Origin of the sequence: Streptomyces sp. G45 (genome assembly GCF_049542095.1) — a bacterium.
GTDB lineage: Bacteria > Actinomycetota > Actinomycetes > Streptomycetales > Streptomycetaceae > Streptomyces.
The window spans coordinates 457,182-514,852 of record NZ_JBMUZU010000001.1 but is presented as its reverse complement, the minus strand read 5'-3'; the positions used below and the strand labels follow the sequence as shown (position 1 = coordinate 514,852).

Genomic DNA, 57,671 nt, shown 5'->3' with positions numbered 1-57,671 from the left:
TCGTGGCCGCACAGCAGCCACACCAGGTGCTCGAAGGCCGAGTCGAAGGCGAACGAATAGGTGTGGGCGGCGCGCAGCCGCCGCCCCGCGGCGCCCTCGGCCTCGGCGACGACCGTGGAGCGCTGGTGGTGCAGCAGCGCGGCGAGGCCGCCCGCCCGGCCGAGCACGCCCTTGGGGCGGCCGGTGGAGCCGGAGGTGTGGATGACGTAGGCGAGGTGGTCGGGGTGGCGGGGCGCGGCCAGGTCGTCGGCGGTCAGGGGCGCGTCGGAGAGCGCGGCGGCCTCGTCGAGGAGCGTGGTCCAGGGCAGCCCGTCGACGGTGCCGTCGGTGAGGACGAGCGCCGGGCGGGCGTCGTCGAGGAGTTCGCGCAGCCGCTCGGGCGGGTGCGCGGCGTCCAGCGGCTGGAACGCGGCGCCCGCGTCGAGGACCGCGAGGAGCGCGGTCACCAGGGCGGCGGAGCGCGGCAGGGCCAGGGCGACGAGGTCGTCGGGCCCGACGCCGCGCGCCCGCAGCGCCCGCGCCACCCGGTGCACCCGGCCCGCCAGCTCCCCGGCGGTCAGCCGCTCGTCCCCGCACACCAGGGCGGTGTGCCCGGGGTCGGCGGCGGCCATCGCGGCCAGCGCGGTCGGCACGTCCACCGGCGTGCCGGGCAGCGCGGGCGGGCACCAGTCGGCCAACTGCCGCGCCACGTCCTCGGCGAGGGCCACGCGCCCCACGGCCCTGCCGTCGAGCAGCCCGGACAGCAGGGCGCGCAGGCCCGACAGGAGCCGGTCGACCGCGGCCTGGTCGGTGTTGCGGGCGTCCACCTCGAAGCCGAGGAGAAGCCCGCCGTCGCGGGTCGGGAGGACGCTCAGACCCATGTCCTCGGGCGGGCCGCCCGCGACGTTGCGCATCACCCCGGAGGAACCGGCGAAGTCCAGGGCCAGGTCGAAGGCCTTGAGGTTGACGCCGCGGCCGTGCAGCAGCGCGCCCGCGCCGGGCACGCCCAGGTCGCGCGGCAGGTCCTCGCCCCGGTACCGCTGGTGGTCGCGCATCTCGCGCAGCGCCGCGGCGACCCGCGCGCCCAGCTCCGCCAGGCCGTCGCCGCCGTGCACGGCCACCCGCAGCGGCAGCACGTTGACGGCCATGCCGGGGGTGCGCAGCTCGGCCGAGCCGGTGCGGCACATCAGGGGCAGCGCGAACACCACGTCGGCGCGGCCCAGGACGCGGTGCAGGAAAGCGGCGTACGCGGCGATCAGGGCGTCGCCCCAGGTGAGGCCCGCGCCGTCGGCGAAGGCACGCAGCCGGGCCACCTCGTCGGGCGGGACGACGGCGCGGGCGGTGAGGGTGCGCTCGGGCGGCCCGGAGACGTCGGCGTCCCGCGCCTGGTCCAGGTCGGGCAGCGGTGTGAACCGGTCGACCCAGTAGGCGCGGTCCTCGGCGCAGCGGTCGCTGTCCCGGTAGGCGCGGTCGGCGGCCACGAGCCCGGCGAACGCGCCGAACGGCGACGGCGGCACGTCGGTGCCGCGGACCAGGGCGGTGTAGCGGGCGGCGGTGCGGCGGGCGAGCATCGCCGCGGTGTAGCCGTCGAAGACCAGGTGGTGGCCGAGCTGGGTGTACCAGACCTCGCTCTCGGACAGCCGGATGACGGTCCGCGCGTACAGGGGCCGGTCCACCATGCCCCGGCAGGCCTCGCCCGCCCGGGCCCGCTCGGCGTCGACGAGCGCGTGGGCCGCGGCCCACGGGTCGGCGGCGTCGCGCAGGTCGACCACCTCGGGCGGCGCGACCGGCTCGGCGCTGACCGCCTGGCGCGGCCCCTCAGGGGTGTCGTACACGCGCAGCCGCAGCGTCTCGGCCTCCTCGGTGGTCGCCCGCACCGCCTCGACGAGGGCCTCGACGTCGACGGGACCCGCACCGGATATCTCCACCACGTCGCCGACCACGTAGTACGGCGAGTCCGGTTCGAGGCGCTGCGCGTTCCAGATGCCCGCCTGGGCGCCGGTCAGGGGGAGGAGCCCGGGGGCGGACTCGGCTGCGGTGCTCACGTCACTCTCCTTGCAGGGTGGGGACGACCATCGGGGTGCCCGTGACCGGGTCGGGGACGATGACGCTCGGCAGGTCGAACACGTCCTTGATGAGCGCGGCGTCCACGATGTCCCCGGGCTCGCCCTCGGCGATGACCTCGCCGCTCTTCATGGCGACCAAGTGGTCGGCGAACCGGCAGGCCTGGTTGATGTCGTGCAGGACGGCGATGACCGTGCGGCCCTCGTCGCGCAGCTTGGCCAGCAGGCCGAGCAGTTGGTACTGGTGCGTGATGTCCAGGAACGAGGTGGGCTCGTCGAGCAGCAGGCAGGGCGTCCGCTGGGCGAGGACCATGGCCATCCACACGCGCTGCCGCTGGCCGCCGGACAGCTCCTGCACGGGCCGGTCGGCGAGGTCGGCGACGCCCGCGGCCGCCATCGCCCCGGTGACGGCCCGCTCGTCGTCCGGCGACCACAGGCCGAGCAGCGACTGGTGCGGGAACCGGCCGCGGCCCACGAGCTGGCGGACCTTGATGTCGTCGGGCGCCTGCGGGTCCTGCGGCAGGAACCCGAGCTGTTTCGCGAGGGCCTTCGTCGGGTACGCGGCGACGTCGCGGCCGTCGAGCTCCACCTGCCCCGTGGCGGGGCGCAGCAGCCGCACCAGGGCCCGCAGCAGGGTGGACTTCCCGCAGGCGTTGGGGCCCACGATGGCGGTGAACGCGCCGTCGGGCACGTCGAGGCTCAGCCGCGTGGACACCACCCGGTCTCCGTAGCGCAGGGTGATCTCCCGCGCGGTCAGGCGTGCGGTCACGCGCGCCCCACCTCCTTGGTGAGCAGCCAGATCAGATAGCAGCCGCCGATCGCGGTGCTCACCACGCCGACCGGCAGCGCGACGGGCGCGAGCAGCATCTGGGCGAGCAGGTCGGCGCCTTGGAGCAGCACGGCCCCGGTGAGCGCGGCCGGGAGCAGCGGCACCCCGGCGGCGCCCGCGAGGCGACGGCCGATCTGCGGGGCGGCGAGCGCGATGAACGCGATCGGCCCCGCCACGGCGGTCACCGTGGCCGTGCAGCCGACGCCGACGAGGACCATCGTCAGCCGCAGCCGGTCCAGGCCGACGCCGGTGGTCACCGCGACGGCCTCGCCGAGCGCCGCCTGGTGCATGGCGTGCGCCCGCGTGGCCATCCACGCCAGGAGCACGGCGATCACGGTGAACGGGATCGTCAGGTCGGACCAGCCCACGCCGTTGAGGGAGCCCGCGCTCCAGCCGACGGCGGCGATGGCCACCTCCAGATCGGCGCGCAGCACGATCCACGAGTTGAGGGCGGTCACCATCGCGTTGACGGCGATGCCGATCACCACCAGGCGCAGCCCGGAGAAGCCCCGGTCGTACGCCAGGACGTAGATCACGGCGGCGACGACGAGCCCGCCGAGCACCGAGCCGACGGCCAACTGCGCGGACGTGCCCGACAGGACGGTCAGGGCGACCAGGGCGCCGGTGTAGGCGCCCGCGTCCAGGCCGATGACGTCCGGGCTGCCCATCGGGTTGCGGGTGAGGTTCTGGAAGATCGCCCCGGACACCCCGAGCGCCGCGCCGAAGACCAGGCCCGCGAGCACCCGGGGCAGCCGCCACTCGGAGATGACCACGGAGTGGTCGGCGCCGGTGAGCGAGGCGAACACCTCGCCGGGCGTAGCCCAGGAGGCCCCGTAGCACAGCCCGAGCAGGCCGAGGCCGAGAACGAGTACGGCCATGACGGCGACGAACACCAGCGTGCGCCGCTCGGCACGAAGCCGCAGCGCGGGGCGCTGCCTGAGTGTGGTGAGTGCGTTCACAGCGTCCCCGCCCCGTAGCGGCGCACGGCCCAGATCAGCACGGGGCCGCCGAGGAACGCGGTGACGATGGCCACCGGCACCTCGCCGGTGGGCAGCAGCACGCGCGACCCCATGTCGGCGACCAGCAGCAGGATCGGGCCGAGCACCATCGTGTAGAGCATCAGCCAGGGCACCGAGCCCCCGGCGGGCCTGCGCACCAGGTGCGGCACGATCAGGCCGACGAACAGGATCGGCCCGGCCACCGCGGTCGCCGCCCCGCTGAGCACGGTGATCAGCACCAGCGTCGCGGCCCGCACCCGGGGCACGCCCGCACCGAGCGTGGACGCCACGCTGTCGCCCAGGGACAGCACGTTCAGCGCCCGGCTCAGCAGCAGCGCGCCCACCAGGGACAGGCCGATCGCGGTCAACGGCAGGGCCAGCGGCGTCTGTTCCCGGGCGGCGAGCGAGCCCACCGACCAGAAGCGGTACGCGTCGAAGGTGTCCGGGCTCATCAGCCGCAGGCCGAGCGCGACACCGCTGAGCACGGCGGTCATGGCCACGCCGGTGAGGACCAGGCGCAGCGGCGACCGCCGCCCGACCGCGGCGACGAGCAGCGCCGCGAGCACGGAACCGGCGATGGAGAAGCCCAGTTCACCCGCCTGCCCCCCGGTCAGGCCGAGCGCGGAGCCGAGGGTGACGGCGAACCCGGCGCCCGCGGTGACGCCGAGGATGCCGGGCTCGGCCAGCGGGTTGCGGGCCAGCGTCTGGATCAGCGCGCCCGCCACCGCGAGGGCCGCGCCCACCGCGATGGCGAGCAGCGCGCGGGGCGCCCGCACGTCCCGCACGATCACCTGGTCGTCGGTGCCCCGGTAGTCGAACAGGGCCCGCACGACCTCGCCGGGCGGCACGTGGCGGGCGCCGACGCCGATGCTGAGCACGGCGACGGCCACGAGGACGGCGAGCCCGCCGACGAGCAGGCCGATCCGGGGGAGGGACCGCCTGGTGGGTGCCGCCTCGGTGACGCGGCCCGCGACGGTCATCGCTTCAGGAGCGGAGCGAACGACGTGTCGATCGCGTCCAGGGTCTGCATGGCCTGCCCGTAGGTGGCGGCCTCGGTGTAGCGGATCGGGAAGGTCTTCCCGGCCTTGACGGCGGGCAGGTTCTTCCACAGCTTCGAGTCCATGACGTACTTCACCGACTTGGGCACGCTGCCGTCGGGCATCACGGAGTAGGTGATGGCGTCGGCGTCGCGCAGCGAGGCAGGCAACTCCTCGATGGAGGGGTACTCGCTGACCGCGCGCGAGCCGGGCCCGGGCTTCTTCACCTTGCCGTAGTACTTGGCGCCGATGTCCTCGGCGATGTTGGTGCCCCAGGAGCGGCCGAACTCGCGCTGGAAGGTGCCCTTGGCGACCTCGCCGTACGCGCCGACGTGGCCCAGCTTGAGGCCCGGCAGCACGTTCTTGTACTTCTTCTTGAGCTCGGCGGCCTTGGCCTCGTACTTCGCCTGCACGGCGTCGAACTCCTTGAGCGAGCCCGCCGCGTCGGCCTGCTTGCGGGACAGCGTGCGCCACGCGGACGGCACGGTCGGGCCGATGGCGACGACCGGGGCGATGGACTGAAGGCGCTTGACGTCGATGTCGCCGAGCACCGGCGCGGGCACGCCGATGACGATCAGGTCGGGGTCGGCCTCGGCGATGGCCTCGTAGTTGGTCTCGGTCGCCTGCTCGCCCGCCACCTTGGGGAGCTTCTTGTACGTGGCGAGGTCCTTGTCGCTCATCATGGCCTCGCCGCGCTTCCACGACGAGATCCCGACGAGCGGCGCGTGGGCCTCGATCATGGCGGGCACGGCGTAGCCGGTGGCCACGACGCGCTTCGGCTTCTCCGGGATCTTGATCTTGCCGTTGTCCGCGGCGAACACCCGGGTCCTGCCCTTGCCGGAGTCGTCCGACCCTCCGTCCGAGGACCCGCACCCGGTCAGGACCAGGGCCAGCGCCACCGCGCCGGTGAGGCCGGACGTTCTGCGTACGGACATGTGATGCTCCTTGCTCTTCGGGGCTCTTCGGGGCTCTTCGGGGCTGTTCAGGGCTGTTCAGGGCTGTTCGGGGTGGGGGGTGGTGCGGTGGAGCCCGTCGTGGGCGGCGGCCTCCTGGTGGGCGCGTGCGGGTTCCGGCGCGGCCCGTGGGTCAGTGGTCGTCCTCGTCGAAGTCGGCGACACCGCGCTTCCAGTAGCCGGTGATGTCGTGGTCGGCCTTCGCCAGGCCCAGCTCGTCGCGGACCCAGCGGCGCAGCGGCTTGATCTGCCCGGCCTCGCCCGCGACCCACACGTACAGGCGCTCGCCCTCGGGCACGGTCACCGCGGTCACGGCCCGGGCCAGGGCGTCGCCGGTGCCCGGCGGGCGCTCGCCCCGGTGCAGCCAGCGCACCTCGACGCCCTCGGGTGCGAGCAGGTCGATCTCCTGGGTGGCGTCGGCGACTTCGACGAACGCCCAGCCCCGCGCGGTGCGCGGCATCTCCTCCAGCCAGCGCGCGATGGCGGGCAGCGCGGTGATGTCGCCCGCGAGCAGGTAGCGGTCGTAGGAGTGCGGGACGATGAGCCCGCCGGGCGGCCCGGCGACGTGCACGACCGCGCCGGGCTCGACGGCGCTCGCCCAGTCGGAGGCGAGGCCGCCCGCGTGCGGGGCGATGTCGATGTCGATCTCGCCGGTGACGGGGTCGTAGCGGCGTACGGTGTACTCGCGCGACGTGGGGCCCGGCCGGGGCCAGCGCAGCATCAGGCCGTTGGGCTCGGGAAGGCGCAGGGAGCCGTCCGGCTCGGGGAAGAGCAGCTTCACGTGCTCGTCCGGGGCGTGCGCCTCGAAGCCCTCGGTGCCGGGCCCGCCGAGGGTCACGCGCAGCAGGCCGGTGCCCACCTCGACGGTGCGGACGACCTCGGTGCGCCGCACCCGGATCGGGTAGCCGACCTTCTCGGCGTGGCGGCCGGAGCGCACCTCGGCGATGCGGTCCAAGTGCCGGTGGCGGTGGTCGACGGGGCTCATGCGGCGCTCCCGGTCAACAGGGCCGTCCAGTGGCCGAGTTCGGGCCGCTCGGCCAGGTCGGGGAACTCGAGCGTGGTGGCGCCCTGGGCGCGCCAGCGCTCGACCAGCGTCATCATGCGCACCGAGTCCAGACCCAGGTCGACGAGGTCGTCGTCGGACCCGATCTCGGCGGGGTCGCAGCCGAGGAGTTCCGCGACGTCCGCGCGGACGCGCTCGGGGGACAGGGACGGGTTCGTGGGGCTCATCGGGCGGCTCCTGCGGGGACGGGCGCCGACGCCGCGGCGCGCGCGTCGGCGGTGGTGGTGGTCGTGACGCCGCTGGTCCGGGCGTCGCGCGGGGAGTGGGCACGAGGGGCACGCCGGTCGGGGCGTGCCGTGGGCGGTGGGTGGGGCCGGGTCCCGGGCGGGGGCGCGTGTCTCACTCCTCCGGGGCGGGCGCGGTCGCCGCGGGGCTCCCGCCCGGCATCCCGGCCGAAGGCCGCGGTCGGTGCCCGTGGTCGGCGTTCACGCGGCGTCCGTCACGCCGAGGGCGCGCAGCAGCGTGCCGAACTTCGCGGTGGTCTCGGCGAGTTCGGCCGCCGGATCCGAGCCCGCGACGATCCCGGCCCCGGCGAACAGGCGGACCGCGCGGTCGCACACTTCGGCGCTGCGGATGGTCACCGCCCACTCGCCGTCGCCGTCGAGGCCCATCCAGCCCACCATGCCCGCGTAGTAGCCGCGGTCCTCCGGCTCCAGACCGGCGATGGCGTCCAGCGCCCCGGAGCGGGGCACGCCGCACACCGCGGGGGTCGGGTGCAGGGCCTCGGCGAGGCCGAGCGCGGAGCAGGCCGGGTCGGTGGGGTCGGCGAGGCGTCCGGTGACGCGGGTGGACAGGTGCCACATCGTCGGCGTGCCGATCACCTCGGGCCGCTCGGGCACCTGGAGGTCGACGCAGTACCGGCCGAGCACGTCGGCCACCTGCGCCGAGGTGTGGGCGTGTTCGTCGAGGTCCTTGGCGGAGCCGAGCAGCCGCGCGATCCGCTCGCGGTCCACGGCCTCGTCACCGGAGCGCGGGGCGGACCCGGCCAGCGGGTTGGCCACGACGGTGCTGCCGCGCCGGGACACGAGGAGTTCGGGGCTGGCTCCGACGAGGGTGCGCGGGGCGGGGTCGCCGGGGGCGGTGACGTCGGCGGCGAAGGCGTACGCGGCCGGGTCGGCGCGCACGAGGCGGGCGAGCAGCGCGGGCACCCACGGCGGGGTGTCGGCGGTCAGTTCGAGGCAGCGGGCGAGGACGACCTTGCTGAGGTCGCCGCGGTCGATCAACTCCAGGGCCCGGCGCACCCCTTGGGCGTAGTGCGAGGGTTCGGGGCGCGGGGTGAGGGTCCACCGCGCACCGGTCTCCGCCTCGGGGGCCCGCACGGCGGTGGGGGCGCCCGCGCGCCGCACCACGGCGGGCACCACCAGGCCGGACTCCCGCTCCGGGCGGAACCCGACGGCTCCGGCGACCACGGGCTCGGGCAGCCCCGCAGCGGCGGCCGCGTCGAGCGCCTCGGCCGCCGCCGAAGCCTGTCCCGCGCTCCCCGACCGGACCCGCGCGTGCACGCCGTCGGCGAGCAACGTCCCCCGCGTGGAGGAGAAGTAGAAGGATCCGGGCAGATAGGCGGCGAGCAGGTCGGCCGCGCGATGCACCGGTCTGGGACGCACCGGCGCTGCGGGTATGGACACGTCAGCGTTTCCTTTCTCGGGCGCGCGGCGTCGCGCCGCCGTCGACGAACAGGTCCTGCGAGATGAGGTGCCGGGCGCCGTCGGAGACGAGGAGAGGCATGGCTTCGCCCCCGTCGAACCGAGGTAAGCCTAACCTAACTATTGATCGCGGATGCGTGCAAGCGAGGCCCGAGCGGCGCGTGACCTCGCCGGATGCGGCGAGGTGGCGGCGGGTGACTGTGTGTCATGTCCCGGTGCTCGTACGGGGGGTGAGGTGCCCGCGCTTCGCTGCGAGGGGTGTGCGGGGCGAGGTGGCCGCGGGGCGGCGGGCGCGGGATGTCCGCAAGATCCGGTACGGCGCGAAAAGGGCGCAGGGTGCTTAAGGTCCGTAATAAATAAGGCTCCCGCGCTGCCGGAAGAGGTGTCGTGCCCTCAACTTGTCAGCGCGGGAGCCTCGTTGGCCCTGCCGGGTGGTGCCGGGTGGTGCCTGGCGGTGCCGGGCCGTGCTTGCCTGTGTGCGGCCCTATGCGGCTCGGCCCGCCTCGCGCCCCGATCGCGTCAGTGGCGCTCAGCCGTCAGCGGGCGGCCGTGGGAGGTCGCCGTGCTCAGTTCCGTACCGGGGAGCGGTCCGCGGGCTGGCGGTTCTTCTCCGCCGCGGGCTTGGGGAGTGTGCAGCCGGGGCGGCTCAGGTCGATCTTGTTGCCGGTGCCGACGCAGGGGACGATGGTGTAGGTCTGCTGGGCGTAGCCGATGTTGGGCCGGACCGTGACGTTGCCGTTCTGGTCGACCTCGCACGGGTTGTTGTCCGTGCAGCGCTGGCCGCTCTCGTTGATGGTGTTGTTGACGGCGACGACCTTCCCGGTGGCGTCGTCGATGACCGGCGAGCCGGAGGTGCCGCCGATGACCTGGCAGGGCTGGGTGTAGCGGAGCGAGTCCTTCCAGGTCCAGCGGCCTTCGCGGAGCCGGTAGGCGAACCCGTCGACGTTGCACCTGTACATCCGCTTCCAATAGCCGGACGCGACGGTGATGGCCCGCCCTGCCTGCGGGTGCGCGGCGTCGAGGTCGAGGGCCTTGATGCCGTAGCGGCTCTCGATGTCCCGGTAGGTGCTGGTCAGTTCGTACAGCGAGACGTCGGTGTCCGTCATGGTGCCGTACGCGACTTTGCTGGCGCGCACGGTGCCCGCGTTGCCGCCGCTGGCGTTCAGGAGGGTGAAGCTGCGGGACGAGGGCCGGTCGACGATGACCTGACCGGGGCCGGGGAAGCCGGTCTCCAGGCAGTGCCCGTTGGACAGGACGAGCGCGCGGTCGGTCGGCTGCGAGCTGGGCACGCGCACGACCGAGCCGGAGCAGTTGCTCAGCGCCACGGTGCCCGCGAAGGTCACGGCCTTGGTGTTGACCTTGACCTTGGCCTTCACCTGCGCCGGAGCCGTCGCCTGCTTGTCCGGCACGGGCGCCTGGTCGCTCACGGCGGCCGCGGGTATCGCCGTTCCGCCGAGGAGCAACGCGGTGAAGACGGCGCTGACGAGAGGCTTTCTCATGTGGGGGTCCCCTCTGATGACTGTGTGACCGAAGGTCCTTCGGTTTTGTCATGCGCATTCTTGGGGCACGCCGCCGGGCACGACAAGACCGCGGACGGTCAAGTACGGGTGCGAGCTGCCGCCGAGCTGTGGGGGAGCACCCCGGAGGGGGCGCGGGGGCGGCATCGGGCCGCGGCCTGCCGCGCGGGTGCGACCAGCCGGAACGGAACGGCGGGGCAGCCGAGAACGACTGCCCCGCGCGGCACTTCCAACGGCCCGTCCAGCGGTACATCCAAGGGGACGCCGCCCTCGGGGGGCGACCAGAGGGGCAGTTGGCCCCCCTGCCGGTCAGCCTGCCCCCTTGCCGGTCAGCCCACCCCCCCTGCCGGTCGGCCCGCCTACCTCCTGGTCAGCCCGCCCACTCCCGCAGCAGCCTCTCCCGCTCCGACGCCCGAGGCGAACCGCCCTCCCGGGCGCGCCCCCACTCCGCCATCGCCGACAGCGTGGTCGCCATGGTCGCGGCGCCCTCCGTGAGCCGGGCCAGCACGGCACGGGACAGGTCGACCTCGGTCTGGGGGTAACCGGCGGACGCGGCGACGTAGGCCGCCAGCTCGTGGCCGCCGCCAGCGGTTTCCACGCGCACGGTCATCGTCGCCGGGGCCTGCCCCGCCATGCCGTGGCTCAGGGGCAGGGCCAGCTCCTTCACCGTCCCCCACGCCACGTCCTTGGCCACGCCGACCTGCCGCAGCAGGGACTTCACGGGGACGTCCGCCACCGTCAGGGCGGTCACGTCCTCCCACAGGTACAGGCCGGACTGCCCGTCGCCGAGCGCCATCACACCCTCGGGGGTCAGCCGGACCCCGGGGCCCAGACCGGACGGCTTCGCGCCCACGTACACGTCGCCCTCGGCGATCCAGAACAGACCGACCATGGCCATGGGTTGCTCACTTCTCCCGACGACGGCACCACCGTCGTGTCACACGTCGAACACACAGGTCAAACGATCAGGCCGCCCACCGCCGCGCGCGGAGGGCACCCCTGGCAGCGGGGCCGTCCGAGTCTATGCGCACGGCTCGGCGCGCCCCCAACGGGCCCGCGAGCGGCGCGGGCACCTCCCAGCCGCCTAGTCGCCGCCCCCACCGCCGCCGTCGCCGCCCCCGCTGTCGCCGCCCCCACCGCTGTCGCCGCCGTCGCCGCCGTCCGAGCCCCAGCCGTCGCCCCCGCCCGCCTCGTTGTCGTCGCTGCCCGTCCCGAGGTTGCTGAACCAGGGCTGGTCCCAGCTGATGTCCACGGCGACCGGCTCACTGCCGTACGCCGCGGTCCGCTGCGGCCGGAACCGCGCCGAGCCCGTCGTGTCCCCGACCCCGAAGGCGACGGCGAAGACCTGCGCCATCACGGCGTCCAGCGGATCGGAACCCTCGTACCGCACCGGGGACAGCGGCAGCAGCACCGTGCCCGGCTCCGGCAGCCGCCTGCGCGGGGGCCGGGTGAGGAGGGCCACGCGCCGCTCGTCGCGGGACAGCGACGAACTCGTGGCGCTCTCCCGCCGCAGCGTCCAGCACGGCCCGCCCTGCCCGGGCAGCCGCACCTCCACCCAGCTCCTGGACTTGCGCAGCTTCTTCTTCAGGGTCAACGCCGCCGTGGTGTCGCCGACGGTCAGCCTGAGGCCCTGGGACGCCTCGTGCACCTCGCGGGAGAAGCCGTGCGGCGCCCGGATCCGTACGACGGGGGCCTGGGGGCCCCACACGTCCACCCGCACGAGCCGCCGGTCCACGGCGACGGCGATCGGCCCGAGGGGCCCCGGCGCGTACCGCCGCGCGATCCACAGCGGCACGCCCTCGGCGCGGGCCCGCTCGACGAGGGCGGCCACCTGGCTGGGGCCGCCGCAGCGCTCGACCGCCAGGTCCCCCAGCGCCCGGGTGAACTCGGCGGCCTGCCGCACCTTCAGCGGGACGGCCGTGCCGGTCACCCGGGTCACCGGCACCACGCCGGGCCCCTGCGGCAGCCGGTCGAGCGCGCGCTCCGTCCCGCCGCCCCCGAGCCAGCTCCCGCGCAGATACGCCTCGGCCATGGCGCCGAGGTGCAGCTCGTCCAGCGGCGTGGTCCTGCCGCCGCGCCGCAGCCCGGCCTCGGACAGCTCCACCGCCCGCGCCAGCGGATTCCACGAACGCTCGCTGTACAGCACCTGACTCACAACCCCCCGTTTCCCGCACGTCCTCAGATCCAGTAGATGCGGTAGATCAAGTAGAACCAGTAGATCCAGTCAGATGTGTTCGGACGCGGGGAACCTCCCTGGGCGTATCGCAGCCCCACTCGCCCACAGCCACGCCCACGCATCCGGCCGGATCAACGGGGACCACCTTCACACACCCCGGCCGCACCCCGGCGCGGGGGCCGCCCCCGCGGGACCGGACCCCCGCCTACCGCCCCCGCCGAGCCCGCGCGGCCAGCCCCCGGCGCCCCGCCCGCATCGCGAGGCCGTGGTTGAGGTGGAAGAAGGGCCGGGCGAACGGCATCCAGCGCCGCAGCGCGGCCTTGCGCACCGTGACGTGCTGGGCGAACCGGGCCGCGCAGGCGCCGCTCCCGTCGGGCAGCACGACCCAGCGGACGCTCCCGCTGACGTCGCCGTCGAGGGCGGCTTCCAGGACGCGCTCCGCGGGGTCCTCCACCACCGCCGTGAGCCGGGCCCTGAGCGCGTAGGGCAGCACGGACCTGATGACGACGTCGCACGCGCCCGGCCCCACCGTGCGCACCGCGCGGAAGGGCGTCCACCAGGAGGGGTACGCGGCGACGTCGGCCAGCGTCGCGTACGCGGCGTCGGCGGGCAGCGGGACCCGCCAGACGGCGGCGAAGCTGATGTCGTAACGATCCGGGCGGTACCCATGGGGCCAGTGGTTCCCGTCGGCCCCATGATCCCTGGCGTTCTCCTGGTGCACGTGGCGCTCCTCGGCGTCGGCGGCGGGTTCGCTCCGGGGTGCGGGCCGCCCGGCGTCCGCGGTCGCCCCGGCCCCTCCCCGCCCAACGACAGCGGCGCCCCCGCGTCGCACCCGCAGCCGACCGGGTCGCGTACGAGACGCGTATCGGTGAGATGACCGATGTGCGCGGGGCGGGCCCGCGGCCATAGTCCTCAGGAGATCGTTTCCGGGCGGCCGCGGCGTGCCCGGTGGTGGAAGGGAACCTTTGTGGATACGTATGCGGACCTGGTGTTTCACGGCGGACGGGTGGTCACGGTCGACGCGGAGTTCTCCGTGGCGTCGGCCCTCGCGGTGACCGGCGGGATCATCACCGCCGTCGGCGAGCGCGCCGACGTCGAGCCGCTCATCGGCCCCGGCACCCGCGTCGTCGACCTGCGGGGCGGGACGCTGCTCCCCGGCATCAACGACTCCCACCTGCACGGCTGCGCCTTCGGCATGTCGACGCCGCCGCTCTCCCTCGACCTCAGCCACCCCGCCGTGTCGTCGCTCGCGGACGTGGCGGAAGCGGTGCGGGACGCCGTGGGGCGGACTCCGGCGGGGCAGTGGGTGACGGGGCACGGCTGGGACACCGGCTACCTCGCCGAGTGCGTCGCCGATCCGGCCCGGCAGCCCTCGCGGGCCGACCTGGACGCCGTGAGCCCGGACCACCCCGTGGTCCTGTACTCCTTCTCCGGGCACGCCACCTGGGTCAACTCCAGGGCCCTCGACCTCATCGGCATCGACCGGGACACCGTCGCGCCGCCCGGCGGGGCCATCGTCGCGGACGCCGACGGGGAACCGACCGGGCTGCTCCACGAGGGCGCCCAGGCCCTGATCCAGAACGCGCTGCCGCCGCTGAGCCGCCAGGAGCGCGCCGACGCGATCAGGTCGAACCTCGCCGCGCTCGCCCGGCTCGGCATCACCAGCTACACCGAGCCCGGCCTCGGCCCCGGCGGCGACGGCATCATGCGCGGCGCGCTCGGCGCCGAGACCCTCGACGTGTACCGGGAGCTGCTCGCGAACGGCGAGCTGACCGCCCGCCTCGGCGTCCTGCTGCTGCCCACCGGCATGACCAGCACCGCGGAGGAGTTCGCCCGCACCCTCACCGCCCTCGGCGACCGCGGCGACGCCGACCCGCGCCGCCTGGCGGTCCTCGGCGTGAAGGTCTTCGCCGACGGCATCGTCCCCAACAAGACGTCCTGGATGCACGAGCCGTACGTCGGCGGCGGCTGCGGCTCGCTGTGCGTGAGCGGCGACAGCGACGACGAGCGGACCGCCGAGATCGAGGCCATCGTCCGGCACGCCCACGTCGCCGGGTACCAGGTCGGCGTGCACGTCACCGGCGACCGGGCCTGCGACGCCGTCGCGGACGCCTTCGCCGCCGCCCAGGCCGAGCACCCGAGGGCCGACGCCCGGCACTACGTCATCCACGGCGACTTCCTCACCCCGTACAGCATGAAGGTGCTCGCCGCGCACGACTTCGGCGTCAACATGAACCCCACCATCAAGTGGACGGTCGCCGACATGGAGGCGGAGCTGGTCGGCGCGGAGCGGGCCGCCTACGCCTGGCCCTACCGGGACGCCATCGACGCCGGAGTGCGGGTCGCCAGCGGCTCCGACGCCCCCGTCACGAGCCCGGACTGGCGCCAGGGCGTGGCCACCATGGTGCTGCGCGAGTCGAAGGCCGCTGGCCGGGTCAGCGGCCCCGAGCAGCGCATCGGCCTGGCCGAGGCGATCCGCACGTACACGATCGCGGCGGCCTGGCAGGACTTCGCCGAGGACTGGAAGGGCTCCCTGGAGCCGGGCAAGGTCGCCGACCTCTGCGTCCTCGACGGCGACCTGCTCGCCGCCGACCCGCACGACATCCCGACGATGCCGGTCGTCCTCACGGTCGTGGACGGCGAGGTCGTGCACGACGCCCTCGGCGACTGACGCGCCGCGGCGCGCGCCCGGCGGCCGACGTCCCCGAGCGACTGGCACGCGTCCGCGCCGACGCCCTCCGAGGTCGGTGTACGGTCCCGCGAAATTGACGTGGCCCGGGCGCGTGATCATCCTTGGGGGATGGCAGCGGAGCGGAGCACGGCGGACATCCTGGACGCGGCCGTCCGCGTCCGTGCGGCCGCCCGGCGCGCCACGAGCGGGGCGAGCGGCGTCGACGCGGTCCTGGCGGCGCTGTCGGAGGTGATGGCGTACGACCACGCGTCCCTGTCCCGGTGGGATCCGCTGCGGCGGCGCCACACCACGCTGGCGGGGAGCTATCCGGACGACGCCACGGCCTACATCGAGGACCGCCTGCACCACGACCCGGTGTACCCCGTGCTCCGCAGCCAGGACCAGGGCGGCCTCTGGCTGGGGGACGTGCCCCGGCACCTCCTGGCGGCGTCCCCCGGCTTCCAGGAGGTGCTGGCCCCGCTCGGCGTCGAGGACGGCGTGGCCCAGTGCCTGTTCGCCGCCGACGGCCGGTACGTCGGCATGCTGAACGTCAGCACGCGCGGGCCGTGGCGCGCGACCGGTCCGGCGCGCGCCGCGGTCACCCTGCTCACCGAGGCCCTCGCCGCGGCCGTCGACCCCGGCGCGGGCGCGCCGCCCGCCACGGCCACGGCGGCGGCCCCGGCGCGGCCCGGCGGGCTCTCGCCCCGGGAACTCCAGGTCCTCGGGGAGCTGACCACCGGCCGCACGAACCGGGAGATCGCCGAGCGGCTGCACATCACGCCGCGCACGGTGGGCACCCACATCGAGCACATCCTCGCCAAGCTCGACCTGCCCAACCGTGCGGCAGCCGCCGCCCGGGCCGCCGCCTGGGGCGTGGAGCCCGTCCGCTGACGCCTACCGGGGCTGCGTCGCGATCTGGATGAGGTTGCCGCAGGTGTCGTCGAGGACGGCGGTGGTGACCTCGCCCATGTCCAGGGGTTCCTGGGTGAAGTGGACGCCGAGGCCGCGCAGCCGCTCGTACTCCGCCGTCACGTCGTCGACGGCGAACTGGGCGAGCGGGATGCCGTCGGCGACGAGCGCGTCGCGGTACGGCTTGACGGCCGGGTGACCGGCGGGCTCCAGGAGGAGTTCGGTGCCGCCCGGGTCGTCGGGCGAGACGACGGTCAGCCACCGGTCCTCACCGCCCACCGGCACGTCGTGCTTCTTCACGAAGCCGAGCACTTCGGTGTAGAAGCGCAGGGCCTTGGCCTGGTCGTCGACGAAGACGCTGGTCAGATGGATCTTCATGGGGTGCTCTTCTCCGGTGTGGGGGTGTCGGGCGGGGGCCAGCGCTCGGCTATCCGCCGCAGCGGGGCCGTGTTGAGGTCGTGGTACTTGTAGCGGCCCTCCCGCCTGGTCTCGACGAGTCCGGCGGCCTCCAGGACGGCGAGGTGCTGGGAGATTCCCTGGCGGGAGATGCCGAGCTGGTGCCTCATGCTCAGCCGCGAGCAGATCTCGAACAGCGTCTGCCCGGGTTTCTCCGCCAGCTCGTCGAGGATGGTCCGGCGCGTGGGGTCGGCCAGGGCTTTGAAGAGGTCGTCGGCCATGCCTCCACGATAGGCAAGTGCTCACTTGCCTATCAAGTCGAGCGGCCCGCGCGCCGCGTCGGCCCGCCGCGGGTCCCGGCGGTGGCCGCCCCTCGTTCACGCGCGCGTCCCCGCGCCGGTTTCGTAGGGGAACCGGCTTCGTGCGGGAACCTGCCTTCGTACGGGGGTCAGCCCGCCGGAGGCTTGCGCGCCATCGCGGCCGCTGCCGGGGCGGGCGGCGCGCGTTCCTAACGCTTGGGCGCGGCGGCGGAGTCGGGCTCCTCGGCCGCCGCCAGCAGGTCCGCGAAGGACAGGCCCTCGGCCGGGTGGTCCGCCGTGGTGGGGGCGTGGTGCGCGGCGCGGGCGTCCAGGCCGTCCAGGGCCAGGTCCAGGTCGCGGTGGAGGAGTACGCCGTCGGGGTCGAGGCGGGCGAGCGGGCCCGTGAGCGGTCGGACGAGGCGGACGGACAGCAGGACGAGGTCGCCCAGGCCGATGCCGTCGCGCAGGGCGCCCTGTCCGCGCGCGGCCCGCACCAGTTCCTCGGCGGCGGCTGCCGTCTCGGCGCGTACGCGGACGAGCGAGGCGCTGGGCGTGAGCTGTTCCAGCAGCACGATGACGACCGCCCCCATGCGCATCCTCGCCGCCTCATGCAGGAAGGAGCGCAGGGCGGCGAACGCGTCGCCGCTCCGCTCCGCCTCCGCGAGGGCCGCGCGCGCGACCTCGCCGAGCCGGGTCAGCAGGTCTTCGGCGAGGTCGCGCACGAGCGCCTGCCGGTCGGGGTAGCGCCGGTAGAGGGTGGCGGGGCCGATTCCGGCCCGGCGCACGATCAGGTCCAGCGGTGCGTCGGCGCCGCGCTCGAGGAAGACGTCGCGGGCCGCGTCGAGGATCTTGCGCCTGCTGCGCGCCGCGTCGGCTCTCATCTCGGCATCCCCTTCGTCGCCGCCCGTGCGGGGGGCGTCCGTGCGCGACCGGTGGCCGCCGGGCCACTGCACCCCCGTATTCGGAGGAAATCTCTCCTGTTAGAGTACGCCACGAAAGCGGAGAGAATCTCTCCTTGTCGGTTCCGCGCGACGCCCGGCGTCACGGCTGGGCGGGTGCGAACCGACCAGAGCCCGTCATCAACCGGCACGAGCGGAAGCGGAGTACGGCATGCGGAGCACCCTGAGGGCCCAGACGTTCATCGACGGAACCGCCTACGGAGAGCGCGACGTGCGCCAGTGGGAGCTGGAGCGCTCCCGCGCGGCACTGGCCCTGCTCAAGCGGCGCGTCGGCGACGACCGGATGCGTGAGCTGCTGGCCGCCGAGACCCGGGCCGGGGACGAGGTCATGCGCGCGGCCGCCCGCGACGGGCGCGGCGCGTGGTGCACCGCGGTCACGGAGCTGGACGTCGAGGGGCTGGGCGCGGCCGAGTTCCTCGCCTGGTGGCAGGGGCGCCTGGCCGCCCCCGACCGCGCCGCCCTGCTCGCGGCCAACCCCGAGCACTATGTCGCCGCGTCCGACCCGGCGACCGGCGTCGTCGAGATCGTCGAGACCGTGGGGGACGGCCCGCTGCGGTTCTTCCTCACCTTCCATGACGGCGTCCCCATCGCGGGGGAGGGGCACGACACCTACCCGGTGCGCGTCGGCGGCACCGGCCGTCTCGCGGACGGCACCGAGGTCTGCCGGGTCATGCACGAGTTCAAGGACACCCCGAAGGGCCTGCACATCCGTCTGACCGTCCAGTTCCCCGAAGGCGCCCCGGCGCACATCCCCACCGGCCACCAGTGGCACTTCGCCTGCGAGTTCCTCAACTGGGCCGAGGCGGCCAAGCGGGCGACGGAGTCCGCCGCCTGACGGAACGTCACCCGCCCGGTGGCGTTCTGCCCGCCGCGTGGGTGACGTGCCATCAGGAAACGCGCAGGGAGGCGGACGTCCGCTGCCGCTCGCGGTCGCCGTCGGACCGCCGCGGGCCGGTGCAGTAGCCCTTCTCGAAGGCGGTCCAGAAGTCCCTGTCGACACTGTCGTCGGTGAGGGAGTTCCAGTTGGTGTGGGCGACGAGCTGGTGGTGCCCGTCACGGGTGTTGAGGACGTAGGACAGGTACCCGGGCGCGGCCCCGCCGTGGCCGTACGCGGTGCCGCACTCCGTGCGGTAGACGTAGACGCCCAGGCCGTAGCCCACGGCGGGCGGCGCGCTGCCCTGGGTGGGGACGGTGTCGTCGAGCATCCGGCGCAGCAGCGCGGGAGGCAGCAGCCGCCCCCGCAGCAGCGCCCGGTAGAAGCGGCTGACGTCGGCCGCGGTGGTCACCAGCGCCCCCGACGCCCCCGCCTCGGACGGGCTGAACGCCGTGACGTCGTACCGGCTCGCGCCCGGCACGTCCGGCAGCAGGCGCGACACGTCCGCGTAGCCGCGCACGTGGGCGCCGTCGATCGCGGTGCTCGCCAGCGGGTACGAGGTGTCCCGCAGCCGCAGCGGCCGAAGGACGCGCCGTTCGAGGTTGGTGCGCAGGTCGCGGTCGGTGATCCGCTCGACGATCAGGTCGAGCAGCAGATAGTTGGTGTTGGAGTAGCGGAACCGGGTTCCGGGCGTCGGGAAGTACCGCTCCCCGGCGAGGCCGATGCCGGTCAACTGCTCACGCGGCCAGTACTGGTCGAGGCGGCGGAAGTGGGGGAGCAGCCCGTCGAGGTAGTCGTACAGGCCGCTGGTGTGGTTGAGCAGCTGCCGTACGGTGATGGGCTTGCCCGACAGCGCGTTGCCGGGGCGCACCTGGTCGGGCAGCAGGCGCTGCACGGTGTCGTCGAGCCGCAGCCGGTGCTCGGCCACGAGCTGGAGGACGACCGTCGCGGTGAACGTCTTGGTGACGCTCCCGGAGCGGAACTTCAGATCCGTCCTCATCGGCGCCCCCGCGGCCCGGTCCGCGAGCCCGGCCGCGCCGAAGCGGGTGCGCGGGCCGTCGCGGGCGACGAGGAAGGCCCCCGGGTTGGGGTTCGGGTCGGCCACCACCTTCTCGGCCAGGGCCTGGAGCGCCGGATCGCGGGTTCCGGGGGCGCCGCCGTCCGCCGGGGCGTTCCCGGCCGGTCCGGCGTCGGCCGTGCTCGGCGGCAGCGGGAGGGCGAGGGCGAGAGCAAGGGCCAAGGCGAGGGCCAACGGCAGGGCTAAGGGCAGGGCTAAGGGCAGGCGGGGCAGGCGAGTTGAACGTCGAAGAGTCATCCGGGCTCCTTTCGGACGCGGTCGGGGAAGCAATATAGCCATACGGTTATCACGCGCGGTACCGTCTCCGCGTGCCGAGAGTCGCCGACCACGAGGCCCGCCAGGGGCAGATCACCGACGCCGTCCAACGCCTGATCGTGCGGGACGGCCTCGCCGCCGTGACCGTCGCGCGCACCGCCGCCGAAGCGGGCGTGTCCGTGGGCCTGGTGCAGCACTACTTCACGGCGAAGGACGAGATGCTGCTGGCCACGTTCACCCACGTCAACGGCCAGTTCGCCGCGCGCGTGGACGCGTTGGTGAACCAGGGCGAGGCCGAGGGGCGCACCATCGCCGCCATGCTGCGGCAGGCCCTCGCCGAGCTGGTCCCGCTGGACGCGTCCCGCCGCTCCGAGTTCCTGGTCCGCCGCGCCTTCGCCGACCAGGCCGCGCACAACGCCCGCCTCGCCGAGGTGCAGAGGGCGACCCTCGCGGGCATCCGCTCCCGCGTCGCCCGGGCCATCGGCAACGGCACGGAGTGCGGCGAGGTCGACCGCGGCGTGGACGCCGCCGAACAGGCCCTGCGGATCGTCGCGTTCACGGAAGGGCTCGCCCTGCATACGCACATCGACCCCGACGGCACCCCGGAACCGACGGTCCTCGCCGCCCTCGACGAGCAGATCGGGCGCGTCTTCCGTGGCACGTGCCGCCGCGCGGAGCGACGCCGCTAGCAGGAGCGAATCCTGAGGCGGCGCTCTTCGGGGGCCGAGCACCCCGGGGTCACCGCACCCTTCCGGCAGTCCGGGAGGCGGCCTTTGGGGACCGATGCGCGCAGTGCCGCCGAAGTGCGGCCAACTCCGCCAAGCGGACAATGCGGTGCGGAGCGCGGGCTGCGCTGTCATGTCAACGGGACGCCGTGCCTGGCGGGTCGCCGCGCCGTGACGGCGTCGGAAATGCCGGACTGGCACACCCGTGACCTGCGGTTTTCCGCGCCACCGCCGGACTGTCCGAGCATCGGCCGTCAAGGATTCGTATTGATGGAATCGCGGTCTTGCCTGATCGTTTACTCGGCGGTCGCTTACCGGGCGGTCGCCGCATGGCGATGACATTCCCCGGGGAGTGATCACACGCCAGTGCGGGTGAGGAAGCCGGTGCCGGTGCGGTGGCACGGCGTCCCGGGGCCGCTCTGGCAGGAGGTGCGAGCGGAAGCTGCCTTTCCTTTCGCGCATGGACGGTGGGCGAGCGGATCCCGCGCGGGTCCGTTCCGGTATGCGAGGAAACAGGAGCGGACCCAGATGGTGCTTTTGTCTTCGGTGCGGCGCGGCGTGCGGTTCGCGGAGCGCCACGAGGTCGCGACACCGGACCAGGAGGGCGTGCTCGTCCTGCGCCTGAAGGGCCAACTCGACGCGGACGCCCTGGCGTTGGCGGCCCGGGACGTCACCGGCGGCGAAGGCGCCGGCGGTGCCCGGGTGGACCGGCGCGGGACCGACGAGTACGTGGTGAGCCTCCCCGTGCCGCGCGGCGACGACGGCGACCGCGGTGGCGCGGCTCCGGCGGCCGCGCTCGTCCGGGACCTGGAGGCGGCGTACACGGCGCGTCGGCACGGCCGCACCCCCGGGGACGAGGCGGCGGCGACTCCCGGCACGGCCGACTCGGCGGAGTTCGCCCTCGATGGTGAACTCCTCGACGCCATAGAGGAATTGGCGACCGAGTACGGCACCACGTCCCTCCGCGTCCTGGAGGCGGCCTTCGCGACGTTCCTCCGCCAGCAAGGCCCGGGCGACGGTCTGACCCTGGGGCTCCCCATCGCCGCGACCGCCAGCGCCACCGACGACCCCACACGCCCCGGCGGCGCCCCGGCGAGCCGCGTATGGCACATCAGCGACTCCTCGGCCCTGCCGGTCGACCGCTGGCAGGACGCCCCCACGTTCGCCGCCCTGCTCCGACACCTGGGGGACCAGCACGCGGGCGAACAGGCCGCCCCGGCACTGCCGTTCACCCCGCACCGCACCCTGGACGGGCGCTCTCACCCCACGACGACCGGCGTGCTCGCGTCCGCCGATCAGCGCGCCGAAGCGGGACGGCAGACGACGGAGGCGCTGGCGGAGCGGTTCGTGCGCCTCGTACGCCAGGCCGTGGCCGAGCCCGGCCTGCCGCTCGGGGCGCTCGGCGCGCCTCTGGTGCCCATGGGGGAGTCCGAGAGGGAGGCGTGGGAGCGGCGCCACGCGGACCTCGCGGCGGGCGTCACGGATGTGTGGCCGCTGACGCCCCTCCAGTCGGGGCTGGTCTTCCACGCCCTGCTGGACGACCCCGCCAGGGACGTCTACCGCATGCAGTTCGTGCTTTACCTGCGGGGCCCGGTGGAGGCCGAGCGGATGCGCGCCGCAGGCCAGGCGCTGCTGGACCGGTACGCGAACCTGCGCGTGGCGTTCGTGCCGGGCACCGACGGCGACCTGGTGCAGGCCGTCGTGGCGGGAGTGCGACTGCCGTGGCGCGCGGTGGACTTGACGGCTGACGCGACGGAGCCGGAGGCTATGGCCCCGCCCACCTTCGAGGCGCTGCTGGCGGAGGAGTTCGGCAGGCCCTTCGACACCGGCACCCCGCCCCTGCTGCGCATGGCCCTGGCACGGACGGCCGAGGAGCGGTACGAACTGGTCCTGACGGCTCACCAAGCGCTGTTCGACGGGCCGTCACTGCCGCTTCTCGTACGAGAGCTGCGACGCCTGTACGTGGAGGGCGTCGACGGCGGCGATCCGTCCGCGGCACCCGGCCACGCGGGGACCCCCGAGTACCGTGACTTCCTGGTGTGGCTGACCGCGCAGGACCGGGACGCCGCTGCCCAGGCGTGGGCCCAGGAGCTGGCGGGGGTGGCGGAACCGACGCTGCTCGCTCCCGTCGCGGCGGCCCTCGTCCCCGAAGACACGGCCCTTGTCCCTGCGGAGCCGGTTCCGGCCTCCACGGACACGGCCCCTGCCTCCGCACACACGACCCCTGCCTCCACACACACGGCACACCCGGCACACACGGCCCCTGATCCCGAAGGCACGGCCCCCCAGCCCCACGGCTTCGGCGAGGTCGCCGTGCCCCTGACCGAGGAGACCGCGGACGCCCTGACGCGGCGCGCGGACGCCCTCGACGTCACCCCGGACACCGTCGTGCAGGCCGCCTGGGCGCTGCTGCTCGGCGCCCTGACCGGTCGGCAGGACGTCGTCTTCGGAGTGACCGTGCCCGGGCGGCCGGGTGAGGTGGCGGGCGCCGACACGATGGCCGGGCTGTTCGTCAACACGCTTCCCGCGCGGGTGCGCCTCGCGCCCGCCGACACCGTCGCGGACGTCCTGCGCGGCATGCGCCAGCAGCAGGCGCTGCACGGCCTCCCGTGCGGCCTCGCCGACATCCACCGGGCCACGGGCACCGGCGAGTTGTTCGACACGCTGGTGACGTCCGGGAACCACACGGTGGAGCCCGGCGACCCGCACGGACGCGGCTTCTCCGTCACCGGCGTCCGCCCGTTCGTCGGCACCCACTACCCGCTCACGGTGACCGTCGCCACCGCCCCGCACCTCCGCGTCACGCTCCAGTACCGGCCGCACCTCGTCGGCCGCGCCGCCGCCCACGACATCGCGGAACGGCTCGCGCACCTCCTCCAGCAGATCGCCGCCGACCCCGGCACCACCGTGGCCCGCCTCGACCTGCTCACGCCCGCCGAGCGCGCGTCCCTGCCGGACGGCCCCGAGGCCACGGCCCCGGTCACGCACGGCGCCCCCACGCCGTACGGACACCAGGACACCGTCCAGCCCGTCGAACCGGACACCTTCCCCGGCCTCTTCGAGCGGCGGGCCGCCCTGGCGCCCGACGCCGTCACGCTCGAATGCGGCGACGCGGCGCTGACGAACGCGGAGGTCGACGCCCGCGCCAACCGGCTCGCGCGCGAACTGCTGCGGCGCGGCGTGTCGCCGCAGACAGCGGTGGCCGTGTCCCTCGGCCGCTCGCCCGACCTGGTCGTGACGATGCTCGCCGTGATGAAGGCGGGAGGCGTCTACCTGCCGGTGGACGCGTCCCACCCCGCCGACCGGCTCGGCTATGTGCTGGCCGACTCCGGAGCCCGGCTGCTCGTGGCGGACGCCACCGCCGCCGCACGGCTGCCCGACCTGGCCGTGCCCGTGCTGCGCCTCGACGACCCGGACGTCACCGCCGCGCTCACTGGACACGGCGACGGCCCGCTCACCGACGCCGAGCGCGGCGGCCCGCTGCGCGTCGCCCACCTTGCGTACGTCATGTACACCTCGGGGTCGACCGGGCGGCCCAAGGGCGTGGCCGTCACCCACTCCGGTGTCGCCGCGCTCGTCGCGACCCAGCTGAGGCGCCTCGACCTGACCGCCGACAGCCGCGTCCTCCAGTTCGCGTCGCCGAGCTTCGACGCCTCGGTGCACGAGCTGTGCATGGGCCTGTTCACCGACGCCACCCTCATCCTCGCCCCGCAGGAGGACCTGACGCCGGGCGCCCCCCTCACCGGGACGATCACCGAGCGGCGGGTCACGCACGCCTTCGTGCCGCCCGCCGTGCTCGCCACGCTGCCCGTCGGCTCGCTGCCCACCGTGACCCACCTGGTGGTCGGCGGCGACGCGGCGGGCCCCGACCTGGTGACCGCCTGGGCGCCGGGGCGCGCGATGGTCAACGCCTACGGCCCCACCGAGGCCACGGTGTTCGTGACGTTCAGCGACCCGCTGGCCGCCGACGGCCGCACCCCGCCCATCGGCCGCCCCGTCGTCCACACCCGCCTGCACGTCCTCGACGACGCGCTGCGCCCCGTGCCCACGGGAGTGCCCGGCGACCTGTACCTGGCGGGCGACTCGCTGGCGCGCGGCTACCTGGGCCGTCCCGGCCTGACCGCCGAACGCTTCGTCGCCTGCCCCCACGGGGAGCCCGGCAGCCGCATGTACCGCACCGGCGATGTCGTCACTCGGCGCCACGACGGGCAGCTCGTCTTCCACGGGCGGGCCGACGACCAGGTCAAGATCCGTGGCCACCGCGTCGAACTCGGCGAGGTGCAGGCCGCGTTGAGCGAGCACCCGGACGTGGCCCGGGCCGTCGCCGTGAGCGACGAGCGCGACGGCGACCGCCGCCTCATCGGCTATGTGGTGCCCGAGCCGGGTACCACCGCGCCCTCCTCCCGCGAGCTGCGCGCGTTCGTCGCCGAGCGGCTGCCCGCCCCCATGGTGCCGTCCCTCGTCGTCCCCCTCACCGCGATACCGCTGAACGCCAACGGCAAGGTCGACCGGCGCGCGCTGCCCGTGCCCGACCGCACCGGGACGGGCACGGGACGGGCCCCGCGCACCGCGCGCGAGGAGACCCTGTGCGCCCTGTTCGCCGAGGTCCTCGGCGTCGACAGCGTCGGCGTCGACGACGGCTTCCTCGACCTGGGCGGCCACTCCCTGCTCGTCACGCGCCTGGTGAACCGGATCCGCGCGGTCCTGGGCGTCGACGTGCCGATCGGGGCGGTGTTCGAGGCGCCGACGGTGGCGGGTCTCGCCGAGTACGTCGCCACCCGGTCCGCTCCGGCGCGTCCGGCGCTGCGGCGTGTGGGGGTGCGGCCGGGGCGGGTGCCGTTGTCGTTCGCTCAGCAGCGGTTGTGGTTCTTGTACGGGTATGAGGGTCCTTCGGCGACGTACAACCTGGTGTACACGCTGGAGTTGGGCGGCCGGTTGGAGGTGTCCGCGCTGGCGGCGGCGGTGCGGGATGTCGTGGTGCGGCACGAGAGTCTGCGCACGCTGTATGTGGCCGATGGCCGGGGTGTCGCGGCGCAGGTCGTCGTGGCGGGGGGTGAGGTCGGGCTGGAGGTGCCGGTGCGGGAGGTGGCGCCGGACGCGGTGGCGGCCGCTGTCGCGGAGGAGGCCGCGTACCGGTTCGACCTGTCAGCCGAGCTGCCCGTACGCGCCCGGCTGTTGCGCCGGGGGCCCGAGGACCACGTCCTGGTGCTGCTGATCCACCACATCGCGGCGGACGGCGAGTCGATGCGCCCGCTGGCCCGCGACCTGACCGCCGCCTACACCGCCCGCCTCGACGGCGAGCCACCGCAGTGGGGCGAACTCCCCGTCCAGTACGCCGACTACACGCTCTGGCAACGCCACCTGCTCGGCGACGAGAACGACCCGGAAAGCCTGAGCGCCACGCAACTCGACTACTGGCGCGAGGAGTTGCGCGACGTGCGGCAGCCGCTGCCGCTGCCCCTGGACCGGCCCCGGCCGCCCGTGGCCAGCTACCAGGGCGACACCGTTCCCTTCACCCTTGACGCCGACGTCGTCGCGGCCGTCGAGGAGGTCGCGCGGGCGCAGGGCGCCACCGTCCCCATGGTCCTGCAGTCCGCCCTCACGGTGCTGCTCCACCTCTTGAGCGGCGCCGACGACCTGACCGTGGGCGCGCCGATCGCCGGTCGGCGCGACGAGGAACTGCGGGACCTGGTGGGGTTCTTCGTGAACACCTGGGTGCTGCGGGCGGACCTGTCGGGCGATCCGTCGTTCGAGGAGGTGGTGCGGCAGGTGCGGGACAAGGCCGTGGCCGCCTACGACCACCAGGACGTGCCCTTCGAGCGGCTGGTCGAGGAGCTGAACCCGGAGCGGTCCACGGCCTGCCACCCGTTGTTCCAGGTGATGTTCGGCTGGCACGCAACGGACCGTCAGGTCTTCGACGCGCCGGGGCTGCGGTCGGTGTTCCGCCTGGTGGCGACGCAGACCGCGAAGTTCGACCTCGCGTTCACGCTGGCCGACACCCCCGAAGGGGTCGTGGGCGGTGTCGAGTACGCCACCGACCTGTTCGACCGGACCACCGCCGAGGCCCTGGCCCGGCGCTACGTACGGCTCGTACGGAACCTGACGGCGGCCCCGCGGACGCGGCTCGCCACCGTCGACGTACTGGAACCCGGCGAGCGGCACCGGCTGCTGCACACCTTCAACGACACCGATGTCACCACACCGGACCTGACGCTGCCCGCCCTCTTCGAAGAGCGGACCGCCGCCGCGCCGGACGCCATCGCGGTCATCCACGGCGCGGACACCGTGACGTACGCGGAGCTGAACGCGCGCGCCAACCGTGTCGCCCGCGTGCTGCTGCGGCACGGCGTGGGCCCCGACACCCTCGTGGCGGTCGCGCTGCCGCACTCCACGGACCTCGTCGTCGCGCTGCTCGGCGTCCTGAAGGCCGGTGCGGGCTATGTGCCCATCGACCCCCGCTATCCCAGCGCCCGGGTGGGCTTCGTCCTGGCGGACGCCGACCCGGCCCTGCTGGTGACGGACACGGCGACGCGCGGCGCGCTGCCCGAGCACGGCCTCAACGAGGTGCTGCTCGACGGCCTGGACCTGGGCACCGGGGACGACTCCGACCTCGACGACACCGACCGCCTGGCTCCACTGTCGCCGCTGCACCTGGCGTATGTGATGCACACCTCCGGGTCCACGGGGACGCCGAAGGGCGTGGGGGTGACACACCGTGGCGTGGTGCGGTTCGCGCTCGACCGGCGCTTCGCGGGGGGCAGTCACGAGCGGGTGCTGATGCACTCCACGCAGGCCTTCGACGCGTCGACGTACGAGGTGTGGGTGCCGCTGCTGCGCGGCGGCACGATCGTCGTCGCCCCGTCGGGACCCCTCGCCCCCGCGGACCTGGCGGCGGTGCTCGCCGACTACGGGGTCACCGGGCTGGTGATGACGGCGGGCCTGTTCCGCATGGTCGCGGACGAGCGCCCTGAGGTGTTCCGGGGTGTCCGCGAGGTGTGGGCGGGCGGAGACGTCGTCCCGTCGGGTGCCGTGCGGCGGGTGCTGGCCGCTTGTCCGGGTGTGACTGTCGTCAACGCGTATGGGCCGACGGAGGCGACGGTGGCGGTGGCGGCGCATCCGGTGCGGGAGGCGGGTGAGGTCGGTGCGGTGGTGCCGGTCGGGGGGCCGTTGGGCGGGGTGCGGCTGTTTGTGCTGGATGGGGTGTTGCGGCCGGTGCCGGTGGGGGTGGCCGGGGAGTTGTATGTGGCCGGGGACCGGCTGGCGCGGGGGTATGTGGGGCGTGCGGGGCTGAGTGCGGAGCGGTTCGTGGCCTGTCCGTTCGGGGGAGCGGGCGAGCGGATGTACCGCACGGGGGATGTGGTGGCCTGGTCGGGGGATGGGGGGCTGGTCTTTCAGGGGCGGGTGGATGAGCAGGTGAAGATCCGGGGGTTTCGGATCGAGCCGGGTGAGGTGGAGGCGGTCCTGACCGGGCATCCGGGGGTGGCGCAGGCGGTGGTGGTGGCGCGGGAGGGGGTGGGGGGCAGGCGGTTGGTGGCGTATGTGGTGCGGGTGGGTGAGGGCGGTATCGCGGGGGGCGGGGACATCGACTTCCATGTGGGGGTCTCGGCTGGGGAGTTGCGGCGGTTCGTGGCGGAGCGGTTGCCGGAGTTCATGGTCCCGGCGGCGTTTGTGCTGGTGGACGCGTTGCCGTTGACGGCGCAGGGGAAGGTGGACCGGGCCGCCCTGCCGGAGCCGGAAACCGTCGGCGGGGTGTATCGGGCGCCCCGGTCCCCGCAGGAGCGGATCCTCACGGACGTGTACGCCGAGGTGCTGGGCGTGGACCAAGTCGGCGTCGACGAGGACTTCTTCGCCGTGGGCGGGGACAGCATCCGCTCGCTACAGGTGGTCTCGCGGGCCCGGGGGCGGGGGGTGGAAGTCAGCGCCCGGCAGGTCTTCCAGTACCGGACGGTGGCGGAGCTGGCCCGGCACGCGAGCACCGGGCAGCGCGAGGGAGCAGGCACCCCGGCCCTGGACGAACTCGACGGCGGTGGCGTGGGCACGCTGCCGCTGCCGCCCGTCGCACGCTTCGTACGCGAACGCGGCGGTGACATCGCCCACTTCGCCATGGCCGTCGTCGTCGACCTGCCCGAGGGCATCGACCGGGCCGGACTCCTGGCCACCCTGGACGCGGTCGTCGACCACCACGACGTCCTCCGCGCACGACTGACACCCGACAGCAGTGACCTGCTCGTCGCGCCCCCGGGCTCGGTGGACACGGCCGGGCTGCTGCACCGGGTGGACTGCGGGCCGGACTTCGCCCGGGACGGCGGCCCGTGGGGTGACGCATGGCAGCGAGTGGTGGTGGCCGAGAGGGCCGCCGCGACAGCCCTGCTCGACCCGGCGGCCGGGGTGATGGCCCGCTTCGTCTGGTTCGACCCGGGCCCGGCCGGGGGCGCCGGACGGCTCCTGATCGTGCTGCACCACCTGGTGGTCGACGGCGTGTCCTGGCGCGTCCTGCTCCCCGACCTCGCGGCGGCCTGGAGCGCCCTCAGCACGGGCCGCACCCCTGTCCTGCCCGAGGTCGGCACCTCCTACCGGCGCTGGACCCACGCCCTGACCACCGAAGCCCACAGGCAGCACAGAACAGCCGAACTGCCCCGGTGGCTCGCCATCGTGGACGGGCCGGACCCGGCGCTCGGCGCCCGCCGCTTCGACCCTGCGGTGGACGTGCGTGCCACCGTGGACACCGTGCGCCTCCGGCTGTCCCCGTCGGTCACCGAGGCCCTTCTGACGGCCCTGCCCGCCGCCTTCCGCTGCGGCGTCCACGACGGGCTCCTCACCGGCCTCGCCCTCGCCGTCGCCCGCTGGCGCCAGGCCCACGGCCGTGAGGCGCCCCGCTCCTCGTGAGCCTCGAAGGCCACGGGCGCGCGGAAGCGGCGATACCGGGAGCCGACCTGTCGCGTACGGTCGGCTGGTTCACCAGCCTCTACCCGGTACGCCTGGACGTGTCCGGCTGCGTACTCGACGAGGCCTTCGACGGCGGCCCGGCAGCGGGCAGCGCGGTCAAGGCCGTCAAGGAACAACTCCTCTCCGTGCCCGACGACGGCATCGGCTACGGCCTGCTGCGCGAACTCAACCCGCACACCGCCCCCGCCCTGCGCGCCCACCCCACCGGCCAGATCGGCTTCAACTACCTGGGCCGCTTCTCCCCCACCGACATGCCTGAAGAGCAGCGCGGACTCGGCTTCACGCAGGTCGCCGACCTCGGCGAACCGACCGGGGAGGCCGCCGACGACATGCCCGCGCTCACCGCGCTCCAGATCAACTCGATGGTCGTCGACAGCGCGCACGGGCCGTGCCTGGACGCCGAGTTCGAGTTCGCCACCGGTGCCGTCTCCCGCGACCACGTGCGGGAGATCGCGGACCTGTGGGCCGCCGCGCTTGACGGCCTCGCCCGCCACGCCACCGCCCCCGACGCGGGCGGGCTCACCCCCTCCGACGTGCCGCTGGTCCCGGTTGGCCAGCGCGACATCGACACTTGGGAGCGCCGCTACCTGGGCCTTACCGAGATCTGGCCGCTGACCCCGCTCCAGTCCGGCCTGCTCTTTCACACCCTCTACGCCGACGCCGGACACGACGCCTACCTCGTCCAGTTCACCCTGCACCTGCACGGCCCCGTCGCAGCCGCACGCATGCGGGCCGCCGCCCAAGCGCTCCTCGACCGGCACGCGAGCCTGCGGGCAGCCTTCGTCGCCGCCGACGACGGACGCTTCGTACAGGTCGTGACGGACGGAGTCCACCTGCCGTGGCGCGAAGCCGACCTCACCGAGGCGGCGGAGTCGGCGGACGCGGCCTTCGAGGCCTTCCTCACCGAGGACCTGCGCGACCAGTTCGACGTGACCGTGCCGCCCCTGCTGCGCATGGCCCTCCTCAAGCGTGCCCCCGAGCGCTTCGAACTGGTCGTGACCGCCCACCACCTGCTGTTCGACGGCTGGTCGCTGCCGATCCTCGTCCAGGACCTGCTACGGCTGTACGGGGCCCAGGGCGACGCCGCCGCACTCCCGGAGGCGCCCCGGTACCGGGACTTCCTGACCTGGCTGGCCGGGCAGGACCAGGAAGCGGCGGCCCAGGCATGGGCCAAGGAACTGGCGGGCGTCACCGAGCCCACACTGCTCGCCCCCGCGCTGGCCGCGACCGACGCCGACCCCGAAGCCGAGGGCTTCGGCCAGGCCGACGTGGACGTCTCCGCGGACCTGTCCCGCGCCCTCACCGCGCGGGCCGCCGAGGCGGGCGTCACCGTGAACACCCTGGTGCAGGCCGCCTGGGCGTTGCTCATCGGCGGACTGACGGGCCGGGACGACGTGGTGTTCGGCGCCACGGTGTCCGGCCGCCCGGCCGCCGTGCCGGGCGCCGACGCGATGGCGGGCACATTCATCAACACCCTGCCGGTGCGGGTGCGGTGCGGGCCCGGCGACACCCTCGCCCAGGTCCTCACCGCCCTCCAGGACCGCCAGGCGGCAATGCTCGACCACCACCACTACGGCCTCACCGAGATTCACCGGGCCACCGGCACCAGCGTGCTCTTCGACACGCTCGTCGCCTTCGAGTCGTACCCGGTCGACCGGACCGGCTTCGGCGAGGCGAACGCGGCGGCGGGCATCGAGGTCACCGGCATCCGCGCGCTGACCGGCACGCACTACCCGCTGACCCTCGTGGCCTCCGCCGACCCCCAGCTGCGCCTGACGCTCCAGCACCAGCGGACCGCGCTCGGCGCCACCACGGTCCGGAGCCTCGCGGACCGCTTCCAGAGCGTCCTCACCCAACTCGCCGCCAGCACCGAGACGTTGGTGAGCGCGGTCCAGGCCCTGACCCCCGAGGAGCGGGACCGGGCGCTGTACGCGCGCAACGCCACCGACACGGCCGTGCCGGACGCGACGGTACCGGCGCTGTTCGCGCGGCAGGCCGCACGGACACCGGACGCGCCCGCCGTGGTGTGCGGCGGCACCACTCACACGTACGCCGACCTCGACGCCCGCAGCGACCGCCTCGCAAGGGCCCTCGCCGGGCACGGCGTGGGCCCGGAGACCCTGGTGGCCCTCGCGCTGCCGCGCACCGCCGACCTGGTCGTGGGCGTCCTCGGCATCCTGAAGGCGGGCGGCGCGTACCTGCCGATCGACCCGAGCCACCCGGGCGCCCGCCTCGGCCACGTCCTGGCCGACGCCGCGCCCCGCCTGCTGCTCACCGACACCCCGACCCTCCGCGAGCTGCCGGACACGGCCACCCCGGCGCTCCTCGTCGACGAGGCCGACACCGCCGACGCCTGGGGCCGCGACGCCACCCCGGTCGCGCCGGGCCCGCAGCACCTGGCGTACGTGATCTACACCTCGGGCTCCACCGGGCGCCCCAAGGGCGTGGCCGTCACCCACGCCAACGTCGTCAACGGCCTGGACAGCCTGGTCCGGCGCGTCGGACTCGCCCCGGGGCGGCGGATGTTGAGCAGCACCTCCGTCAGCTTCGACGTCGCCGCCTTCGAACTGTTCGCCACGCTCACCACCGGCGGGTGCGTCGAGATCGTGCGCGACGTCCTGGCCCTGGCCGAACGCGACGACTGGGCCGTGGACATCATCAGCTCGGTGCCGTCCGCGTTCGCCGAACTCGTCGACGGGCTCGGCGACCGCGCCCGCCCCACCACCCTGGTCTTCGCCGGTGAGGCCCTGCCCGCGGACCTCGTGACCCGCGCCCGCGCGGCCCTGCCGGGCGTGCGGGTCGTCAACGCCTACGGCCAGACCGAGTCGTTCTACGCGACGACGCACACGGCGGACGAGGAGCCGCCGGACGGCTCCGGCAGCGCCCCCATCGGCACCCCGCTGGGCAACATGCGCGCCTACGTCCTCGGCCCCGCCCTGGCCCCGCTCGCCGACGGCGCCGTCGGCGAGCTGTACGTGGCGGGCGCCGTCAGCCGCGGCTACCACGGCCGCCCGGACCTGACCGCCGAGCGCTACGTGCCGGACCCCTTCGGCCCGCCCGGAGCGCGCATGTACCGCACCGGCGACCTGGCCCGCTGGAACACCCGCGGCGAACTGGAGTACCGGGGGCGCGCCGACGACCAGGTGAAGATCCGCGGATACCGCGTCGAACCCGGCGAGGTCCACGCCGCCCTCACCGCCCACCCGCGGATCGCCCAGGCCGCCGTCGTGGCCCAAGGCCCCGCCGCGGCCCGTCGGCTGACCGCGTACGTCGTCCCCGCCGACGGGTCCGGCGAGGCCGCGCCCGACCTCGCCGAGCTGCGGGCCTTCGTCGCCGGGCGGCTGCCCGCGTACATGGTCCCGTCGGCCTTCGTCCCCCTCGACCGGCTGCCGCTGTCCCCCACGGCAAGCTCGACCAGCAGGCCCTCCCCAGCCCCGACACCCTCGCCACCACCGCGTACCGGGCGCCGCGCACCCCCCGGGAAGAGGCGCTGTGCCAGCTCTTCGCCGAGGTCCTGGGCGTCGACGGCGTCGGCGTCGACGACGGCTTCTTCGACCTGGGCGGACACTCGCTGCTCGCCACCCGCCTGGTGAACCGGGTGCGCGCGGTGCTCGGCGTGGACCTGCCGATCGCGGCGGTCTTCGAGGCACCCACCGTGGCGGGCCTCGCCGAACGCACCGCCACGCAGCGGCGGACGGCGCGCCCGGCACTGCGCCGGGCCGAGCCGCGGCCCGAGCGGACACCGCTGTCCTACGCCCAGCAGCGCCTGAAGTTCCTCGACGAACTGGAGCCGCTGCCGACGTACCACCTGCCGCTCGTGACCCGGCTGCGCGGCGACCTGGACGTGGCCGCGCTGGCCTCGGCGGTACGGGACGTCGTGGTGCGGCACGAGAGCCTGCGCACTCTGTTCGTCACCGACGAGCAAGGCGCCACGGCCCAGGTCGTCGTACCGGAGCAGGACGTCGTCGTCGACGTCCCCGTGGACGACGTCGCCTCCGACGCCGTGACCGCCACGGTGTCCCAGGAGGTCAGCCGCCGCTTCGACCTGACGGCGGACCTCCCGGTGCGGGCCCGCCTGCTGCGCTGCGGCCCCGACGAACACGTCCTGCTGCTCCTGCTGCACCACATCGCCGCCGACGGCGAATCCCTCGCGCCCCTGACCCGCGACCTCGCCACCGCCTACGCCGCGCGGCGCCGCGGCGCCCCGCCGCGCTGGCGCGAACTGCCCGTGCGGTACACCGACTACACGCTCTGGCAGCGCCGCCTGCTCGGCGACGAGAACGACCCCGAGAGCCTGCTCGCCACCCATCTGGCGTACTGGCGCCGGGAGTTGGACGGCGTGCCGCAGCCGCTGCGGCTGCCGCTGGACCGGCCGCGCCCGCCCGTGGCCAGCCACCGCGGCGACCTCGTCGGCTTCACCCTCGACGCCGACACGCTGACCGCCGTCGAGGACCTGGCCCGCGCCCAGGGCGCCACCGTGCCGATGGTGCTCCAGTCCGCGCTCGCGGTGCTGCTGCACCTCATGGGCTGCGGCGACGACCTGCCCATCGGCTCGCCCGTCGCCGCGCGCACCGACGACGCCCTCACGGACGTGGTGGGCTTCTTCGTCAACACCTGGGTGCTGCGGGCCGACCTGTCGGCGAACCCGACCTTCGACGCCCTGGTCCGGCAGGTGCGGGACAAGGCCGTGAACGCCTACGACCGCCAGGACCTGCCCTTCGAGCGGCTCGTCGAAGCGCTCAACCCCGAGCGGTCCACCGCCCACCACCCGCTGTTCCAGGTGGCGTTCTTCTGGCAGAAGGCCCTCGCCGACCTCGAACTGGACGGAGTGCGGGCCACCACGGAACCGGTCACCACCAGCACCGCCAAGTTCGACCTGCTCTTCCAGGTCGAGGAGGCCGCCCCCGAGCGGCGGCGCGCCGGACACGGGCTCACCGGGCTCGTCGAGTACGCCACCGACCTGTTCGACCGCGCCACCGTCGAAGCCCTCGCCGACCGGTTCGCCCGCCTCGTGGGGGAGCTGGCACGGCACCCGCGGGCGCGGCTGCACGCCGTGGACGCGCTGACGCCCGCCGAGCGCGACCTGCTGCGCGACGCCAACGACACCGCCGCCCCCACCCCGCACACGACGGTCCCCGCCCTCTTCGAGCGGCGCACCGCCCAGGCACCGGACGCCGTCGCGCTGGTGCGGGGCGCCGACACCCTCACCTACCGGGAGCTGAACGCCCGCGCCAACCGGCTGGCCCGCGCCCTGGCGCGGCGCGGCGTGGGGCGCGAGTCACCCGTCGCCGTGGCCGTGCCCCGGTCGCCGGAGTACCTGGTCACGGTCCTGGCCGTGCTGAAGGCCGGGGGCCTGTACGTGCCGCTGGCCCCCGAGGACCCGGCGCGGCGCCTGGAGGCGATGCTGCGCGACGCCCGCCCGGCGCTCCTCGTGACGACCTCCGGCGTCACGGCCGACGTGCCCGACACCGGCTGCCCGCGCCTCGTCCTGGACGACCCGGCCACCGCCGCCGCCGTCGCCGCGGAACCGGCCGACAACCCGCCCGACGACGGACGGCCGGACCGGCTCGCGTACGTCATCTACACCTCCGGCTCCACCGGGGTGCCCAAGGGCACCGGGGTCAGCCACCGGGCCGTCGTCGACCTGGTGGCGGACCGCGGCTGGGCGGGCGGCGCCCACGAACGGGTGCTGCTGCACGGGGCGACCACGTTCGACGTGGCGGGCTACGAGATGTGGGTGCCTCTGCTCGGCGGCGGCACCGTCGTGCTGGCCCCCCAGGGGAAGCTCGACGTCGACACCTACGCCACGCTCGTCGCGGAGCACCGGGTCACCGCGGTGTGCATGACCGCCGGTCTCTTCAACGTGGTCGCCGCGGAGCGCCCCGAGACCTTCACCGGTGTGCGCGAGGCGATGACCTGCGGAGAGGCGGCGTCCCCCGAGGCGGTGGCCCGCGTCCTGCGGGCCTGCCCGGGAACCACCGTCGTCAACGGGTACGGGCCCACCGAGGCGACGGTGTTCGCCGCCTGCCACCGGATCGCCGACGCCGAGCGGGTCGGCGCGGCGGTGCCCATCGGGCGGCCGATGGACAACACCCGGGCCTACGTCCTCGACGACCTGCTGCGGCCCGTGCCACCGGGCGTCGAGGGCGAGCTGTACCTCGCGGGCACGGGCCTGGCCCGCGGCTACGACCGGCGGCCCGCCACCACCGCGGAGCGGTTCGTGGCCTGCCCGTCCGGCCCGCCCGGCGCCCGCATGTACCGGACCGGGGACGTCGTGTCCTGGACGGCGGACGGAGAGCTGGTGTTCAAGGCGCGCGCCGACGAACAGGTGAAGGTCCGCGGCTTCCGGGTCGAACCCGGCGAGGTCGAGGCGGCCCTGACGGCGCATCCGGGCGTGGACCGGGCGGCCGTGGTCGCCCGCGAGGCCCCCGGAAGCGCCGGTGGACGGCAGCTGGTGGCCTACGTGGTCCCGGCGGCGGCCAACGAAGACGTGGCGGACGGCCAGGCCGCGGGCTCCGGCGGTGACACCCGCGCCGTGGGCTCCCCGGCGGGCGGCGGCGCGGCCCCCACCCCCGCCGAGCTGCGCGCCCACCTGGCGCGGCGTGTGCCCCCGTACATGCTCCCCGCCGCCTTCGTCACCCTCGACGCCTTCCCCCTCACCGCTCACGGCAAGGTGGACCGCCGCGCCCTGCCGTCCCCGGCGCCCGGCCCGGACGCCGACGGCGGGGCCGCGCCGACGCGGCCGCGCACGGACACCGAGCGCGCGGTCGCCGCGATCTGGGCCGAACTGCTCGGCCGGGACGACGTCGGCGTGGACGAGAAGTTCTTCGAAGCGGGCGGCACCTCCCTGTCCCTGCTCACGCTGAGCCGCCGCCTGGCCGCGCTCGGCCAGCGCCAAGTGCCCCTGAACGCCCTGTTCGAGCACACCACGGTCGAGGCGATGGCCCGCCTCGTCGACGACCGGCCCGATGGCGCGACCACCGACGAGAAGGAGTACGAGCTATGACGCACCCGAGCCACCGAGGCCGGGACGCCGCGGCGGCCACCGGGGCGGCCCGCGCCGACCGGGACCGCCCGGCCCAGGCGCTCGCCCCGTGTCCGGCCCCGTGTCCCGCCCTCTGTCCCGCCCCCTGTTCCGCCCTCTGTACCGACGGGAGCCGTTGAATGCCCGCGGTGACGGCCCTCAAGGCGATCTCCTGCTACCAGCCCGACGGCGTCCTGCCCGTCGCGAAGCTGCCGGGCCTGGCCGCCCTCGACGCGGGCGAACAGGAGACGTGCGCGCGGCTCGGCATCGACGAGGTCCGCGCCGACGACTCCCAGAGCGCCTTCGACCTCGCCGCGCGCGCCGCCCGCGCGGCGCTCGCCGACGCGGGCCTGACCGCCGACGAGGTGGACGCCCTCGTCCTCGTCGACGCCCGCGCCCCCGAGGAGCTGATGACGTCGTCGGCCACCCGGCTCCAGGCGCTGCTCGGCGCGGACCGCGCGCTGACGTTCTCCCTGGGCGGCCTCGGCTGCGTCTCCCTGACCCCGGCGCTGCTCACCGCGCGCGGCCTGCTCGCCGCCGACGACGACCTGGAGCACGTCCTGGTCGCGCACGGCAGCAAGCCGCCGACCCCGCTGCGCTACCGGCACCCGGTGACCGTCAGCGGCGACGGCGGGGCCGCCGCGGTGGTCTCCCGCCGGGGCCGGGTGCGGATCGTCGACATCGTGCAGGAGACCAACGGCGCCCACTGGGACCTGTTCCGCGTCGACTACCGGGACCGGCCCACCGCCGAGTGGCGCGAGGAGTGCCGCGACATCCCCTCCTACTCCTTCAAACTGGCCGTGGAGACCCGCAACCGGCTGCGCGACCTGCACCGGCGGCTGCTCGACCGCAACGGCCTCACCCCACGGGACGTGACCCGCTACCTCAGCCACAACCTGTCCCTGGGCGCCTTCGAGTTCACCGAGGAGGCCCTCGGCGTCGAGATCGGCACCGTGTGCCGGGAGAACCTGCGCCAGTACGGCCACCTCGGCCCCAACGACGTGCTGCTCAACCTGCGCGCGGAACTCGACCGCGACACCCTCGGCGACGGGCAGTACGCGGTGCTGCTCAGCGCCAGCCCGGTGGCCGCCTGGAGCCTGCTGCTCGTGCAGATCGGCGACGGCGCCCCCGCGACCTACTACCTGTGACCACGACCGGCGACCGCCGGTCACCACCCACCCTTCGCATCAGCACCCTTCGCATCAGCACCCTTCGTAACGCACCTTCGTGAGGAGCAGGGCCCGCATGGACACACCGAACCAGACGGACACGGTCGCCGAGGCGGACGTGACCGAGGAGCTGAGCGCCTACCTGACCCGGAACCTGGGGCGGGAACTGGGCCCGGACGAGGACTACTTCGCGCTCGGCCTCGTCAACTCCCTGTTCGCGATGGAGCTGGTGAACTTCGTCGAGCAGCGGTACGGCATCGAGGTCGCCGTCGACGACCTCGACCTGGACAACTTCCGCACCCTCGGCAGGCTCCGGGACTTCGTCCTGGCCAAGGCCCAGGGCCCGGGCGCGGCGGCGTGAGCGGCACCGCCCCCGCCGACGCCCCCGACCTCGCCGCCCTGGGGGCGCGGTTCGCCGACTCCGTGCGCGAGGACGCCGCGGACTGGGACGCGCGGGGCGCCCTGCCCGCCGAGGTGCGGCACGCGGCGGCGCGGGCCGGACTCCTCGGCGCGGACCTGCCGGTGTCCCACGGCGGCCTCGGCGCCACACCCGCCCAACTCGGCGAGGCGTGCGCCCGGATCGGCGGCGTGTGCAGCGCGCTGCGCGGCCTGGTCACCGTACAGAGCATGGTCGGCGCGGCGCTGCTGCGCTGGGGCACCGCGGCGCAGCGCGAGCGGTGGCTGCCCGCCCTGGCCAGCGGCGAACTGATCGCCGGGTTCGCCGCGACGGAGGCCGGGGCGGGCAGCGACCTGGCCGCGGTCACCACCGCCGTCGAGGAGGACGGCGACGGATACACGGTCACCGGCGAGAAGCGCTGGATCACCTTCGGCGAGGTCGCGGACGTGTTCCTGGTCCTCGGCAGCGCGGGCGGGCGCCCGGCCGCGCTGCTCGTGGAGGGCGACCGGCCCGGCGTCCGCCGCGAGCCGGTGCGCGGCCAGCTCGGCATGCGCGCCGCGCAGCTCGCGCACGTCACGTTCGACCGGGTGCGGGTGGAGCGCGACAACGCCGTGGCGCCGCCCGGGTTCGGCCTGTCCCACGTGGCGGCCACCGCCCTCGACCACGGGCGGTTCACGGTGGCCTGGGGCTGCGTCGGCATGGCCGAGGCCTGCCTGGACGCGGCCGCCGCGCACGCCGCGCGGCGCGTCCAGGGCGGCACCGTCCTCGCCGAGCACCAGCTCGTGCGCGCGCTGCTCGGCCGCGCCGCGGTGGACAGCAGGGCCGCCCGCGAGCTGTGCCGACGCGCCACCCGGCTGCGCGCGGCGGGCGACCCGGACGGCATCGCGGAGACCGTCGCCGCCAAGTACGCGGCGGCGCGCGCCGCCACCGCCGTGGCCGACAGCGCCGTACAGATCCTCGGCGCGGCGGGCTGCGCCCCGGACAGCCCGGTCGGCCGCTGCTACCGGGACGCCAAGGTCATGGAGATCATCGAGGGCTCGGCGCAGGTGTCCGAACTGCACATCGCCGACCACCTGCTGCGCGCCCACGGCTACCGGCCCGGCGCGCGGCGGCCCGAGCGAGAGGAGGGACCGCGATGAGCGCGGGAGCCAGCGGACAGCGGGACGCGATGTCCGCGCCGGACGAGGGCGCGGCACCGACCGCGTCGGACGAGGGCGCGGCACCGACCGTCAAGTGCCTGGTCTGGGACCTCGACGACACCCTGTGGGACGGCGTTGTCCTCGAAGGCGACGCGCCCGTGCCCTTCGCGGCCGCCGTGCGCGCCTTGCACGACCTGGACCAGCGGGGCATCCTGCACGCGGTGGCCAGCCGGGGCGAGTACGACGTCGCCGCGGCCCACCTGGCGGAGCACGGGCTCACCGACCTGTTCACCGTCCTCGAAGTGGGCTGGGGCGCCAAGTCCGCGGCCGTCGAGCGGATCGCCACCGAGCTGAACATCGGCCTCGACACGGTCGCGTTCATCGACAACGACGCCGTCGAGCGGGCCGAGGTGGCCGCCGCCCTGCCGTCCGTGCGCTGCTACCCCGCCACCGAGGCCGAACGGCTCGCCGGACGCGCGGAGTTCACCCCGCGCTTCGTCACCGACGAGTCCGCCCAGCGGCGCCAGCTCTACCGCACGGAACGGCGGCGCAAGGCCGCGGAGACCGAACACACCGGTCCGCCCGCGGAGTTCCTCGCCTCGCTCGACCTGGTCCTCACCGTCCGGCGCGCCAGCGAGGCCGACCTCGCCCGCGCACACGAACTGACCGTGCGCACCCACCAGTTGAACACCACCGGCCGCACCTTCGGCCTGGAGGAACTGCGGCGGCTGTGCGCGGACCCCGGCCACGAGGTGATCGTCGCCAGCCTGGAGGACCGCTTCGGCTCCTACGGCACCATCGGCCTCGCGGTCACCGCGCTGCGCGACGACGCCACCGTCCTCGAACTGCTGCTGATGTCCTGCCGGGTCATGTCGCGCGGCGTGGGCGCGGTGCTCATCGACCACATCGTCGCCGAGACCCTCGCCGGGGGCCGCCGTCCCGTCGCGGAGTTCGTGCCCACCGACGTCAACCGGCAGATGCTGGTCACGCTCCGCTTCGGCGGCTTCGCGGTGGTCGAGAACACCGGCGACCGCATGACCCTGGCCATCGACCCGGCCGCCCCGCCGCCCGCCCGCACGCACCCGGTGCGGGTGGTCACGGCGTGACCGGCCCCCGCACCGCCCCGGACGAGGACGCGCGCGCGGCGAACCGCGCGCCCGACACGCCTGACACGCCCGACACGCCCGGCGCGTACGACACGACCCGCGCGTACGACACGCCGGACGCCAGCCCCGAGGCGAACCGCGCGCACCCCGCGCACGACGTGAACACGGAGACCCCCATGCACCAGGACAGCGCCGCGACCGGCGCCATCGGCGTGGTCGGCGCCGGAACGATGGGCGTCGGCATCGCCCAGTGCCTCGCCGAGGCCGGGCACCGCGTGGTGGCCGTCGACCCCGAGCAGGCCGCGCTCGCCAGCGCCCCGGCCCGGCTGCGCGACGGCATCCGGCTGGCCACGATGTTCCGCAAGGCCCCCGCCGCCGTGCCCCTGCGGCAGGCCCTGGAGGCCGTGACCTGGACCACGAGCCTGGCCGACCTGGCCTCCGCGCGGTTCGTCCTCGACTGCGCGCCGGAGCGCATCCCGCTCAAGGAGCGGCTGTTCCGCGAACTCGACGAGATCTGCCCGCCCCCGGCGGTGTTCGCGACGGTGACCTCGGCGATCCCCGTCGACCGGCTCGCCGCGCACACGGGCCGCGCCGGGCAGGTGATCGGCACGCACTTCATGAACCCGGCGCCCCTGAAGGACACCGTCGAGGTCATCCGCGGCCCGCGCACCAGCGACGCCACCCTCGACACCACGCTCGCCCTGCTCGCCGACCTCGGCAAGAAGGGCATCGTCGTCAACGACGCCCCCGGGTTCGTCTCCAACCGGGTGCTGATGCTCACGGTCAACGAGGCCGCCACCGTGGTGCAGCAGGGCACCGCCGACCCGGCCGCCGTGGACCGCATCTTCCAGGACTGCTTCGGCCACACCATGGGCCCCCTCGCCACCGGCGACCTCATCGGCCTCGACACCATCGTCGACACCCTGGACGTCCTGCTCGAATGCACCGGCGACCCGCGCTTCCAGCCCTGCGAGAAGCTGCGCCAACTGGTCGCCGACGGCCATCTGGGCCGCAAGAGCGGCCAGGGCTTCCACCGCTACCCGGCGCCCGCGCACCCGGCCAGGACCAGCGGCGGACCGACGACACCGGCGCAGCCGACCGAGACCGGAGGGACCAGCCGTGACGCGCACTGACCAGGAGGCCGTGGCCATCATCGGCGTGGCGCTCGCGCTGCCGGACGCCCACGACCTGGACGCCCTGCACGACAACCTCGCCGCGGGCCGCGTCAGCGTGCGCCCGCCGGACCGGGACCGCGTCCACCACACCGGGGCGTCCGCCGACGTCGAGTACGTGCCCATGGGGTACCTGGACCGCGTCGACCTGTTCGACCACCGCTTCTTCGGGCTCTCGCGGCGGGAAGCGGAACTGATGGACCCGCACCAGCGCATCGCCCTCCAACTCGCCCACCGCGCCATCGAGAACGCGGGCTACGCCCCGGCGGCGCTGCGCGGCACCCGCACCGCCGTCGTCCTCAGCGCACCCACACCCGGCTACGCCGACCTGTACGAGGAGGACGACCCGCAGCAGATCCTCGGCTCCCTGCCGTCGGCGACGGCCGCGCGCCTGTCCTACTCCTTCGACTTCACCGGCCCCACGACGATGGTGGACACCGCGTGCAGCGGCAGCCTCACCGCGCTCGCCACGGCCGTGGAGGGCCTGCGCGCCGGGCGGGCCGACCTCGCGGTCGCGGGCGGCGTGAACGTCTTCGCCGTACCGGTGGCCCGACGGGGGCACGAGCCGATCAGGGGCCTGGAGTCGCCGGACGCCGTGTGCCGCCCCTTCGACGCCGACGCCAACGGCACGGCCGTCGGCGAGGGCGGCGGCCTGGTGCTGCTCAAGCGGCTGTCCGACGCGCTCGCCGACGGCGACCACATCCACGGGGTGCTCACCGGCATCGCCGTCAACCACAACGGTTTCCGGGCGACCAACATGGGCGCGCCGAGCGCGTCCGGGCAGGCCGAGGCGATCGCGGCGGCGTGGCGGCAGGCCGGTGCCGACGCGATCGACCTCGTCGAGTGCCACGGCTCGGCCACGCCGCTGGGCGACGTCGTGGAGGCCGACGGCCTGCGCCTGGCGTTCGCCGAGGCGGGCCTCACCGGTCCGTGCCGGATCGGCGGCGTCAAGGGCAACGTCGGCCACCTCGACCAGGCCGCGGGCATGGCGGGCCTGTTCAAGGTGCTCGCCGGGCTGCGGCACGGGGTGCGGTACCCGAGCGCCAACTTCCGCGCGCCGAACCCGCTGATCGACCTGTCCGGGCCGATCCGGGTGGAGACGGCGGTCACGCCGTGGGAGCCGTCGTCGGACGTCCGCCGCGCCGGGCTCAGCTCGTTCGGCCTGACGGGCACCAACGTCCACGCGGTCATCGAGCAGCCCCCGGACGGCCGCGCCGCCAGCGACGGGCACGAACCCGTCGGTGAGCTGGTCACCCTGTCGGCGAAGTCGGCGTCCGCGCTCGCCACCTCGGCGGCCCGCGTCGCCGCGTTCCTCGACCGGACCGAGCACGGCCTGGCCGCCGTCGCGCACGTCCTCAACCGGGGCCGCGACGACCACCCCTACCGGTGGGCCGGTGTCGCCCGGGACACCCGGGAGCTGGCCGCGACGCTGCGGAAGGCCCGCCTGCCCGAGACGGCCCGCTCGGCGAAGGCCGTGCTGCTGTTCTCCGGCGACGGCGAACTGGGCGACACCACCTGGGACCGCCTCGCCACGTCGTTCCCGGACCTCGCCGGTGCGGGCGGGAGCGGCCCGGCGGGCGAGCGGCTCGCCGACCGGCTCGGCGCCGCGTACGCCCTGGTGCGCTCGCTCGGCGTGCGCGAACTGCACTTGGTGGGCTCCGGCGTGGGCAACCTCGCGGTCCGGCAGGTGCGGGGCCAGCACGTGGACTCCTTCGACGTGCCCCTCACCGACGAGGTGAACGAGGCGGGCCTGCGGCGGGCCGTCGCGGACTTCGCGGAGCAGGGCGCCGTCATGGTGGAACTGGGCGCCGACGGCGCCCTGTCGCGGGCCATCCGGCGCGTGGCGCCGGAGCTGCCGGTGGTGCGGATGTTCGCCGAGCCGTCGCGCGAGGGCGTGCTGCGGGCGCTGGGGGAGCTGTACGCGCTGGGCGTGGACATCGAGTGGGACCGCTTCTACGCGGGGCGCCGCCTGTCCCGCGTCGAGGCGCCGACGTACCCGTTCGAGGAGGTGTCGTGCTGGTGCCTGCCGCCGGGCGGCCCCGCCCCCGCGGTCCCGGACACCGGCACGGAGGCCTCCGTGCCCCAGCTGGACGCGGGGGCGGCGGAGGAGGGCATCGCCGACGTGTGGCGGCAGGTCCTGAAGTCCGACGAGGTGGGCCCGGACGCCAACTACTTCGAACTGGGCGGCACGTCGATCGCCGGGATCTCGGTGCTGCGGGAGGTCGAGCGGCGCTTCGGGGTGCACCTGACCTTCGCCGACCTCTACCGGTGCCCGACGGTCCGCGAACTCGCGGCCCTCGTCGAGTCCGCCCGGGGCACGCCCGACGCGGACGACTGGACCATCCCCGTGATCCCGCGCGGGGGCCGGTTGCCGCTGTCGTACAACCAGGAGCAGCTCTGGTACCTGGAGCAGCTCAACCCGGACAGCCCGCTCTACAACATCCCGGCCGGGGCCCGCTACCACGGCCCGCTCGACCTCGACGCGTTCCGGGACGCCCTGCGCGACCTGATCGAGCGGCACGAGATCCTGCGCACCCGCATCCTCGACGACGACGGTGCCCCGTACGCCCTCGCGGACCTCACCGAACCGGAGCTGACGGTCACCGACGTGCGCGGGCTGCCGGAGGCGGACCTGGCCCGGACCGTCGAGGCCGCCGCGACCAGGCCGTTCGACCTGGCCACGGGGCCGCTGTTCCGCACGGCGGTCTTCCGCGTCGCGGACGACGTGCACACCGTGCAGTACTCCTGGCACCACATCGTCTTCGACGGCTGGGTGCAGAACATCTTCTTCCATGAGATGGCGGAGCTGTACGCGGCCCGGCGCGAGGGGCGGCCGCACCACCTGCCGGACCTGCCCGTCCAGTACGCGGACTACGCGGCCTGGCAGCGGTCCTGGCTGGAGGGCCCCCGCATGGCGCGCGGCATGGAGTTCTGGCGCGCCGAACTGCGCGACCTGACCCCCGCGGAGCTGCCCCTGGACCGGCCGCGCCCGCTGGCCCAGTCCTACGTGGGGGACCTGGTGAAGTTCGAGGTCCACCCGGACCTCGCGGCCGGTCTGCGCGCGTTCAGCACACGGGAGAACGTGACGACGTTCGTCACCATGCTCGCCGTCATCGACTCCCTGCTGCACCTGTGGGCCGGGCACCGCGACGTGGTGATCGGCGCGGCGACCTCCGGCCGGACGAACCCCGCGACGCACGGCCTGATCGGCTACTTCAACAACGTCCTGCCGTTCAGGACCCGCGTCGACCCGGAGAACTCCTTCCGCGACCTGGTGCGGCGCTGCGCGACGACCGTCACGGGCGTCCTCGACCACGAGGAGATCCCGTTCGGGAAGATCGTCGCCGAGCTGGGCGGCCGCCGCGACCCGTCCCGGCACCCGATCTTCAGCGTGGCGTACACGCACCAGAACAACGCCGCCCCCGACGAGGAGCTGCCCGGCACGACCGTGTCCCACGACGCCGCCGACGTCGCCGGGATCGCCCCCGGCACCGCCAAGTGCGACCTGACCATCGGCGTGTTCGACCAGGAGGGCGGCCCGATGGAGGCCTTCCTGGAGTACGCGGTCGACCTCTTCGACGCCGCCTCCATGCGCCGCCTCGTCGACCTGTTCCAGGACATCGCCGCCGCCGCGATGGCCGACCCCGACCGCCCCCTGCGCGACCTGGTCGCCCCTGCCGCCCCCCAGGCAGCGACGGAGACCGGCGCCCCCACGGCCACGGTCCCCGACGCCTCGCTCCCCGAGCTGTTCGACCGGCAGGCCGCGCTCGCCCCGGACGCCGTCGCCGTCGTCCACGGCACCGAGCGGATCACCTACCGCGACCTGCGGGCCCGCACGGAACGGCTGGCGCAGGCCCTGACCGGGCGCGGCATCGGCCCGGAGTCGGTGGTGGCGGTCGCCATGGAGCGGTCGCCGCGTTACGTGGAGGCGATCCTCGCGGTGGTACGGGCGGGCGGCGCCTATCTGCCCGTCGACCCCGCCCAGCCCGCCGAGCGGATCCGCCTCCTCACCGACGACGCCGAGCCCGCCCTGGTGCTCACCGACGGCGCCCCCCTGCCCGACCTGCCCTGCCCCGTCGTCGACGTACGGGACATCGCCCGGGACACCGAGGACGCCCGGGACACCACGGACCTGCCCGGCACCGCGCCGACCCCGGGCCACCGGCCGCACCCGCACCAGCTGGCGTACGTGATGTACACGTCCGGCTCCACCGGCGCGCCCAAGGGCGTCGGCATCACCCACCGCGACGTCGTCGCCTTCACCGCCGACCGCACGCTGACCGCCACCACCCGCGACCGCGTCCTGTGCCACACCCCGCTGACGTTCGACCCGTCGGTGTACGAGCTGTGGGTGCCGCTGCTGCGCGGCGGCCGCGTGGTCATCGCGCCGCCGGGGCGGCTGAGCGCGAAGTCCCTCGCCCAGCTGGTCGCCGACGAGGGCATCACCTCGGTCTTCCTGACCACCGGCCTGTTCAACGTCCTGGTGGAGGAGGACGTGTCGTGCCTCGCGGGCGTCCCCGAAGTGTGGACCGGCGGCGAGCGCGCCAAGCCCTCGACGTTCGCCAAGGCCCTGGAGGCCTGCCCCGCACCACGTTCAAACACGGGTACGGGCCCACCGAGACGACGGTCTGCGCGGTCGCCCGCCCCATGGACGCCGCCGAGGACATCGGCGCCGACATCCCCATCGGCCGCCCCATGGACACCATGCGCGCCCACGTCCTGGACGAGGCGCTGCGCCCGGTGCCGCCCGGCACCCCCGGCGAGCTGTACCTCGCGGGCGAGGGCCTCGCGCGCGGCTACCGGGGCCGCCCGGGCACGACGGCGGAGCGGTTCGTGGCCTGCCCCTTCGGGGCGCCGGGCGAGCGGATGTACCGCACCGGCGACGTCGTGCGCGGCACCCAGGACGGTGAGCTGGTCTTCCAGGGGCGCGTCGACGACCAGGTCAAGATCCGCGGATTCCGCATCGAACTGGGCGAGATCCAGGCCGCCCTGAACGCCCACCCGGCGGCCGTCGAGGCGGCCGTCGTGGCCCGCGAGGACGCCGACCGGGGCAAGCACCTCGTGGGGTACGCCGTCGCACGCGACGGCGTCACGGGCGAGGAGTTCCGCACCTTCCTCGCGGACCGCCTGCCCGAGTTCATGGTGCCGACGGCGGTGGTCGTCCTCGACCGGATGCCGTGGACGCCGACCGGCAAGCTCGACAAGGCGGCCCTGCCCGAGCCGCAGGCCGCCGCCCCCGCCTACCGGCCGCCGCGCACCGACGCCGAACAGGCGCTGTGCCGCCTGTTCGCGGACGTGCTCGGCGTGGAGCGCGTCGGCGTCGACGACGGCTTCTTCGAACTCGGCGGACACTCCCTGCTCGCCACCCGCCTGGTCAGCCGGATCCGCACCGCGCTGAGCGCCGAGGTCCCCATCCAGGCGGTGTTCGAGGCGCCCACGGTCGCCCAGCTGGCCCAGCGGCTCACCGCCGGAACGCCGGTCCGGCCGCCGCTGCGGCGCGCGGCGCGGCGGCCGGAGCGGGTGCCGCTGTCGTTCGCGCAGCGCCGCCTGTGGTTCCTCGACCGCTTCGAAGGGCCCTCGACGGCGTGGAACATCCCGCTGGTGCTGCGCCTGACCGGCACGCTCGACACCGACGCGCTGTCCCTGGCCGTACGAGACCTGACGGAACGTCACGAAAGTCTGCGGACCGTGGTCCTCGAGGAGGACGGCGTGCCGTACCAGCGGGTGCTGCCCGCCGACGAGGTGGCCCTCGACGTGCCCGTGGTGGACGTGGCGCCGGACGCCGTCAACGCCGCCCTGGCCGAGGCCGTGGCCCGCCCGTTCGCCCTGGCCGAGGAGATCCCGGTGCGGGCCTCGCTGTTCCGCCTCGCCCCGGACGAGCACGTCCTGGTGCTGCTCGTGCACCACATCGCGGCCGACGGCGAGTCGGCGGCGCCACTGGCCCGGGACCTGAGCGCCGCCTACGACGCCCGGCGCGGCGGCACCCGGCCCGCATGGCCGGAACTGCCCGTGCAGTACGCCGACTTCACCCTGTGGCAGCAGGAGCTGCTCGCCGACGGCAGCGGCCTCCTGGCGGACCAGGTGGACTACTGGCGGGCCGAGCTGGCCGGGGTCAGGCCGCTGCGGCTGCCCGCGGACCGCCCCCGGCCGCCGGTGGCCAGCCACCGCGGCGACGCCGTGGACCTCACCCTGGACGCCGAACTCATCGACGCGGTCGGCAAGCTGGCGCGCGCCCGGGGCGCGACCGTCCCCATGGTGCTCCAGGCGGCGCTGGCCGTGCTGCTGCACCAGCTCGGCGGCGGTGACGACCTCACGATCGGCTCGCCCATCGCGGGCCGCGTGGACGCGGCGCTCACCGAGTCGGTCGGATTCTTCCTCAACACCTGGGTGCTGCGCGCCGACCTGTCGGGCAGCCCCTCCTTCGAGACGGTCGTGGACCGCGTGCGGGCCAAGGCCCTCGCCGCCTACGACCAGCAGGACGTCCCGTTCGAGAAGCTCGTGGAGATCCTCAACCCGGAGCGCTCCACCGCCTACGACCCGCTGTTCCAGGTGCTGTTCGTGTGGCGGCAGGAGTCCGGCCCGGGCTTCGCCCTGTCCGGCCTCGACGCCGCCTTCGAACCGGTGCCGATCACGACCGCGAAGTCCGACCTGTTCTTCAACCTGACCGAGTTCCCCGGCCGGGGAGTCCACGGCCGCCTGGAGTACGCCACCGACCTGTTCGACCGCGCCACCGCCGCCGCCCTCGTCACCCGCTTCGAGGCCGTCCTGCGGCAGGTGGTGGCCGACCCCGGGCGCCGCACCGTGGACGTACTGGTCCCCGGCGAGCGGGAGCGCCTGCTCGGCGAGCCCGGCACCACCGCGACGGCGGCACCCGACGTGACCGTGCCGCGGCTGTTCGAGCGGCAGGCCGCGGCCACCCCGGACGCCATCGCGGTGACCTGCGACGGCGACCGACTCACGTACGACGACCTCAACACCCGCGCCAACCGCCTGGCCCACGCCCTGGCGGCGCGCGGCGCACGGCCCGAGACGCTGGTGGGCCTCGCCCTGCCGCGCTCGGTCGACCTGGTGGTCGCCCTGCTGGGCGTCTGGAAGTCCGGCGCCGCCTACGTGCCGCTCGATCCCCGGCACCCCGGCGCGCGGACGAGCGCCATCCTGGCCGAGGCACGCCCGGAGTTCGTCCTGCACGACCTGGCGGAGTTCGACCTCGCGACCGGCCCCGGCGAGAACCCCGACAGCGGCGTACGACCGGGCAACGCCGCGTACGTGATGTACACCTCCGGCTCCACGGGCGTGCCCAAGGGAGCGGTGATCACCCACGGGTGCGTGGCGCACGACGTGGCACGCCTGGCCGAGCTGGTCGGCCTGCGACCCGGGCAGCGGATGCTGGCGTCGACGTCGGTGGGCTTCGACGTGTCGGTGTTCGAAGTCCTCGCGGCGCTCAGCACGGGCGCCACCGTCGACGTGGTCGAGGACGCCGTCGCCTGCGGCCCCTGGTCGGGGCACGTGGCCAGCGCCGTCCCCTCGGTCCTGGCGCGGGCCGGGGACCGGATCGCGGCCGACACCGTGGTGTTCGCCGGGGAACCCCTGACGGCCGCGGTCGTCGACCGGGTCCGCGCGTCCCTGCCCGGCACGCGGTTCGTCAACGCCTACGGGCAGAGCGAGTCCTTCTACGCCACGGCGTACGAGGTCCCCGACGAGCCCGGCCCCGGCGCGGTGCCCATCGGCACGCCGCTGGGAGACATGCGCGCCTATGTGCTCGGCCCCGGCCTCGGCCTGGTGCCGTCCGGCGTGGTGGGGGAGCTGTACGTGGCCGGGGAGGTGGGCCGCGGCTACCTCCACCGGGCGGGCCTGACCGCGGAGCGGTTCGTACCGGACCCGTACGGCCCGGCCGGGTCGCGCATGTACCGCACCGGCGACCTGGCCCGCTGGAACCAGCGGGGCCACCTGGAGTGCGTGGGCCGCGCCGACGCTCAGGTCAAGGTGCACGGCGTGCGCATCGAGCCCGGCGAGGTGGAGGCCGCCCTGCTGTCCTGCGCGGGCGTCGCCCAGGCCGCGGTCGCCGCGCTCGAAGGGGAACACGGCACCCGCCTGGTGGGGTACGTGGTCCCCGCCGCGTCCGGCTACGACGTGGGCCTCGGCGTCGACGTCGCCCAGGTGCGGCGGCAGCTGGCCGAGCGGCTGCCCGAGTACATGGTGCCGTCGCGGGTCGTGACCCTGGACGCGCTGCCGCTCACCCCCAGCGGCAAGGTCGACCGGGCCGCGCTGCCGGACCCGGGGTTCGCCGCGGCCGCCTACCGGGCCCCGTCCTCGCCCGTCGAGGAGGCCCTCGCCGAGGTGTTCGCGGACGTCCTCGGCCGTGAGTGGATCGGCGTGGACGACGACTTCTTCGCCGTCGGCGGCGACAGCATCAGCTCCATCCAGGTGGTGTCGCGGGCACGGGCCCTGGGCGTGGAGATCACTCCCCGGCAGGTCTTCGAGTGCCGCACCGTCGCCGACCTCGCGGCCGTCGCGCACACGGACGAGACGGGTGTCGTCCTCGCCGAACTCGACGGCGGCGGCGCGGGCTGGATGCCGCTGCCGCCGATCGCCCGCCACATCGGCACCCGGTTCAGCCGGTTCTCCATGGCGGCCCTGGTGGACCTGCCGCCGGACATCGACGAGGCGGGCCTGGTCGCGACGGTGCGCGCGGTGGTCGACCACCACGACGTGCTGCGCGCACGGCTCCTGCCCGACGACGGCGGCCTGGTGGTCGGCGCGCCGGGCACCGTCGACGTCGCCGCACTGCTGCGCCGGGCCGACGGCACACGGGACCGCGCGGCGGAAGTGGACGCCGCCGCGGGCCGACTGGACCCCGAGGGCGGCGTGATGGCCCAGTTCGTCTGGTTCACCCCCGGCGCCGGTGCCGCGGGCAGGCTGCTGATCGTGCTGCACCACCTCGTGGCCGACGGCGTGTCGTGGCGGGTCCTGCTGCCCGACCTGGCGGCGGCCTGGGCCCAGGTCCGCGAGGGCCGCACCCCGGCCCTGCCGCCGGTGGGCACCTCGGCCCGCAGATGGGCGCACGCCCTCGCTGCGGAGGCGACGGCACCGCACCGGGTGGCGGAGCTGCCGTACTGGAAGACCGTGCTCGACGGCCCCGACCCGCTGCTCGGCACCCGCAGGCTCGACCCCCGCGTCGACACCGTCGCCACCGTGGACAGCGTCCGGGTGGACCTGCCCGACCGGGCGACGGAGGCCCTGCTGTCGCAGCTCCCGGCGAAGTTCCGGTGCGGGGCGCAGGACGGGCTGCTGGCCGGGCTCGCCCTGGCCCTGGCCCGGTGGCGCCGCGAGCGCGGCGTGAGCGCGTCGTCCTGCCTGGTCGCCCTTGAGGGGCACGGCCGCGAGGAGTCCGTGGTGCCCGGTGCCGACCTGTCGCGCACCGTCGGCTGGTTCACCAGCGTGCACCCGGCCCGCCTCGACGTCGCCGGATGCGCCCTGGACGAGGCGTTCGCGGGCGGGCCCGCCGCCGGTGGCGCGGTGAAGGCCGTCAAGGAGCACCTCAGGTCCGTCCCGGACCAGGGCCTCGGCTACGGGCTGCTGCGCCACCTCAACCCGGAGACCGGCGCGGACCTCGCGGCGTACCCCGCACCGCAGATCTCGTTCAACTACCTGGGCCGGTTCTCCCCGGCGGACATGCCCGGGGACCTGCGCGGCACCGGCTGGACCCCGGTCGACGCCGACGCCGACGGCACCGACAGCATGGACATCACCCCCGACGCCGACATGCCCGCCCTCGCCGAACTCCAGGTCAGCGTGGTCGTCGTCGACGGCGACGACGGCCCGCGGCCGCAGGCCACGCTGTACTTCGCCACGGGCGTCCTCGCCCGCCCCGACGTGGTGGACCTGGCCCGGCTGTGGTGCGAGGCCCTCACCGGCCTCGCCCGGCACGTGACGCGGCCGGACGCGGGCGGGCTCACCCCGTCGGACCTGCCCCTGGTGACCGTGGCCCAGCGGGACATCGACACCTGGGAGCGCCACTACGGGCGCCTCGCCGACGTATGGCCCCTCACGCGCGAGCAGTCGGCGATGCTTCCGCACACCTTGCGGCCGGACCAGGCGTACGACCCCTACCGCGTGCAGATGGCCTTCGAGGTCAGCGGTCCGGTCGACGCCGCCCGGATGCGGGCCGCGGGCCAGGCCCTCCTCGACCGGCACGCCGCCCTGCGCGTGGCGGTGTCCCGGTGCGCCGACGGGGAGCCCGTGCAGATCGTCCGCGACGGCGTCGCGCTGCCGTGGCGCGAGGCCGACCTGAGCGGCCTCGGCGAGCGGGAACGCGAGCGCGCGCTTCGGGAGCTGCGCCGCGCGGACCAGGCGGAGCCCTTCGACGCGCCGACGCCACCGCTGCTGCGGATGGCGCTGGCGCGCCTGGCCGACGACCGCGCCGAACTGCTGCTGACGGCCAGTCACCTGGTGTTCGACGGCTGGTCCGTGCCGCTGCTGCTCCAGGACCTCCTGCGGCTCTACGGCGCGGGAGCCGACCCGGCCGCGCTGCCGCCGGTGCGCCCCTACCGGGACTTCCTGGCGTGGTGCGCGGACCAGGACCGCGCGGCGGCGGAGCGCGCGTGGGCCGACGAACTGGACGGCCTCACACCGACGCTGCTCGCCGGGCGCCCCGGGGCGGCGGACGGCGGCCCCGCCGGGCACGACACGGTCGAGGTTACCGTCAGCGCGGAGACCGCGGACGCGCTGACGCGGCGCGCGGGTGAGCTGGGCGTGACCCTGAACACCGTCGTGCAGGGCGCGTGGGCCTCCGTCCTCGCGGACGTCACCGGGAGCGACGACGTGGTGTTCGCCGTGACGGTCTCCGGTCGGCCACCGGCGGTCGCGGGGGTGGACACGATGGTGGGCCTGTTCGTCGCCACCGTGCCGGTGCGCGTGCGCCGCTCCCCGGACGGCACCTGGGCCGAGCTGCTGACCGGACTCCAGGACCGGCAGGGCAGGCTGCTCGACCACCACCAGTTCGCGCGGACCGACCTCGGGCAGGCGGACACGCAGGTCGTGTTCCAGTCGTTCCCGAAGGGCCGGGCGGGCATCAGGGAGGCGAACACCGCCGCCGGGATCGCCATCACCGGTGCCACCACGGTCAACGGCACCCGCTACCCGCTGGTCGTCGGCGTCACGGTCGACCCGCACCTGAGCGTGACCCTGGCCCACCAGCGCCACCTGGTCGACGGCGCCACCGCGGCCGGGCTCGCCGAACGGCTGGCGGCCGCGTTCACGCGGTTCGCGCAGGGATGACCCGAGAAGGCGCCTGACGCGGCCCCGGCCCGTCAGGCGCCTTCCGCGTACTCTGCGTACTCTGCGTACGACTCCCGCGGTCGCCCGTGCCGGGAGGCACGGGGAGGGGACGTCCCAGGGAGACGCGGGCGCGGCGAGAGGGGCGCCGGTGCCTGAGGGGCGGGACGGGAAGCGCGGGAAGCACGAGGGGTGAGGGAGCCGATGGAGCCGTTGGCCTATACCAGCGTCCCGTGTCCCGGTACGCTCACCCGTGGCCAGTAGCGCACCATCCCCCCACCCAGGTTGCGTGCAGGCGCGGACGACACCCCCTCAACGCTGCCGTGAGCAGCCGGGTGACTTCCCCCACTCGCCGCCTCTAGGAGGATCACGGTGAAAGTTCGCACCAGAAGCTCGGCGATCGTCGGCACCCTCTGCCTCGTCGCCTCCCTCGCCCTCACCACGGCGTCCGCCGACGAGCCCGCCGCCCCGCACAAGGCGGCGAAGGTCGCCCTCACGAAGGTCGCCACGGCCCAGAACCCCACCGCCGGTGCCGCCGGTCCCGGGGGTACGGTCTGGGTCGCCGAACGCGCGGGAACGGTAAGGGTGTTGAGCCCGCGCGGGCTGAGCGAGCCCGTCCTCGACATCACCAAGGAGACCACCACCGACGGCGAGCGCGGCCTGCTGGGCATCGCGTTCGACAAGCGGTTCGCGCACTTCTACATCTCGTACACGAACCTCGAAGGCACCAGCACCATCGACGAGTTCGCCGTGCGGCACGGCAGGATCCTCAAGGACACCCGGCGCACCGTCCTCACCCAGACGCAGCCGTACTCCAACCACAACGGCGGCGACATCAAGTTCGGCCCCGACGGCTACCTCTACATCGCGTTCGGCGACGGCGGCGCGGGCGGCGACCCGCACGGCAACGGGCAGAACCTCGACACGCTGCTCGGCAAGCTCCTGCGCATCGACCCGCGCGGCGGCAAGCCGTATGCGGTCCCGAAGGACAACCCGTTCGTGAAGGACCCGAAGGCGAAGGACGAGATCTGGGCGTACGGGCTGCGCAACCCCTGGCGCTTCTCCTTCGACGCGGGCACCGGCGACCTGCTGATCGGCGACGTCGGCCAGAGCGACTGGGAGGAGATCGACTGGGCCCCCGCCAAGAGCAAGGGCGGCGAGAACTACGGCTGGAACCAGATGGAGGGCAGGCACCCCTTCCGTGGCGGCACGGAGCCCGCGAACCACGTGCCGCCGGTGCACGAGTACGACCGCACCGGCCTCGGCTGCTCGGTGACCGGCGGATACGTCTACCGGGGCCGTGCCATCCCCGCCCTGAGGGGCCAGTACGTCTTCAGCGACTACTGCGACGGCACCATCCGCGCCCTGGAGATGAAGAACGGCCAGGTGACCGGCGCGCACGACCTCGGCGTCAACGGCGGCGAGGTCATCTCGTTCGCCCAGGGCGCCCGGGGCGAGCTGTACGTCTTCGACCTGGGCGGCACCATCTCCCGCATCGACCCGGCGTGACGGCCCCGCGCACGGACCGCGTGCGCGGGTGACGCGGCGGCGCCCGGCGCGTGCGCCTCGTGGGTCCACGGCCTTCCCGGGCCGTGGACCCATCGAGTGCGGCGGCGGGCGGGGCCTGGTGTGTAAAGCGACGGCCATGGTTCTGTATGAACGTTGAAAGGTCTGGACCAAAGCTGCGAGACTGCCCCGGGGCGAGAGCCCGATCGGGGAGGGGCCATGTCCGTCAGTACGTCAGAGGCGGTTGAGCCGAAGTGGGCGGAGTTCGGACGGCAGTTGCGCCAGCACCGCCGACGGGCCGGACTCACCCAGCTCCAGCTCGGCAGGAGAGTGGGGTACCACCACAGCTTCATCAGCAGGCTCGAAAGCGGCCTGCGGGAGCCGCCCTTCGACCTGGTGTGCCGCCTCGACGCCGTCCTGGAGACCGGCGGCCACCTCGCGACCATCGCCGCCACGCCGCGCCAGACGCCGCGCGGCCCGGACCGCTTCCTGGCGGCCCCGACGCTGTTCTCCCCGATCCCCGGCGTGGACGCCCCCGGCGACGACACCCCGCTCGACCCCCGGCTCTGGCCCGCCCGGCTGCCCGCCGCGGGCCTCGCCTGCCCGCTGCACGGCACCGCGGGCTGCGCGGTGCCCGACCAGAGCTCGGTGGCGGACCTGCTGAACGGGCTGAGCAGGCCCTACGCCCCCGCCACCGAAAGGGTCGGCGCCGAGGCGGAGTTGCTGCACGGGCTCACCGCCGTCCTCGCCTGCCTGATCCGCGACGGGCTGCTGCACACCACCGACGCGTGCGCGGCGACCGTGGAGCGGCTGCTGCGGGGCGTGGTGCGCTGGGCCGAGGCGGTCAACTCCACCGGGCGGCTGCCCTATGGGCAGCTGCGGCTCGCCGCCGAGTACGCGCAGGTTGCCGGGCGGCTGCGGATGGACCGAGGGCAGAGCGGCGTCGCCATGGCCTGGTTCGGACACGGACTGCGCTGGGCGGACGCCGCCCAGGACGCCGAGGCCCGGGCCACCCTCCTCAGCGACATGTGCACGCTGGTCCGGCTCGACGGGGACGCCGCGTCGATGCTCGTGTACGCGGAGGCCATCGGCGCGGTGGACCCCAAACGGCGCTGGATGACGGCCCTGTCCGACCTGTACCAGGCGCGCGCCTACGCCCTCGGCCACGACCCCGACGCGTGTCGGCGGCACATCTCCATGGCCCGGCGCCGGTTCGCCCGCCTGGACGACCGGGACCTGCTGGAAGCGCCCTGGCTGTCCGGCGACGAAGGCGTGGTGCGCCTGGAGTCGGCGATCGGCGGGGCGCTGCGCGACCTCGCGGCGCTGACCGAGGACCGCGCGCTGGCCCGCCGCGCCGTGGAGGCCACCGCGCGGTCGTACGCGCTGCTGCCGCCCTCGATGCACACCACGCGGCTGCTGCTCACCCTGCGCCTCGCGGACAGCTGGGCGTGCGCGGGTGACCCCGCGGCGGCGGTCGCCCTGGCGGAGCCGGTCGCGGAAGAGGCCCTGGGCTCGCGGGAGTTGATGATCGCCGCCGAGCTGCGCGGGCTGCACCGCCGTCTCGCCGGGCGCTGGGGTGACCTGCCGGACGTCCGCGCGTACCGGGAGCGGCTGCGGGCCGCGGAGGAGTGAGCGGGCGGTCGCCGCGGCCGGGCTTGCCAGTTCTTGACAGCGTGTGCCGCGCGCCCGAAAGGCATTGACCGGGGCCCGGGCCGGTGTGAGGGTTCCGCCAGCCACGAATGTGTCATGTCACCGTCAGTGTGTGAAGCGAAGCGATATGTGCGGCTCAAGGCCTGACGTGCTCATGACATCTACGGCTGGCGGAGCTTCAACACCTCTCACAAGGAGCCGTGATGCTCAGACAGACAACAGCGGTCGGGATAACCCTGGCCATGGCACTCGGGGGAGTGGTGGTGCCCGCGGCCTTCGCCTCGGCACAGGCCGCGCCCGCGCCGGACAGACCGAACCCCGTGGCGAAGGCCGTCGCCGCCGCCGACCGGGCGGCGCGCAGCGGCCTCGACGCGCTGGCCAAGGGCCCCGAGGAGCAGTACGACCGGCACCAGGTCATCCCCTGGGGCAAGGGCCTGTACTCCGTCGCGTACGAACGCACCTACCGCGGGCTGCCGGTGGTGGGCGGCGACGCCGTGGTCCTCGCCGACGGGAAGGGCAAGGTGCGCTCCGTCCAGTCCGCCACCGACGCGCGGATCTCGGTCGCCACCAAGGCCAAGGTGAAGGCCGCCCAGGCGGTCAGGACCAGCCGCGCCAAGCTGGCGGAGGTCAAGAAGGTCACCACCAAGCGCCTGGTGGTCCGGGTCAAGAACGACGTGCCCACCCTCGCCTGGGAGACCGTGCTGACCGGCCGGACCAAGGCGGGCACCCCCAGCAAGCTGCACGTGTTCGTGAACGCCCGCACCGGCAAGGTCGTCGACACCTACGACGACGTGCGCGCGGGCACCGGACGCAGCAAGTGGAACGGCCCCAACCCGCTGACCATCGACACCTCCCGCTCGGGCAGCAACTACGTGCTGCGCGACACCACCCGCCCGGGCCTGCAGTGCTCGGACTACAACGGCGGCCTGTTCACCAAGGCCACCGACGACTGGGGCACCGGCGACCCCAAGAGCCGCGAGACCGGCTGCGTGGACGTGATGTTCGCCGCGCAGAAGCAGTGGGACATGTTCAAGGAGTGGTTCGGCCGCAACGGCCACGACGGCAACGGCCGCAGCTGGCCGGTGCGCGTGGGCCTGAACCAGCTGAACGCCTACTGGGACGGCTCCTCGGTCACCATCGGCCACAACTCCGCGAACGAGTGGATCGCCGGAATGGACGTGGTCGCCCACGAGTTCGGCCACGGCCTGGACTCCAACACCCCCGGCGGCGCGAACCACGAGAGCGGCCTGGGCGAGGGCACCGGCGACATCATGGGCGCCCTGACCGAGGCCTATGTCAACGAGCCCGCCCCCTATGACACGCCCGACTACACCGTCGGCGAGATGATCAACCTCCAGGGCCGCGGGCCGATCCGCAACATGTACGACCCGCAGCGGGTCAACAACGACCCCAACTGTTACTCCGCGTCGATCCCCAACACCGAGGAGCACAAGGCGGCCGGGCCGCTGAACCACTGGTTCTACCTGCTTGCCGAGGGCTCCAACCCCGGCGGCGGCAAGCCCACCAGCCCCACCTGCAACGGCAAGCAGGTGACCGGTGTCGGCATCAAGAACGCGGGCAAGATCTTCTACGGCGCGATGCTGCTCAAGACCAGCGGCATGACGTACAAGCGCTACCGCAGCGCCACGCTGACCTCGGCGAAGAGCCTGGACGCGAGCTGTGACCTGTTCAACGCCACCAAGGCGGCCTGGGACGCCATCGACATCCCGACCCAGCCCGGCGACCCGACGTGCACCGGGCAGCAGAACGACTTCTCCCTCGCCCTCGACCCGGCGACGGGGAAGGTCGACGCGGGCTCCTCGGTCTCGGCCGCGGTCAACACCACGACCGTCACCGGCAGCGC

At 74.6% G+C, this 57,671-nt stretch carries 32 protein-coding genes and 1 pseudogene (2 of these 33 cut by a window edge); 17 read left to right on the top strand and 16 right to left on the bottom strand.

Annotated features, from left to right (window positions below; translation table 11 throughout):
- The 12 genes from ACOBQU_RS02225 to ACOBQU_RS02170 all read right to left on the bottom strand — a co-directional run.
- Window positions 1-2,024: the start of an amino acid adenylation domain-containing protein gene (locus ACOBQU_RS02225; RefSeq protein ID WP_423624096.1), read on the bottom strand. Its footprint begins 8,245 nt before the window's first position; only the first 2,024 of its 10,269 coding nucleotides appear in the window; the start codon lies at window positions 2,022-2,024; its stop codon lies off the left edge, out of view.
- A 1-nt stretch (window position 2,025) separates the two neighbouring features.
- Complete coding sequence (locus ACOBQU_RS02220) at window positions 2,026-2,811, bottom strand: ABC transporter ATP-binding protein (RefSeq protein WP_423624094.1); 786 nt, start codon at window positions 2,809-2,811, stop codon at window positions 2,026-2,028.
- On the bottom strand, window positions 2,808-3,749 hold the full coding sequence (locus tag ACOBQU_RS02215) for a FecCD family ABC transporter permease (RefSeq protein ID WP_423634204.1): 942 nt from the start codon (window positions 3,747-3,749) through the stop codon (window positions 2,808-2,810). The genes ACOBQU_RS02220 and ACOBQU_RS02215 overlap by 4 nt, the downstream gene beginning before the upstream one ends.
- Window positions 3,750-3,826: 77 nt before the next feature.
- A complete protein-coding gene (locus ACOBQU_RS02210) occupies window positions 3,827-4,849 on the bottom strand; it encodes a FecCD family ABC transporter permease (RefSeq protein ID WP_423624092.1) in 1,023 nt (340 codons plus the stop codon).
- Window positions 4,846-5,841: an ABC transporter substrate-binding protein gene (locus tag ACOBQU_RS02205; protein ID WP_423624090.1), complete on the bottom strand. Its 996-nt coding sequence runs from the start codon at window positions 5,839-5,841 to the stop codon at window positions 4,846-4,848. Before ACOBQU_RS02205 ends, ACOBQU_RS02210 begins: the two co-directional genes overlap by 4 nt.
- Window positions 5,842-5,992: 151 nt before the next feature.
- Window positions 5,993-6,844, bottom strand: a complete 852-nt coding sequence (locus ACOBQU_RS02200) for a siderophore-interacting protein (protein ID WP_423624089.1) — start codon at window positions 6,842-6,844, stop codon at window positions 5,993-5,995.
- Complete coding sequence (locus ACOBQU_RS02195) at window positions 6,841-7,089, bottom strand: phosphopantetheine-binding protein (protein ID WP_423624087.1); 249 nt, start codon at window positions 7,087-7,089, stop codon at window positions 6,841-6,843. Before ACOBQU_RS02195 ends, ACOBQU_RS02200 begins: the two co-directional genes overlap by 4 nt.
- 258 nt (window positions 7,090-7,347) lie before the next feature.
- Window positions 7,348-8,547: an isochorismate synthase gene (locus tag ACOBQU_RS02190; protein ID WP_423624085.1), complete on the bottom strand. Its 1,200-nt coding sequence runs from the start codon at window positions 8,545-8,547 to the stop codon at window positions 7,348-7,350.
- A 584-nt stretch (window positions 8,548-9,131) separates the two neighbouring features.
- Window positions 9,132-10,064 (bottom strand): S1 family peptidase, encoded by a 933-nt coding sequence (locus ACOBQU_RS02185; protein ID WP_423624083.1) that lies wholly within the window; start codon window positions 10,062-10,064, stop codon window positions 9,132-9,134.
- A gap of 388 nt (window positions 10,065-10,452) precedes the next feature.
- Complete coding sequence (locus ACOBQU_RS02180; RefSeq protein WP_423624081.1) at window positions 10,453-10,980, bottom strand: hypothetical protein; 528 nt, start codon at window positions 10,978-10,980, stop codon at window positions 10,453-10,455.
- 186 nt (window positions 10,981-11,166) lie between these two features.
- Window positions 11,167-12,237 carry a hypothetical protein gene (locus tag ACOBQU_RS02175; RefSeq protein WP_423624080.1) on the bottom strand — a complete coding sequence of 357 codons (1,071 nt, stop codon included), beginning with the start codon at window positions 12,235-12,237 and terminating at the stop codon, window positions 11,167-11,169.
- A 226-nt stretch (window positions 12,238-12,463) separates the two neighbouring features.
- Window positions 12,464-12,979, bottom strand: a complete 516-nt coding sequence (locus tag ACOBQU_RS02170; RefSeq protein ID WP_423624078.1) for an SRPBCC family protein — start codon at window positions 12,977-12,979, stop codon at window positions 12,464-12,466.
- 246 nt (window positions 12,980-13,225) lie between these two features.
- On the opposite strand from ACOBQU_RS02170, the gene ACOBQU_RS02165 reads away from it, so the two are divergent.
- Window positions 13,226-14,929, top strand: coding sequence for an amidohydrolase (locus ACOBQU_RS02165; RefSeq protein ID WP_423624076.1), 1,704 nt, complete (start codon window positions 13,226-13,228; stop codon window positions 14,927-14,929).
- A gap of 129 nt (window positions 14,930-15,058) precedes the next feature.
- Entirely contained in the window at window positions 15,059-15,820 is a 762-nt protein-coding gene (locus ACOBQU_RS02160; RefSeq protein WP_423624075.1) for a response regulator transcription factor, read from the top strand.
- 3 nt (window positions 15,821-15,823) lie between these two features.
- Here the strand turns inward: ACOBQU_RS02160 and ACOBQU_RS02155 are convergent, their stop codons facing one another.
- The 3 genes from ACOBQU_RS02155 to ACOBQU_RS02145 all read right to left on the bottom strand — a co-directional run bounded on the left by ACOBQU_RS02155 (window position 15,824) and on the right by ACOBQU_RS02145 (window position 17,414).
- Entirely contained in the window at window positions 15,824-16,216 is a 393-nt protein-coding gene (locus tag ACOBQU_RS02155) for a VOC family protein (RefSeq protein WP_423624073.1), read from the bottom strand.
- Window positions 16,213-16,515, bottom strand: coding sequence for an ArsR/SmtB family transcription factor (locus ACOBQU_RS02150; protein WP_423624071.1), 303 nt, complete (start codon window positions 16,513-16,515; stop codon window positions 16,213-16,215). Before ACOBQU_RS02150 ends, ACOBQU_RS02155 begins: the two co-directional genes overlap by 4 nt.
- 227 nt (window positions 16,516-16,742) lie before the next feature.
- Window positions 16,743-17,414, bottom strand: a complete 672-nt coding sequence (locus ACOBQU_RS02145) for a TetR/AcrR family transcriptional regulator (protein WP_423624069.1) — start codon at window positions 17,412-17,414, stop codon at window positions 16,743-16,745.
- A 229-nt stretch (window positions 17,415-17,643) separates the two neighbouring features.
- On the opposite strand from ACOBQU_RS02145, the gene ACOBQU_RS02140 reads away from it, so the two are divergent.
- Complete coding sequence (locus ACOBQU_RS02140; RefSeq protein ID WP_423624067.1) at window positions 17,644-18,327, top strand: hypothetical protein; 684 nt, start codon at window positions 17,644-17,646, stop codon at window positions 18,325-18,327.
- 52 nt (window positions 18,328-18,379) lie between these two features.
- Here ACOBQU_RS02140 and ACOBQU_RS02135 read toward each other — a convergent pair whose 3' ends face one another.
- A complete protein-coding gene (locus tag ACOBQU_RS02135) occupies window positions 18,380-19,681 on the bottom strand; it encodes a serine hydrolase domain-containing protein (protein ID WP_423624065.1) in 1,302 nt (433 codons plus the stop codon).
- A 71-nt stretch (window positions 19,682-19,752) separates the two neighbouring features.
- Between ACOBQU_RS02135 and ACOBQU_RS02130 the strand changes: the two genes are divergently transcribed.
- The 14 genes and pseudogenes from ACOBQU_RS02130 to ACOBQU_RS02065 form a co-directional block, all read left to right on the top strand.
- Window positions 19,753-20,388, top strand: coding sequence for a TetR/AcrR family transcriptional regulator (locus ACOBQU_RS02130; RefSeq protein ID WP_423624064.1), 636 nt, complete (start codon window positions 19,753-19,755; stop codon window positions 20,386-20,388).
- A gap of 564 nt (window positions 20,389-20,952) precedes the next feature.
- Window positions 20,953-29,310, top strand: a complete 8,358-nt coding sequence (locus ACOBQU_RS02125) for an amino acid adenylation domain-containing protein (RefSeq protein ID WP_423624062.1) — start codon at window positions 20,953-20,955, stop codon at window positions 29,308-29,310.
- Window positions 29,307-32,963, top strand: coding sequence for an amino acid adenylation domain-containing protein (locus ACOBQU_RS02120; RefSeq protein ID WP_423624060.1), 3,657 nt, complete (start codon window positions 29,307-29,309; stop codon window positions 32,961-32,963). The genes ACOBQU_RS02125 and ACOBQU_RS02120 overlap by 4 nt, the downstream gene beginning before the upstream one ends.
- On the top strand, window positions 32,861-36,376 hold the full coding sequence (locus ACOBQU_RS02115) for an amino acid adenylation domain-containing protein (protein WP_423634202.1): 3,516 nt from the start codon (window positions 32,861-32,863) through the stop codon (window positions 36,374-36,376). The genes ACOBQU_RS02120 and ACOBQU_RS02115 overlap by 103 nt, the downstream gene beginning before the upstream one ends.
- Window positions 36,377-36,534: 158 nt before the next feature.
- A complete protein-coding gene (locus ACOBQU_RS02110) occupies window positions 36,535-37,542 on the top strand; it encodes a 3-oxoacyl-[acyl-carrier-protein] synthase III C-terminal domain-containing protein (protein ID WP_423624058.1) in 1,008 nt (335 codons plus the stop codon).
- A gap of 97 nt (window positions 37,543-37,639) precedes the next feature.
- Entirely contained in the window at window positions 37,640-37,924 is a 285-nt protein-coding gene (locus tag ACOBQU_RS02105; protein ID WP_423624056.1) for an acyl carrier protein, read from the top strand.
- On the top strand, window positions 37,921-39,099 hold the full coding sequence (locus ACOBQU_RS02100) for an acyl-CoA dehydrogenase family protein (RefSeq protein WP_423624054.1): 1,179 nt from the start codon (window positions 37,921-37,923) through the stop codon (window positions 39,097-39,099). Before ACOBQU_RS02105 ends, ACOBQU_RS02100 begins: the two co-directional genes overlap by 4 nt.
- Window positions 39,096-40,205 carry an HAD-IIIC family phosphatase gene (locus ACOBQU_RS02095; RefSeq protein WP_423624053.1) on the top strand — a complete coding sequence of 370 codons (1,110 nt, stop codon included), beginning with the start codon at window positions 39,096-39,098 and terminating at the stop codon, window positions 40,203-40,205. The genes ACOBQU_RS02100 and ACOBQU_RS02095 overlap by 4 nt, the downstream gene beginning before the upstream one ends.
- Window positions 40,202-41,338, top strand: a complete 1,137-nt coding sequence (locus tag ACOBQU_RS02090) for a 3-hydroxyacyl-CoA dehydrogenase family protein (RefSeq protein ID WP_423624052.1) — start codon at window positions 40,202-40,204, stop codon at window positions 41,336-41,338. Before ACOBQU_RS02095 ends, ACOBQU_RS02090 begins: the two co-directional genes overlap by 4 nt.
- Window positions 41,325-45,950 (top strand): annotated as a pseudogene (locus ACOBQU_RS02085) (condensation domain-containing protein); the annotation flags it as partial. The gene ACOBQU_RS02090 and the pseudogene ACOBQU_RS02085, both read left to right, overlap by 14 nt.
- Window positions 45,951-46,024: 74 nt before the next feature.
- Window positions 46,025-52,654, top strand: coding sequence for an amino acid adenylation domain-containing protein (locus ACOBQU_RS02080; protein WP_423624050.1), 6,630 nt, complete (start codon window positions 46,025-46,027; stop codon window positions 52,652-52,654).
- Window positions 52,655-53,023: 369 nt separating this feature from the next.
- The gene (locus ACOBQU_RS02075; protein ID WP_423624048.1) at window positions 53,024-54,160 is read left to right on the top strand and encodes a PQQ-dependent sugar dehydrogenase; all 1,137 of its coding nucleotides are present in this window, start codon (window positions 53,024-53,026) and stop codon (window positions 54,158-54,160) included.
- A 216-nt stretch (window positions 54,161-54,376) separates the two neighbouring features.
- The gene (locus ACOBQU_RS02070; RefSeq protein ID WP_423624046.1) at window positions 54,377-55,789 is read left to right on the top strand and encodes a helix-turn-helix domain-containing protein; all 1,413 of its coding nucleotides are present in this window, start codon (window positions 54,377-54,379) and stop codon (window positions 55,787-55,789) included.
- 221 nt (window positions 55,790-56,010) lie between these two features.
- On the top strand, window positions 56,011-57,671 hold the 5' portion of the coding sequence (locus ACOBQU_RS02065) for a M20/M25/M40 family metallo-hydrolase (RefSeq protein WP_423624044.1). Its footprint extends 1,525 nt past the window's final position; 1,661 of the gene's 3,186 nt are visible here — the first part of the coding sequence; the start codon lies at window positions 56,011-56,013; its stop codon lies beyond the right edge, outside the window.

What these genes read in the sequence shown, in the direction of transcription:
- ACOBQU_RS02215 (WP_423634204.1), bottom strand. Translation starts at nt 3,749, where the DNA reads ATGGCCGTACTCGTTCTCGGCCTCGGCCTGCTCGGGCTGTGCTACGGG.
- ACOBQU_RS02150 (WP_423624071.1), bottom strand. Translation starts at nt 16,515, where the DNA reads ATGGCCGACGACCTCTTCAAAGCCCTGGCCGACCCCACGCGCCGGACC.
- ACOBQU_RS02185 (WP_423624083.1), bottom strand. Translation starts at nt 10,064, where the DNA reads ATGAGAAAGCCTCTCGTCAGCGCCGTCTTCACCGCGTTGCTCCTCGGC.
- ACOBQU_RS02070 (WP_423624046.1), top strand. Translation starts at nt 54,377, where the DNA reads ATGTCCGTCAGTACGTCAGAGGCGGTTGAGCCGAAGTGGGCGGAGTTC.
- ACOBQU_RS02210 (WP_423624092.1), bottom strand. Translation starts at nt 4,849, where the DNA reads ATGACCGTCGCGGGCCGCGTCACCGAGGCGGCACCCACCAGGCGGTCC.
- ACOBQU_RS02145 (WP_423624069.1), bottom strand. Translation starts at nt 17,414, where the DNA reads ATGAGAGCCGACGCGGCGCGCAGCAGGCGCAAGATCCTCGACGCGGCC.
- ACOBQU_RS02205 (WP_423624090.1), bottom strand. Translation starts at nt 5,841, where the DNA reads ATGTCCGTACGCAGAACGTCCGGCCTCACCGGCGCGGTGGCGCTGGCC.
- ACOBQU_RS02080 (WP_423624050.1), top strand. Translation starts at nt 46,025, where the DNA reads ATGGACGCCGCCGAGGACATCGGCGCCGACATCCCCATCGGCCGCCCC.
- ACOBQU_RS02180 (WP_423624081.1), bottom strand. Translation starts at nt 10,980, where the DNA reads ATGGCCATGGTCGGTCTGTTCTGGATCGCCGAGGGCGACGTGTACGTG.
- ACOBQU_RS02135 (WP_423624065.1), bottom strand. Translation starts at nt 19,681, where the DNA reads ATGACTCTTCGACGTTCAACTCGCCTGCCCCGCCTGCCCTTAGCCCTG.
- ACOBQU_RS02140 (WP_423624067.1), top strand. Translation starts at nt 17,644, where the DNA reads ATGCGGAGCACCCTGAGGGCCCAGACGTTCATCGACGGAACCGCCTAC.
- ACOBQU_RS02160 (WP_423624075.1), top strand. Translation starts at nt 15,059, where the DNA reads ATGGCAGCGGAGCGGAGCACGGCGGACATCCTGGACGCGGCCGTCCGC.
- ACOBQU_RS02195 (WP_423624087.1), bottom strand. Translation starts at nt 7,089, where the DNA reads ATGAGCCCCACGAACCCGTCCCTGTCCCCCGAGCGCGTCCGCGCGGAC.
- ACOBQU_RS02125 (WP_423624062.1), top strand. Translation starts at nt 20,953, where the DNA reads ATGGTGCTTTTGTCTTCGGTGCGGCGCGGCGTGCGGTTCGCGGAGCGC.
- ACOBQU_RS02155 (WP_423624073.1), bottom strand. Translation starts at nt 16,216, where the DNA reads ATGAAGATCCATCTGACCAGCGTCTTCGTCGACGACCAGGCCAAGGCC.
- ACOBQU_RS02105 (WP_423624056.1), top strand. Translation starts at nt 37,640, where the DNA reads ATGGACACACCGAACCAGACGGACACGGTCGCCGAGGCGGACGTGACC.
- ACOBQU_RS02200 (WP_423624089.1), bottom strand. Translation starts at nt 6,844, where the DNA reads ATGAGCCCCGTCGACCACCGCCACCGGCACTTGGACCGCATCGCCGAG.
- ACOBQU_RS02110 (WP_423624058.1), top strand. Translation starts at nt 36,535, where the DNA reads ATGCCCGCGGTGACGGCCCTCAAGGCGATCTCCTGCTACCAGCCCGAC.
- ACOBQU_RS02095 (WP_423624053.1), top strand. Translation starts at nt 39,096, where the DNA reads ATGAGCGCGGGAGCCAGCGGACAGCGGGACGCGATGTCCGCGCCGGAC.